This is a genomic window from Jannaschia sp. R86511 (genome assembly GCF_042466345.1).
Lineage (GTDB): Bacteria > Actinomycetota > Actinomycetes > Actinomycetales > JBBAYJ01 > Aquipuribacter.
Window position 1 is genome coordinate 3,491,525 of record NZ_JAXHCD010000001.1, and the last position, 56,702, is coordinate 3,548,226.

At 75.3% G+C, this 56,702-nt stretch carries 54 protein-coding genes (2 of these 54 running past the window's edge); 28 read left to right on the top strand and 26 right to left on the bottom strand.

What is annotated here, in order from left to right:
- Positions 1 to 1,054 carry the 5' portion of a VWA domain-containing protein gene (locus tag SJY06_RS16290; protein WP_380168581.1) on the bottom strand. The gene continues 716 nt to the left of window position 1, outside the view, so the window shows 1,054 of its 1,770 coding nt (coding positions 1-1,054); the start codon lies at positions 1,052 to 1,054; the stop codon falls past the left edge of the window.
- A 267-nt stretch (positions 1,055 to 1,321) separates the two neighbouring features.
- On the opposite strand from SJY06_RS16290, the gene SJY06_RS16295 reads away from it, so the two are divergent.
- The gene (locus SJY06_RS16295) at positions 1,322 to 2,329 is read left to right on the top strand and encodes a phytoene/squalene synthase family protein (protein WP_380168582.1); all 1,008 of its coding nucleotides are present in this window, start codon (positions 1,322 to 1,324) and stop codon (positions 2,327 to 2,329) included.
- On the opposite strand, the gene SJY06_RS16300 is transcribed toward SJY06_RS16295, so the two are convergent.
- Positions 2,298 to 2,750, bottom strand: a complete 453-nt coding sequence (locus SJY06_RS16300; RefSeq protein WP_380168583.1) for an Rv2175c family DNA-binding protein — start codon at positions 2,748 to 2,750, stop codon at positions 2,298 to 2,300. The genes SJY06_RS16295 and SJY06_RS16300 overlap by 32 nt on opposite strands.
- A 158-nt stretch (positions 2,751 to 2,908) precedes the next feature.
- Here SJY06_RS16300 and pknB point away from each other — a divergent pair, with 158 nt between their 5' ends.
- Complete coding sequence (gene pknB / locus SJY06_RS16305; protein WP_380168584.1) at positions 2,909 to 4,975, top strand: Stk1 family PASTA domain-containing Ser/Thr kinase; 2,067 nt, start codon at positions 2,909 to 2,911, stop codon at positions 4,973 to 4,975.
- Positions 4,976 to 5,014: 39 nt separating this feature from the next.
- On the opposite strand, the gene SJY06_RS16310 is transcribed toward pknB, so the two are convergent.
- The 4 genes from SJY06_RS16310 to SJY06_RS16325 form a co-directional block, all read right to left on the bottom strand.
- Positions 5,015 to 6,721, bottom strand: coding sequence for a S8 family serine peptidase (locus SJY06_RS16310; RefSeq protein ID WP_380168585.1), 1,707 nt, complete (start codon positions 6,719 to 6,721; stop codon positions 5,015 to 5,017).
- 181 nt (positions 6,722 to 6,902) lie between these two features.
- Positions 6,903 to 7,985 carry a threonine aldolase family protein gene (locus SJY06_RS16315; RefSeq protein ID WP_380168586.1) on the bottom strand — a complete coding sequence of 361 codons (1,083 nt, stop codon included), beginning with the start codon at positions 7,983 to 7,985 and terminating at the stop codon, positions 6,903 to 6,905.
- Positions 7,982 to 9,301 (bottom strand): class II 3-deoxy-7-phosphoheptulonate synthase, encoded by a 1,320-nt coding sequence (locus SJY06_RS16320; RefSeq protein WP_380168587.1) that lies wholly within the window; start codon positions 9,299 to 9,301, stop codon positions 7,982 to 7,984. The genes SJY06_RS16315 and SJY06_RS16320 overlap by 4 nt, the downstream gene beginning before the upstream one ends.
- A 31-nt stretch (positions 9,302 to 9,332) precedes the next feature.
- Positions 9,333 to 10,307, bottom strand: coding sequence for a lysophospholipid acyltransferase family protein (locus tag SJY06_RS16325; RefSeq protein WP_380168588.1), 975 nt, complete (start codon positions 10,305 to 10,307; stop codon positions 9,333 to 9,335).
- Between the two features lie 78 nt (positions 10,308 to 10,385).
- On the opposite strand from SJY06_RS16325, the gene SJY06_RS16330 reads away from it, so the two are divergent.
- Genes SJY06_RS16330 through SJY06_RS16340 form a run of 3 tightly spaced genes read left to right on the top strand, consistent with a single transcriptional unit; the run spans position 10,386 to position 13,084 of the window.
- Positions 10,386 to 11,174, top strand: a complete 789-nt coding sequence (locus SJY06_RS16330; protein WP_380168589.1) for an alpha/beta hydrolase — start codon at positions 10,386 to 10,388, stop codon at positions 11,172 to 11,174.
- A complete protein-coding gene (locus tag SJY06_RS16335) occupies positions 11,171 to 11,815 on the top strand; it encodes a hypothetical protein (RefSeq protein ID WP_380168590.1) in 645 nt (214 codons plus the stop codon). Before SJY06_RS16330 ends, SJY06_RS16335 begins: the two co-directional genes overlap by 4 nt.
- A 3-nt stretch (positions 11,816 to 11,818) precedes the next feature.
- Positions 11,819 to 13,084, top strand: coding sequence for a TIGR00300 family protein (locus tag SJY06_RS16340; protein WP_380168591.1), 1,266 nt, complete (start codon positions 11,819 to 11,821; stop codon positions 13,082 to 13,084).
- Positions 13,085 to 13,118: 34 nt separating this feature from the next.
- Here the strand turns inward: SJY06_RS16340 and SJY06_RS16345 are convergent, their stop codons facing one another.
- The 7 genes from SJY06_RS16345 to SJY06_RS16375 all read right to left on the bottom strand — a co-directional run bounded on the left by SJY06_RS16345 (position 13,119) and on the right by SJY06_RS16375 (position 17,535).
- Positions 13,119 to 13,787, bottom strand: coding sequence for a hypothetical protein (locus SJY06_RS16345; protein ID WP_380168592.1), 669 nt, complete (start codon positions 13,785 to 13,787; stop codon positions 13,119 to 13,121).
- On the bottom strand, positions 13,784 to 14,728 hold the full coding sequence (locus SJY06_RS16350) for an ROK family glucokinase (protein ID WP_380168593.1): 945 nt from the start codon (positions 14,726 to 14,728) through the stop codon (positions 13,784 to 13,786). The genes SJY06_RS16345 and SJY06_RS16350 overlap by 4 nt, the downstream gene beginning before the upstream one ends.
- Positions 14,725 to 15,273, bottom strand: a complete 549-nt coding sequence (locus SJY06_RS16355) for a hypothetical protein (RefSeq protein ID WP_380168594.1) — start codon at positions 15,271 to 15,273, stop codon at positions 14,725 to 14,727. The genes SJY06_RS16350 and SJY06_RS16355 overlap by 4 nt, the downstream gene beginning before the upstream one ends.
- 13 nt (positions 15,274 to 15,286) lie before the next feature.
- Positions 15,287 to 16,108 (bottom strand): hypothetical protein, encoded by an 822-nt coding sequence (locus SJY06_RS16360; protein WP_380168595.1) that lies wholly within the window; start codon positions 16,106 to 16,108, stop codon positions 15,287 to 15,289.
- A gap of 1 nt (position 16,109) precedes the next feature.
- Positions 16,110 to 16,556, bottom strand: a complete 447-nt coding sequence (locus SJY06_RS16365; protein ID WP_380168596.1) for an SRPBCC family protein — start codon at positions 16,554 to 16,556, stop codon at positions 16,110 to 16,112.
- Between the two features lie 86 nt (positions 16,557 to 16,642).
- Entirely contained in the window at positions 16,643 to 17,149 is a 507-nt protein-coding gene (locus tag SJY06_RS16370) for a hypothetical protein (RefSeq protein WP_380168597.1), read from the bottom strand.
- The gene (locus SJY06_RS16375) at positions 17,146 to 17,535 is read right to left on the bottom strand and encodes a hypothetical protein (protein ID WP_380168598.1); all 390 of its coding nucleotides are present in this window, start codon (positions 17,533 to 17,535) and stop codon (positions 17,146 to 17,148) included. The genes SJY06_RS16370 and SJY06_RS16375 overlap by 4 nt, the downstream gene beginning before the upstream one ends.
- Positions 17,536 to 17,617: 82 nt before the next feature.
- Here SJY06_RS16375 and SJY06_RS16380 point away from each other — a divergent pair, with 82 nt between their 5' ends.
- From SJY06_RS16380 to SJY06_RS16445, 14 genes are all read left to right on the top strand, one after another.
- The gene (locus SJY06_RS16380; RefSeq protein WP_380168599.1) at positions 17,618 to 19,408 is read left to right on the top strand and encodes an AMP-dependent synthetase/ligase; all 1,791 of its coding nucleotides are present in this window, start codon (positions 17,618 to 17,620) and stop codon (positions 19,406 to 19,408) included.
- A gap of 70 nt (positions 19,409 to 19,478) precedes the next feature.
- A complete protein-coding gene (locus tag SJY06_RS16385; protein ID WP_380168600.1) occupies positions 19,479 to 20,195 on the top strand; it encodes an ABC transporter ATP-binding protein in 717 nt (238 codons plus the stop codon).
- Positions 20,192 to 21,718, top strand: a complete 1,527-nt coding sequence (locus SJY06_RS16390) for a hypothetical protein (RefSeq protein WP_380168601.1) — start codon at positions 20,192 to 20,194, stop codon at positions 21,716 to 21,718. The genes SJY06_RS16385 and SJY06_RS16390 overlap by 4 nt, the downstream gene beginning before the upstream one ends.
- Before the next feature lie 157 nt (positions 21,719 to 21,875).
- Positions 21,876 to 22,328 carry a TadE/TadG family type IV pilus assembly protein gene (locus SJY06_RS16395; protein ID WP_380168602.1) on the top strand — a complete coding sequence of 151 codons (453 nt, stop codon included), beginning with the start codon at positions 21,876 to 21,878 and terminating at the stop codon, positions 22,326 to 22,328.
- A 59-nt stretch (positions 22,329 to 22,387) separates the two neighbouring features.
- The gene (locus tag SJY06_RS16400; RefSeq protein WP_380169723.1) at positions 22,388 to 24,016 is read left to right on the top strand and encodes a pilus assembly protein TadG-related protein; all 1,629 of its coding nucleotides are present in this window, start codon (positions 22,388 to 22,390) and stop codon (positions 24,014 to 24,016) included.
- Between the two features lie 94 nt (positions 24,017 to 24,110).
- Entirely contained in the window at positions 24,111 to 24,842 is a 732-nt protein-coding gene (cpaB, locus tag SJY06_RS16405) for a Flp pilus assembly protein CpaB (RefSeq protein WP_380168603.1), read from the top strand.
- Complete coding sequence (locus SJY06_RS16410; protein WP_380168604.1) at positions 24,839 to 26,014, top strand: CpaE family protein; 1,176 nt, start codon at positions 24,839 to 24,841, stop codon at positions 26,012 to 26,014. Before cpaB ends, SJY06_RS16410 begins: the two co-directional genes overlap by 4 nt.
- 15 nt (positions 26,015 to 26,029) lie before the next feature.
- Positions 26,030 to 27,400: a CpaF family protein gene (locus SJY06_RS16415; protein WP_380168605.1), complete on the top strand. Its 1,371-nt coding sequence runs from the start codon at positions 26,030 to 26,032 to the stop codon at positions 27,398 to 27,400.
- Positions 27,397 to 29,475 carry a type II secretion system F family protein gene (locus tag SJY06_RS16420; protein WP_380168606.1) on the top strand — a complete coding sequence of 693 codons (2,079 nt, stop codon included), beginning with the start codon at positions 27,397 to 27,399 and terminating at the stop codon, positions 29,473 to 29,475. Before SJY06_RS16415 ends, SJY06_RS16420 begins: the two co-directional genes overlap by 4 nt.
- A gap of 1 nt (position 29,476) precedes the next feature.
- Positions 29,477 to 30,415 (top strand): type II secretion system F family protein, encoded by a 939-nt coding sequence (locus tag SJY06_RS16425; RefSeq protein ID WP_380168607.1) that lies wholly within the window; start codon positions 29,477 to 29,479, stop codon positions 30,413 to 30,415.
- 54 nt (positions 30,416 to 30,469) lie between these two features.
- A complete protein-coding gene (locus SJY06_RS16430) occupies positions 30,470 to 32,044 on the top strand; it encodes a sensor histidine kinase (RefSeq protein ID WP_380168608.1) in 1,575 nt (524 codons plus the stop codon).
- Complete coding sequence (locus SJY06_RS16435) at positions 32,041 to 32,742, top strand: response regulator (protein ID WP_380168609.1); 702 nt, start codon at positions 32,041 to 32,043, stop codon at positions 32,740 to 32,742. Before SJY06_RS16430 ends, SJY06_RS16435 begins: the two co-directional genes overlap by 4 nt.
- Positions 32,743 to 32,877: 135 nt before the next feature.
- Entirely contained in the window at positions 32,878 to 33,108 is a 231-nt protein-coding gene (locus tag SJY06_RS16440; RefSeq protein ID WP_380168610.1) for a Flp family type IVb pilin, read from the top strand.
- A gap of 69 nt (positions 33,109 to 33,177) precedes the next feature.
- Entirely contained in the window at positions 33,178 to 34,461 is a 1,284-nt protein-coding gene (locus SJY06_RS16445; protein ID WP_380168611.1) for a glycosyltransferase 87 family protein, read from the top strand.
- Here the strand turns inward: SJY06_RS16445 and SJY06_RS16450 are convergent.
- From SJY06_RS16450 to SJY06_RS16460, 3 genes are all read right to left on the bottom strand, one after another.
- Positions 34,413 to 35,564, bottom strand: coding sequence for a glycosyltransferase family 4 protein (locus SJY06_RS16450; RefSeq protein WP_380168612.1), 1,152 nt, complete (start codon positions 35,562 to 35,564; stop codon positions 34,413 to 34,415). The two genes, SJY06_RS16445 and SJY06_RS16450, sit on opposite strands and share 49 nt — an antisense overlap.
- Positions 35,561 to 37,087 (bottom strand): hypothetical protein, encoded by a 1,527-nt coding sequence (locus tag SJY06_RS16455; protein WP_380168613.1) that lies wholly within the window; start codon positions 37,085 to 37,087, stop codon positions 35,561 to 35,563. Before SJY06_RS16455 ends, SJY06_RS16450 begins: the two co-directional genes overlap by 4 nt.
- A 100-nt stretch (positions 37,088 to 37,187) precedes the next feature.
- Positions 37,188 to 37,409, bottom strand: a complete 222-nt coding sequence (locus SJY06_RS16460) for a hypothetical protein (protein WP_380168614.1) — start codon at positions 37,407 to 37,409, stop codon at positions 37,188 to 37,190.
- A gap of 98 nt (positions 37,410 to 37,507) precedes the next feature.
- Here SJY06_RS16460 and SJY06_RS16465 point away from each other — a divergent pair, with 98 nt between their 5' ends.
- Positions 37,508 to 39,289 carry a DEDD exonuclease domain-containing protein gene (locus SJY06_RS16465; RefSeq protein WP_380168615.1) on the top strand — a complete coding sequence of 594 codons (1,782 nt, stop codon included), beginning with the start codon at positions 37,508 to 37,510 and terminating at the stop codon, positions 39,287 to 39,289.
- A 33-nt stretch (positions 39,290 to 39,322) separates the two neighbouring features.
- Here SJY06_RS16465 and trpD read toward each other — a convergent pair whose 3' ends face one another.
- Together trpD and SJY06_RS16475 are read right to left on the bottom strand one after the other, a co-directional pair.
- Positions 39,323 to 40,372 (bottom strand): anthranilate phosphoribosyltransferase, encoded by a 1,050-nt coding sequence (trpD, locus tag SJY06_RS16470; RefSeq protein ID WP_380168616.1) that lies wholly within the window; start codon positions 40,370 to 40,372, stop codon positions 39,323 to 39,325.
- Positions 40,373 to 40,401: 29 nt separating this feature from the next.
- On the bottom strand, positions 40,402 to 40,875 hold the full coding sequence (locus SJY06_RS16475; protein ID WP_380168617.1) for a hypothetical protein: 474 nt from the start codon (positions 40,873 to 40,875) through the stop codon (positions 40,402 to 40,404).
- Positions 40,876 to 40,983: 108 nt separating this feature from the next.
- Here SJY06_RS16475 and SJY06_RS16480 point away from each other — a divergent pair, with 108 nt between their 5' ends.
- The 6 genes from SJY06_RS16480 (at position 40,984) to SJY06_RS16505 (ending at position 47,268) form a co-directional block, all read left to right on the top strand.
- Positions 40,984 to 41,616 (top strand): heme-copper oxidase subunit III, encoded by a 633-nt coding sequence (locus tag SJY06_RS16480; protein ID WP_380168618.1) that lies wholly within the window; start codon positions 40,984 to 40,986, stop codon positions 41,614 to 41,616.
- A gap of 25 nt (positions 41,617 to 41,641) precedes the next feature.
- Positions 41,642 to 42,439: a c-type cytochrome gene (locus tag SJY06_RS16485; RefSeq protein WP_380168619.1), complete on the top strand. Its 798-nt coding sequence runs from the start codon at positions 41,642 to 41,644 to the stop codon at positions 42,437 to 42,439.
- Complete coding sequence (locus tag SJY06_RS16490) at positions 42,436 to 43,554, top strand: Rieske 2Fe-2S domain-containing protein (protein WP_380168620.1); 1,119 nt, start codon at positions 42,436 to 42,438, stop codon at positions 43,552 to 43,554. Before SJY06_RS16485 ends, SJY06_RS16490 begins: the two co-directional genes overlap by 4 nt.
- Complete coding sequence (locus tag SJY06_RS16495; RefSeq protein WP_380168621.1) at positions 43,554 to 45,263, top strand: cytochrome bc complex cytochrome b subunit; 1,710 nt, start codon at positions 43,554 to 43,556, stop codon at positions 45,261 to 45,263. Before SJY06_RS16490 ends, SJY06_RS16495 begins: the two co-directional genes overlap by 1 nt.
- Before the next feature lie 167 nt (positions 45,264 to 45,430).
- Positions 45,431 to 46,066 carry a GNAT family N-acetyltransferase gene (locus SJY06_RS16500; protein ID WP_380168622.1) on the top strand — a complete coding sequence of 212 codons (636 nt, stop codon included), beginning with the start codon at positions 45,431 to 45,433 and terminating at the stop codon, positions 46,064 to 46,066.
- Entirely contained in the window at positions 46,063 to 47,268 is a 1,206-nt protein-coding gene (locus tag SJY06_RS16505) for a heparan-alpha-glucosaminide N-acetyltransferase domain-containing protein (RefSeq protein WP_380168623.1), read from the top strand. Before SJY06_RS16500 ends, SJY06_RS16505 begins: the two co-directional genes overlap by 4 nt.
- Positions 47,269 to 47,333: 65 nt before the next feature.
- Here the strand turns inward: SJY06_RS16505 and SJY06_RS16510 are convergent, their stop codons facing one another.
- From SJY06_RS16510 to SJY06_RS16535, 6 genes are all read right to left on the bottom strand, one after another.
- A complete protein-coding gene (locus SJY06_RS16510) occupies positions 47,334 to 47,786 on the bottom strand; it encodes a hypothetical protein (protein WP_380168624.1) in 453 nt (150 codons plus the stop codon).
- Between the two features lie 22 nt (positions 47,787 to 47,808).
- The gene (gene dapB / locus SJY06_RS16515; protein WP_380168625.1) at positions 47,809 to 48,555 is read right to left on the bottom strand and encodes a 4-hydroxy-tetrahydrodipicolinate reductase; all 747 of its coding nucleotides are present in this window, start codon (positions 48,553 to 48,555) and stop codon (positions 47,809 to 47,811) included.
- Entirely contained in the window at positions 48,552 to 49,913 is a 1,362-nt protein-coding gene (locus SJY06_RS16520; RefSeq protein ID WP_380168626.1) for a M16 family metallopeptidase, read from the bottom strand. Before SJY06_RS16520 ends, dapB begins: the two co-directional genes overlap by 4 nt.
- On the bottom strand, positions 49,913 to 52,153 hold the full coding sequence (locus tag SJY06_RS16525) for a polyribonucleotide nucleotidyltransferase (RefSeq protein ID WP_380168627.1): 2,241 nt from the start codon (positions 52,151 to 52,153) through the stop codon (positions 49,913 to 49,915). Before SJY06_RS16525 ends, SJY06_RS16520 begins: the two co-directional genes overlap by 1 nt.
- Before the next feature lie 239 nt (positions 52,154 to 52,392).
- Positions 52,393 to 52,662, bottom strand: a complete 270-nt coding sequence (rpsO, locus tag SJY06_RS16530) for a 30S ribosomal protein S15 (protein ID WP_380168628.1) — start codon at positions 52,660 to 52,662, stop codon at positions 52,393 to 52,395.
- A 120-nt stretch (positions 52,663 to 52,782) separates the two neighbouring features.
- The gene (locus SJY06_RS16535; RefSeq protein WP_380168629.1) at positions 52,783 to 53,766 is read right to left on the bottom strand and encodes a bifunctional riboflavin kinase/FAD synthetase; all 984 of its coding nucleotides are present in this window, start codon (positions 53,764 to 53,766) and stop codon (positions 52,783 to 52,785) included.
- Between the two features lie 42 nt (positions 53,767 to 53,808).
- Between SJY06_RS16535 and SJY06_RS16540 the strand changes: the two genes are divergently transcribed.
- Positions 53,809 to 54,237, top strand: coding sequence for an SRPBCC family protein (locus SJY06_RS16540; RefSeq protein ID WP_380168630.1), 429 nt, complete (start codon positions 53,809 to 53,811; stop codon positions 54,235 to 54,237).
- A 68-nt stretch (positions 54,238 to 54,305) separates the two neighbouring features.
- Here SJY06_RS16540 and SJY06_RS16545 read toward each other — a convergent pair whose 3' ends face one another.
- Positions 54,306 to 54,875 (bottom strand): CGNR zinc finger domain-containing protein, encoded by a 570-nt coding sequence (locus SJY06_RS16545; protein ID WP_380168631.1) that lies wholly within the window; start codon positions 54,873 to 54,875, stop codon positions 54,306 to 54,308.
- Between the two features lie 75 nt (positions 54,876 to 54,950).
- Between SJY06_RS16545 and SJY06_RS16550 the strand changes: the two genes are divergently transcribed.
- Positions 54,951 to 55,985, top strand: coding sequence for a DMT family transporter (locus tag SJY06_RS16550; RefSeq protein ID WP_380168632.1), 1,035 nt, complete (start codon positions 54,951 to 54,953; stop codon positions 55,983 to 55,985).
- A gap of 24 nt (positions 55,986 to 56,009) precedes the next feature.
- Here SJY06_RS16550 and SJY06_RS16555 read toward each other — a convergent pair whose 3' ends face one another.
- Positions 56,010 to 56,702: the end of an AMP-binding protein gene (locus SJY06_RS16555; protein ID WP_380168633.1), read on the bottom strand. It continues 1,221 nt past the right edge of the window; 693 of the gene's 1,914 nt are visible here — the last part of the coding sequence; its start codon lies beyond the right edge, outside the window; it ends in the stop codon at positions 56,010 to 56,012.

Here is a 56,702-nt window from a genome sequence, read left to right on the forward strand (position 1 = left end):
GCGGCAGGCTGGGCTCGACCAGCCGGGCGACCCCCGGCAGCGGCTCCAGCCCGGGTCCCCGCAGGCCGGCCTCCACGGCCATGGCCCGTCCCGTCCCCGACGTCAGCGCGGCGAGGACCAGCTCGACGGCGGCCGCGTCGTCCTCGTCCCGCTCCCCGACCGGCGGCACGGCCAGGACCGGGTAGTCCAGCACCGGGGTCCCGCCCGCCGGGGCCACCGCGGCCAGCGGCGAACGCTGCGCCCCGTCGGTCCGACGCAGCACGTCCTGCTCGGAGGTGACGACCAGCGGGGCGGCGGCGCCGTCGCTGGCGGCCTGCACCAGCCCCTCCGACGGGGTCAGGCTGCCCGCCCGCTGCCTGGCCAGGGCCGTGCGGACCGTCAGCAGGGACGCGTCGTCGCCCGCGGCCTCCTGCGCGGCGCCGATGGCCATCAACGCCCCGGCGCTGCCGGCGAGGTCCGGCACGGCCAGCGCCCGATCGGTGCCGCCGAGCACCTCTGTCCAGGTCGGGGCGGTCTCGCGCCAGCCGAGGGCGGACACGACCTCGTCGCTCGTGGCGATCACGACGGGGGTGGTCCCCAGGCTGCCGCGCGACTCCACGGCGACCCCGGCCAGCTCGGCCCGGTGCGCCCACACGGTGGAGTCGGGCAGCCACACGTCGGGGCGCCGCTCCCCGTCGCGACCGGCGGCCAGGCCCGCCAGGGCCTGCGCCGGGGCCAGCTCGACGACCCGGGGCCGCGCGCACAGCCCGTCGTCGGTGGGGCCGAGCGGGGCGGCGTCCAGCACGGCCGTGGCCGCGGACAGCTCGCTGCCGACCACCAGGCTCACCTCGACCACGCGGTCGCAGTCCGCGGCCGACCCCACGCCCGCCACCGGCAGCGCCTCGACGGCCTCGCGGCCGGGCAGGCCGACCCCGGCCAGGACGACACCGGTCACCGTGGCCAGCACCACCACGGCCAGGGCCGCCGGCACCACGAGCCGGGTGCGGATCCGGGGAGCCTGGCGGGTGCGTTGACCACGAGGCCGCGCCTCGCCCACGTCCGAGTGACGACCCACCCTTGCCAACCCCCTGAGCCGCCGACCGCACTGTCCGCCTGGACACTAGTGACGGATCACCGGCGAAGTCACTAGTCCGAGCGAACATTCGACGCACCGTCCCTGGGCGGTCACACCGGGTCGCGTCACGGGGCCCCGGGACCCGCACGACCGGGCTCGGGAGGCCGACCGCGGGGCCGTCGGCGGGCCCGCGACCACGAGCCCGCGGGCGGGGCCGGCGGCGGGGCCCGTTCGCCGCGGCCCCGGCCGCTGGGGCAGGATCGCCGCGTGAGCACCAAGGACCTCGACGCCGCCGGCATCACCGACCCCGCCCTGCGCGTGGCCTACGAGAGGTGCCGCGAGCTGCACTCGGGGCACGGCAAGACCTACTACCTGGCCACCCTGCTGCTGCCCCGGGCCAAGCGGCCCCACGTGTGGGCGCTCTACGGCTTCGCCCGCTACGCCGACGAGTTCGTGGACTCCCTCGTGGACCCGGACCCGCTGGCCCTGGTGCGCTGGGGGGACGAGTTCCTCGACCGGCTGGAGCCCGACCCGACGCGACCGGCGGGGGTCGACCCGCGCACCGACGCCGTCGGGGCGGCCATGGAGCACACCATGCGCCGGTGGGGCATCCCCCGCGCCCACGTGGAGGCGTTCCTGGAGTCCATGCGGATGGACATCACCGAGACCGGGTACCCGACCTACGCCGACCTCGAGCGGTACATGTACGGCTCCGCGGCGGTGATCGGGCTGCAGATGCTGCCGGTCCTGGAGCCCACGACCCCCGAGGCGGCGCCACGGGCCCGGGCGCTGGGCGAGGCGTTCCAGATGTCCAACTTCATCCGGGACGTGGGCGAGGACCTGAAGCGGGGCCGGGTGTACCTGCCGCAGGAGGACATGGCCCTGTTCGGGGTCAGCACCGCGGACCTCGCCGCGGGCCAGGTCACCCTGCCGGTCCGGCGCCTGCTGCAGTTCGAGATCGAGCGCACGCGGGCGCTGTACGCCTACGCCGAACCGGGCATCGACATGCTGGACCCGACCTCACGCGACTGCATGCGCACCGCGTTCGAGCTGTACGGCGGGATCCTGGGCGCCGTCGAGCGGGCCGACTACCAGGTGCTGACGCAGCGGGTGTCGGTGTCGATGCCCCGTCGGCTGTCGGTGGCCGGGCCCGGCCTGGTCCGGGCGTTCCGGGCGCGCTCCCGCGCCGGCCGGTCCCAGGACGCGACCGAGGCCCCTGCCGCGGTCGAAGCCACGGACGAGGTCAGAACCCCAGGGCCTGGGCGCGGCGCCTGATCTCGGTCTTGCGACCGGCGAGCAGGGTGTCGATCGGGCGCCCCTCGCGCAGGGTCTCGTCCGGGGTCCACAGCCACCGGATCGCCTCCGCCGTGCTGTAGCGGGCGTCGGCCAACAAGGTCAGGGTGCCCTTGAGGTCGTGCAGCGGGGCCGCGGGGGCCCCCTCGGCGCCGGGCACCACGAACAGGGCCGGCACCTTGAGCACGCCGCCGACCCGGACGGCCGCGAGCTCGCCGTCGCCGATCAGCCGCCGCACCTTCATGATGTCGGTGCCCAGGCGGTCGGCGACGTCCGGCACGGTGAGCCAGTCGCCGACCAGGGACTCGAGCTCGGCCAGCCCGGCGGCGTCCAGCGTCTCCTCCGGGACGGGACGCAGGCCGGGGGCGGGGACATGGGGACGTCGGTCACGGGAGCGGGCCACCGCGGCAGGGTGCCACGACCGGGCCCGGCACGTGTAGCCGAGCCGGCCGGGACGGTCCCGGTCGGCGGGCGCCGGCGGCGACCGGGACCGGTCGCAGCGACCGTCCGGACCGCCGCGCCTCCCCGGGGGACCCGCCCCGTGCTCCCTACACTCGGCAGGTGGACCCCTCCGCCCGCGACCCCCTGGTGGGCCGGCTGCTGGCGCAGCGCTACCGGGTGCTGGGCCGCATCGCCCGGGGCGGGATGGCCACGGTGTACCGGGCCGAGGACGTCCGGCTGGGCCGGGAGATCGCCCTCAAGGTGATGCACCCGCACCTGGCCGAGTCGGCGGACTTCGTCGACCGCTTCCACGACGAGGCGCGGGCGTCCGCGTCGCTGTCGCACCGGCACGTCGTCGCGGTCCACGACCAGGGCGAGGACGGCGAGGTGGTCTGGCTGGCCATGGAGCTGCTGCCCGGCCGCACCCTGCGCGACGTGCTGCGCGAGCAGGGCGCGTTCACCCCCGCCGAGGCGTTCGAGGTGATGGAGGCCCTGCTGCTGGCCCTGGCGGAGGCCCACGCCACGGGACTGGTGCACCGGGACGTCAAGCCGGAGAACGTGCTGCTCGCGCGCGACGGCACCTGGAAGGTCAACGACTTCGGCCTGGCCCGGGCGGCCGCGTCGTCCCGCACGGCCACCGGGTCGCTGCTGGGCACCCCGGAGTACATCGCCCCCGAGACCGCGCAGACCGGGCAGGTCGACGCCCGGGTCGACCTGTACTCCGCGGGCGTCGTGCTGTTCGAGCTGCTCACCGGGCGGCAGCCCCACACCGGCGACGTGCCGTTCCAGGTGGTCTGGGCCCACGTGACGACCGACGTGCCGCCGCCGTCGCGCTGGGCGCCCGGCCTGCCCCCGGCGGTCGACGAGCTGGTGGCCGACGCCTGCGCCCGCGACCCCGAGGCCCGCGTCAGGACGGCCACGACGATGCTGGCCGACATGCGGCAGGTCTGGTCCGCCCTGCCTCCCGACGTCCTGGACCGACGACCCGCGAGCGCACGCGACCGCGCCGGGTCGCGCCCGCCGGGTGACGGTCCGGACGGCGCCACCGCCGTCATCGCGCGCTCGTCCTCGCCGGCCACCGCGACCCTGACCCGCCCGGGCGCGGACCGCGCCACGGGCCCGGTCCACCACGGCGGCCACCACGGCGCACCCGACGACCACGCGCCCGACGACTACGCACCCGACGACTACGCACCCGACGACACGTCAGGCGCCCCCTGGGACCGGTACCCGCCCGACGGGTACGGCCCGGACGGTCACGGGCCGCCGGGCGGGACCTCGCCCACCGCCGTGCTCCGGCGGCCCCGCCGGCGTCCCGGTCTGGCCGGTCTGCTGCTGGTGCTGCTGCTGGCGAGCCTGGGTGCGGGCGCGGCCCTCTGGTACCACGAGGTGGGTGCCGGGGCGCTGCGCGACGTGCCCGACGTCACCGGGCTGACGAGCGAGGCGGCCGAGCGGCAGCTGCAGGCGGCCGGGCTGGGGTCGACCACCACCACCCGGTTCGACGAGCAGGTGCCCGCCGGCACCGTGGTCGCCAGCCGCCCCCCGGGCACCCAGCAGGTGCACAAGAACGGCACGGTGACCCTGGTCGTGTCCGCGGGACCCGAGCTGTTCGGCGTCCCCGACCTGCGTGAGCTGTCCCTGCCTGAGGCCCGGGAGCGGCTGGCCGAGGCCGGGCTGTCCGCCGGTGCCGTGGACGAGGCCTGGTCCGCGGCGGTCGACGAGGGTCTGGTCCTGGCCAGCGACCCGGCCGCGGGCACCGACCTGCGGTCCGGCACCGAGGTGGCGCTCACCGTCAGCCGCGGGCCGGAGCCGGTGGCGGTGCCCGACGTCACGGGTGGCGGCGTCGAGGACGCCCGGGCGGCGCTGGAGGACGTCGGGCTGCGGCTCGGCGAGTCCACCGAGGCCTTCGCCGACTCCCCCGCCGGCACGGTCGTCGACCAGGACCCCGCCGACGACCGGGTCCTGCCCGGTGAGGCCGTGGACGTCGTGGTGTCGCTCGGTCCCGAGCCGGTGACGGTGCCCGACGTCTTCGAGCGCCCCTACGACGACGCGGTCGCCGAGCTGGAGGGCCTGGGCCTGGTGGTCGAGCGACGAGGGTCCGGGATCTTCGACCGCGTCGTCAGCCAGGACCCGGCGGCGGGGACCGAGCTGGCGCCCGGCTCCACCGTCACGGTCACGACCTTCTGAGCCCCGACCTCCTGAGCCCACGACCTCCGGAGCCGACGGCTACCGCCTGACGGTCCAGGCCGTGGAGTACGCCTCGGTGGTGGTGGCGGTGGCCACGACCTTGACCCGGTACTGGTTGGTGGGCCGGGTCATGGTGTGGCTCAGCCGGAACCCCGTCGTGGCGGTGGTGCGGGCGACCTCGCTGTAGGAGGACCCGTTCCAGCGCTGCAGCACCACGGTCTTGGCCAGGTACGGGGTGGCGTTGCCGCGGACGGTGAAGGTGCTGCCGCTGCGGGCCGTGCTGAGGCTGCTCAGGGTGGCCTTGACGACCAGCGTCCGTGAGCCGGAGACCTGCTGGTTCGTCGCGACCCGGTAGGAACCGGGCCGGACGGCGGTCAGGACCACGGGCACGGAGCCCGACGTCGTCGTCACGGTCGCCCGCGCGCGGGTGGTCCAGGTGGACCCGGTCCGCTGCTGCAGGCTGACCACGGTGCCGGTGGCCGGGCGCCGGCCGCCGGTCCAGGACACGGAGAACGTGGCTGTGCCGGTCGGGGCCACCGCCGCCGTCGGCCCCGACAGGGCCATCGGGCCCAGCTGCGGCTCACCGGCGTCGAAGGCGGCCCGCGGGTCCACGACGCCGTAGCCGAACACCTGGTCGCGACCGGCCGGGCCGATGTCCCGGGCCGTGGCGTTCAGCCGGCTCGCCACCTGCCAGTCCTTCAGCGCGGGCTCCTTGGCCCGGACCAGCGCGGCGACGGCCGACACGTACGGGGCGGCCATCGACGTCCCGTCGTAGGCCACGTACCCGCCGCGTCGCTCGAGCGACACGATGTCCACCCCCGGGGCGGCGAGGTCGACGTAGCTGCCGCGGTTGGCGAACGGGGCCCAGCGCAGCCGGGAGTCGACCGCGGTCACGCCGATGACGCCGGGCAGGGCCGCGGGGTAGGTGACGGGGTTGCCGTACTCGTACTCGTTGCCGACCGAGGCCACGACCACGACGTCCTGGTCCAGGGCGTAGGCGACCGCTGCGGCCGTCGCGGAGTCGGGGTAGTCCCCGCCCAGCGACAGGTTGATGACGTCGGCACCCTGGTCGGCGGCCCAGATGATCCCTGCCGCGGTGTCGGAGGCGTAGCCCCAGCCGTCGGCGTCGAGCACCCGCACCGGCAGCACCTGGGCACCCCGGGCCATGCCGGCCGTCCCGACCCCGTTGTCGACCACGGCCGCGACGATGCCGGCCACGTGGGTGCCGTGGCCGTTGGGGTCGCTGCCGCCGTCGTAGCGGGGATCCACGAGGTCCAGACCGGGCAGCACCACCCCGGCGAGGTCCGGGTGGGTGCGCTGCACGCCGCTGTCGATGACGGCGACGACCTGCCCGGTGGCGTCCCGGCGGGCCCAGGTCGCCTCGGCGCGCAGGGTGTCCAGCGCCCACTGCTGATCCCGCAGCGGGTCCCCGGCGGCCCGGACCCGGCGGTCCACGTCGGCGGCGACCACGTCGGGCTCGCTCCGCAGGTCCTCGGCCAGGTCCTCGGCCTGCTCGACGGTGTCCACGGCGACGGTGCGCACGGCCAGACCGTCGCCGTCCTCCTCGACGACCACGACGCTCGGCTCCGCCTCGGCCGCGGGACCGGCAGCGACGTCGGCCGTGGCCGCGGCAGGCAGGGTGACCGCCGGGACCCCCAGCAGGAGCACCGTGGTCAGGCCGGCCGCGAGACCGCGTGACAGGGCGGGTCGGGGCGTGCCGGGGCGTCGCTGCGGAGCAGTTGTCATGAGGACCTCGGGTTGACGTGGAGGGGCTGCCCCGCGGGACGGGGGCAACGGTCGACCACGGGGAGGCCCACGGTGCGCGACTGCGGACAACCTACGACCCGGGACGCGGCTGACGCCGGGAATCGGGGACATCCCGCCCCGGACGGGTCAACCCTCGGGCCCGCGCGCGGCCCGCCGCCCCTCAGCCGGCCAGGACCTCGCCCAGCACCGTGCCGGCGACGTCGACGTCGGTGTCGTCGACGTCCAGGTGGGTCACGGCCCGGACCATGTGCGGGCCGAGCGCCGAGACCCGGACGCCCCGCTCCGCCGCCGCCGCCGCGACCTCGGTCCCGGAACGGGTCCCGGTGCGCAGCACGACGATGTTGGTCGGGACCGCCCCGGGGTCGACGCTGCCCGGCGCGGCGGCCGCGCAGGCCTGCGCCAGCCGACGGGCGCGGGCGTGGTCCTCGGCCAGCCGGTCGACGTGGTTCTCCAGCGCGTGCAGGCCGGCCGCGGCCAGCACCCCGGCCTGGCGCATGCCGCCGCCGTAGCGCTTGCGCAGCACCCGGGCCTGCGCGACGCGCTCCGCCGAGGCGACGAGGACCGACCCGACCGGCGCGCCCAGCCCCTTGGACAGGCAGACCGAGACCGTGTCGAACAGGCGCCCGTAGACGTCCAGCGGCACGCCCGTGGCGACGTGCGCGTTCCACAGCCGGGCCCCGTCCAGGTGCAGGGCCACCCCGGCCTGCTCGGTGCCCGAACGCAGCGCCTGCAGCTGGTCGAGGGGCTGGACCGTGCCACCCCCGAAGTTGTGGGTGTTCTCCACCGCGACGGCCGCCGTCGAGACCAGGTAGGGCCCGGCGTCGGGCACCATCAGGGCCAGCGGGACCCGCGCGTCCAGCACCCGGGCCGGGTTGCTGCCGTCGACCAGGCCGTCCGACCAGGTCCTCGACGTGATCCCGCCGAGCGCCCCGTGCCCGCCCAGCTCGGCGCGCAGCACGTGGCTGGTCACGTCGGCCAGCAGCTCCCGGCCCGGCTCGACGAGCAGCCGGACCCCGACCATGTTGGCCATCGAGCCGGACGGGAAGAAGAGCCCCGCCTCGTGGCCCAGCAGGTCCGCGACCCGCTCCTCCAGCGCGTTCAGCGTCGGGTCCTCGCCGTACACGTCGTCGCCGACGGGCGCACCCGCCATCGCCTCGCGCATGGCCGGCGTCGGGGCCGTGAGCGTGTCCGAGCGCAGGTCGACGACCCGTGCACCGCGGGCCGGGGTGGGGCCGGCGCTCACCTCTGCCCGAGCATCTCGGCGACGAGGAAGGCCATCTCCAGCGACTGCTGGTGGTTCAGCCGCGGATCGCAGACCGACTCGTACCGGGTGGCCAGCGCCGCGTCGGAGATCTCGTCCGAGCCGCCCATGCACTCGGTGACGTCGTCACCGGTCAGCTCGACGTGCAGGCCGCCCGGGACGGTGCCGAGCGCACGGTGCACCTCGAAGAAGCCGCGGACCTCGTCGATGACGTCGTCGAAGCGCCGGGTCTTGTAGCCGCTGGCGGAGGAGAACGTGTTGCCGTGCATGGGGTCGGTGATCCACAGCGGCTGGGCGCCGGAGCCCGCCACCTTCTCGACCACGGCCGGCAGCACGTCGCGGATCTTCCCGGCCCCCATCCGGGTGATGAACGTCAGCCGTCCCGGCGTGCGGTCGGGGTCCAGCTTGTCGATCAGGGCCAGCGCGTCGTCCGGCGTGGTCGTGGGGCCGAGCTTGACGCCGATCGGGTTCTGCACGCGGGCGGCCAGGTCGATGTGGGCGCCGTCCAGGGAGCGGGTGCGCTCCCCCACCCAGACGAAGTGCGCCGAGGTCGCGTACGGCTTGCCGGTCCGCGAGTCGATCCGGGTCAGGGCCCGCTCGTAGTCCAGCAGCAGCGCCTCGTGGCTGGCGAAGAACTCCACCCCGCGCAGCGCCTCGAAGTCGGCCCCGCACGCGGCCATGAACCGCATCGCCTTGTCGATCTCCTTGGCGACCGCGTCGTAGCGGGCGTGGGCGGGGTTGGCCGTGAAGCCCCGGTTCCACTCGTGGACCTGCCGCAGGTCGGCGAAGCCACCGGTGGTGAAGGCCCGGATCAGGTTCAGCGTCGAGGCGGCCGTGTGGTACGCCCGGACCAGCCGCTGCGGGTCGTGCGCGCGGGCGGCCGCGGTGAACTCGTAGGCGTTGACGGCGTCGCCGCGGTACGCGGGCAGGGTGACGCCCTCGCGGGTCTCGTCGTCGTTGCTGCGCGGCTTGGCGAACTGCCCCGCCATGCGCCCCATCTTGACCACGGGCAGGCCGCCGCCGTACATGAGCACGACGGCCATCTGCAGGATGGTCTTGACGCGGCGGCGGATGGCGTCGGCGTTGGCGTCGGCGAAGGTCTCCGCGCAGTCACCGCCCTGCAGCAGGAACGACTCGCCCCGGGCCGCGGAGGCCAGCCGGTCGCGCAGGTTGTCGCACTCGCCGGCGAAGACCAGGGGCGGATAGGTCCGCAGCTCCGCCGTCGCAGCGGACAGGGCGTCGGTGTCGGACCAGCCCGGCTGCTGGGCAGCCGGGAGGTCGGGCCAGGCGAGACTCACGGTCCCAGCCTAGGACCGCGCGGACCGACGCTCAGCCGCGGTCCGACTGCTGGTCCGGCCGCTGGTCGGACTTCTGGTCCGGTTGCTGGTCGGACTGCTGGTGCGGCTCCTGGTCCGACTGCTGGTCGGCCGTCGCGCCGGCGGCCTGCTGGTCCGCGGGCTCTTCGGTCGGCTCGTCCGCCTGCCCCTCGGCCCGGGCCGAGGTGTAGTCGCCGGGCGACAGGTCGTCGCCGAACAGCCGCTCCGACAGCCGGGAGGTGTCCCGGCCCGTGATGCGCTCGACCGTGCCGAGGACGTCACCGACCACGCGGGCCCGCTTCTCGGCCGCCAGCCGCTCCTTGGCCGCTGCGGCGTACTCGTCGACGTACTCCTGGCCGGACAGCCGCATCAGCTCGTACATGATCTCGTCGGTCACCGAGCGCAGCACGTGGCGGTCGTCGGCCATGCCGTCGTAGCGCGAGAAGTCCATGGGGCGGCCGATGACGATGCCGACCCGGTGGATGCTCGGCAGCTTGCGCCCGATGGGCTGGACCTTGTCGGTGCCGATCATGGCGACGGGGATCACGGGCACCCGGCTCTCCAGGGCCATCTTGGCCACGCCCACCTTGCCCCGGTACAGCCGCGCGTCCGGCGAGCGGGTGCCCTCGGGGTAGATGCCGAGCAGGTCGCCCCGGCGCAGCACCCGCAACCCGGAGCGGAGCGCGGCCTCGCCGGCCTTGCCGCCGCTGCGGTCCACCGGCAGCTGGCCGACGCCCTTGAAGAACAGGGCCTTGGCCCGGCCCTTGACCCCGGTCCCGGTGAAGTACTCCACCTTGGCCAGGAACGTGAGCCGCCGCTTGAGCATGAGCGGCAGGAAGATCGAGTCGGAGAACGACAGGTGGTTGGAGGCCAGGATCGCGCCACCGGTGGTGGGCACGTGCTCCGCCCCGCGCACCCACGGCCGGAAGAGCGACCGCAGCACCGGGCCGAGGATGGTCTTGACGACCCAGTAGAACCACACCGTCACCCGCGCGATGCTGTCACAGTCCACCCCGGTTGGCTCACGTCATGGTGATCAGGGCCTCCGACGTGCGACCATCGCCGTGTGCCGATCCTCCCGGGAGCAGAGTCGTTCCAGGCCGACGGCGGTGATGTCGCGGTGCTGCTGGTGCACGGCTTCACCGGCTCCCCCCAGGCCCTGCGCGACTGGGGCGAGCACCACGCCGCCGCGGGCCTGACGGTCCGCCTGCCGCGGCTGCCCGGCCACGGCACGACCTGGCAGGAGCTCAACCGCACCCGCTGGCCCGACTGGTACGCCTGCGTGGAGCGCGAGCTGCTGCTGCTGGCCGCCGACCACACGGTGGTCGTCGCCGGGCTGTCGATGGGTGGCGCCCTGGCCCTGCGGCTGGCCCAGGAGCACCCGGACCTGGTGGCCGGGCTGGTGCTGGTCAACCCCGCGGTGCTCAGCGAGGACCGTCGCCTGGCGGCGCTGCCGGTGCTGCGTCACCTGGTGCCGTCCTTCCCCGCCATCGGCAACGACATCCGCAAGCAGGGCCCCACCGAGCTGGCCTACGACCGGACCCCGCTGCACGCCGCGTGGACGACCACCCGGCTGCTGGACCTGGTCCGGGGCGAGCTCGCCCGGGTCCACGCCCCGCTCCTGGTGCTGCACAGCCCGCAGGACCACGTCGTGCCGCCGTCCTCCACCGCGGCCGTCCTGGCCGGGGTGTCCTCGCTCGACGTGCGCGACGTCGTGCTGGCCGACAGCTACCACGTGGCCACGCTCGACCACGACGCCCCGGCGATCTTCGAGGAGTCGCTGGCCTTCGTCCGCCGGGTGACCGGCGAGCGCACCGCCCCCGCGGGGGCCGCGGACGGACGGGCCGGCTCGTGAGCGGCCCGGAGGACCGTCGCGGCACCGACGGCGGCGAGCACCCGCTGGACGTCGACGCCCGGTTCGCGGACATCATCGCCCACTTCCACGACGACGAGCCCAGCCGCCCGCGGGTGGTGGACGGCTACGACGACGGCCCGGGGTCGCAGGACCCGGCCGGACCCACCGACGCCCCGGACGCGAACCCGACCCCCGACGGGGGCGAGGGCGCCGGGTCGACCGGCACGGCCGCCACGGGTGCGACCGACCCGACCCGCACGGCGGCACCGGGGGGTCCAGGTCCCGACGTCGCCTCGTCGCCGGACCCCGAGGCCGACCTGGCCGCCCTGCGCCGCGAGTACGAGGCCCGCGTCGCGGCCGAGGTCGACCGGGCCGTGGACGGCGCCGACGGTGGGCACTTCGTCCCCGACGAGCCCCCGCCCCTGCCCCGCCCCGACCTGCCGGGCCGGATCGCGTGGGCCGCGGTGCTCGTCGGGCCCGTGCTGCTGCTGCTGTGCGCGATGCTCTGGCGCACGGCGCAGGCCCCGTCGTGGCTGCTCGGCGCCATCGTCACCGCCGTCGTGGCCGGCTTCGGCTACCTGGTCTGGCGACTGCCCAGGTCAGGTGATCGCGACGACCGGGGTGACGGTGCCATTGTGTGACGCGTGACCCCGCCCTCCCCCTCCAGCACCGGTCCGCGTGAGCTCGTCGAGCTGACCGGGCACGTCCTCGACTCCGGTCTGTTCACCCTCGTCCTGGACGACGTACGCGCCCTCGGCGGCGACTACGAGGTCGTCCGCTTCGACGTGGGCAAGGACAAGGACGACACCAGCACCGTCCGCCTGGCCGTCACGGCGCCGGACGCGCGCACCCTGGACTCCGTCGTCATGCGGCTGCACACCCACGGCGCGAACCTCGTCGAGGTGGAGCCGGCCCGGCTGACGGTGGTCGAGCGCGACGGCGTCTTCCCGGTCGACTTCTACGCCACCACCAACCTGCCCACCCACGTCCGGGTCGGCGAGGCCTGGTACCCCGTGGAGAACCCGGAGATGGACTGCGGCATCGTCGTGGTGCGCGACCCCCGCGACGGTCAGGTCACGTCGGTGCGGACGGTCCCGGTCAGCGACGTGGTGGCCGGGACGCAGGTGGTGTGCGGCGCCGTCGGCGTCCGCGTCACCCTGCCCCCGACGCGCGGGGACGACGGCGGCTTCACGTTCATGCAGTCGGAGGTGTCGAGCGAGAAGCCGCAGGCCCTGGTGGTGCAGCAGATCGCCGACCAGATGCGCGAGGTCAGGGCCGCGGGCGGCCGGGTGCTGTGGGTGCTGGGACCGGCGGTGGTGCACACGGGGGCCGCCCCGGCCATGGCCGCGCTGGTCCGCGACGGCTGGGTGGACGTCATGTTCGGCGGCAACGCCATCGCCACCCACGACGTCGAGCAGTCGATGTACGGCACGTCGCTGGGGGTCGACCTGTCGGCAGGTCGTGGCGTGGAGCACGGGCACGAGCACCACCTGCGGGCCATCAACGCCGTCCGCGCCGCGGGGTCGCTGGCGGCGGCCGTCGAGCAGGGCGTCGTGCGCAGCGGGATCATGCACGCGCTGGTGAGCCAGGGCAAGCAGTTCGTCCTGGTCGGCTCGGTCCGCGACGACGGCCCGCTGCCCGACGTGCACACCGACGTGCTGCAGGGTCAGCGGGCCATGCGGGCGGCCCTCACCGACGTCGGCTTCTGCATCGTGGTCGCGACCATGCTGCACGGCGTCGCCACCGGCAACGTGCTGCCCGGGCACATCCCGCTGGTCTGCGTGGACATCAACCCGGCCACCGTCACCAAGCTGTCCGACCGCGGTTCGGCCCAGGCGCGCGGGGTCGTCACCGACGTCGGCCTGTTCTGCGCGGCCCTGGCCCGCGAGCTCACCGGCGCCGAGGCCTGACCGGCCCGTTCAGTTCACGTCAGGTCAGGTCAGGTCAGGTCAGGTCGACCTCGACCAGGGTCGGCCGCGCCGGCAGCACGCGGGACAGCAGCTGGGGCCGTCGCCCCGGCTCGCCCGGCAGCTCCAGGCCGCGGGCGGCCACGTCGGCCCCCAGCAGGCCCAGCGGCCGGCGCCTCGGCTCGGCCGCCGGGCTGGTGGGGCCCGCCCCGGGGGTGAGGTCGGCCAGGTGCCGGGCCAGGGTGTCGCCCGCCGCCGTCCCCGGCAGCGGGCCGGCCACGAGCGTCGGGACGCCGTCGGCGGGACCGACGAGCGACAGCAGGTGCGCGGCCAGGGCCGCCTGGTCGGCGTCGTCCCCGCGGGCGTCCACCGTGGCCACCCGGAACCGCTGACCCCCGGTGAGCCGGCCCGCGAGCAGGGCGATCCCGCCGCCCGCGCCCCGGAACACCGTGGTCGTGGTCGGCTCGACGCGCAGCGTGGTGAGCACCGCCGCGCCCCCGGCCGCCCGGCCGCCCGCCCCCACCAGCAGCCCGACGTCGGAGCCCAGCGCGCCCAGCCGGTGGCTGCTGGCGGGGTGCGTCGGCACCCGGTGCAGCAGCACGACGTCGGCGGCGACCTCGCGCAGCAGCCGGACGAGGCCGCCCCGGCTGCCGCGGAAGCGGTCGGCGTCGGCGGCCAGGACGCGCAGGGTGGCCACGTCGCTCACTCGGCCAGCGCCAGGTCGGCGGCACCGACGAGACCGGCGTCGTTGCCGAGCTCGGCCAGCACGATCGACGCGGCCGGTCGGAAGCCGCGTCCGGTCAGCTCGTGCTCGTAGGACTCGCGGGCCGGAGCGACCAGCAGGTCCCCGGCGTCCGACACCCCTCCGCCGACGACGACGACGCCCGGGTCCAGCAGCGCCACGAACGTGGCCACGGCGATGCCGAGCTGGCGACCGAGGTCGGCCAGCAGCTCCACCGCGGTCGGGTCGCCGTCCCGGGCGGCGGCGGTCACCAGCGGCCCGGTGATGCGCTTGACCTTGCCGTCGGCCCGCTCGAGCATGCCGCCGGCCAGCGGGGACCCGGACTCCGCCAGCTCACGCGCCTCGCGGGTCAGGGCCGTGCCGGAGACGTACTGCTCCCAGCAGCCCCGGTTGCCGCAGCCGCACCGGTGCCCGTCGGGCACCGCCCGGGCGTGGCCGAACTCCGCGGCCACGCCGTGGGCGCCGCGCACCAGCCGGCGGTTGATGACCAGGCCACCGCCCAGGCCGGTGCCGACGGTCAGCATCAGCATGTCGTCGAAGTCGCGTCCGGCCCCGAACTGGAACTCGCCCCAGGCCGCGGCGTTGGCGTCGTTCTCGATGACCACGGGCAGGTCGACGTGCTCCTCGACCTGCGCCTTGAGCGGGTTGTCCCGCCAGGCGAGGTTGGGCGCGAACATCACGGTGGAGCGGGCCGCGTCGATGTAGCCCGCGGCCGCCACGCCCACGCCGCTGACGTCGTGGCCCGCGCGCAGCTCGGCGATGCCGTCGGCGACGGCGCCGACGATCTCGTCCGGCCGCGACGGCTGCGTCTCGCGACGGGTCCGGGCGACGACCTCGCCGGCGGGGGTGACGACCCCCAGCGCGATCTTGGTGCCACCGATGTCGACGCCGATCGTCGCGGTCATGCCTGCTCCTCGTCGTGCTGCTCGGGGTGCTGCTCGGGGTGGGGGGTCTGCCGGGGGGTGCGCCCGTCGGGACCGTCCGGCCGGTCGGTAGGGCCCACCACGGGGATTCTGGTGCGTACGGGGCCGGGCGCGGGCCGCGGGTCCGCGAGCCGGGCGTCCCCGGGTCCGGGCGGCGGCCCCGTGTCCGCGACCCCGCGGTCCGCCGAGGCCGTCCCGGGCGGGGAGGAAGCCTCCGGGGACGAGGCCTCCGGGGCGGCGTCGCCGGGTGTCGGGCCCGGGGCCCCGCCACCCGGGGCGAGAGCCGCCAGCAGCTCGCGCCCGGCGGACACGACGTGCCCCACGGCCTGCTGCAGGTGCTCGGCCGTGGCCGGGTCCAGCCGTCCGGCGGACTCGCTGAGCCGGCACACCGGGCAGCCCGGGCACTCGGCCGCGTCCCCGCCGCCGAGGGCGTGCCAGCCGTCGCGCAGCGAGTCCAGCACGCCACCCGGACCCGGCCGGCGACCTCCCGGGGCGGCGTCGTCGGGCCCGGGGTCCGACGCCGTCACGGCCTGCCGCCCGTCATCGCCACGCCTGCGGGTCCGGTTCGAAGACGACCTCGAGCTGCCGCGGTCCGTGGTCGACCACGGCGGCCCCGCGCACGTGGCAGCGGCGCAGCGCGGCGGGCAGCCGGAAGGTCCGGCGGCTCCCGCCCGTCACGACGACGAGCCGGTCCTCCTCCTGGTGCAGCTCGGGCTCGGCCCCGGCCGGCAGCTCGAGCCACCAGACCAGCCGGCCGTCCCCGGTCCGCACGCCCTGCGTCGGCTCGGCCGGCCCGCCGAGCGCGTCGAGGGTGGGCAGGCCCAGGCCGGCCGCACCGGCGCAGCCGTGCGCGCCGTGCCGCGCACGCGTCCCCCACGTGCCGACCGACCCGGCCAGGTCGGCGAGCGCGGCGAACCCCGGTCGCAGCTGGACCCAGGCCGCCACCTGCGCGGCCGCCACCCGGTCGTCGCCGACGGCACCCGCCGTGGCGTCCAGGCGCGCGTCCAGGACCCGCAGCACCACGCCGGGCGCCTCGAGCAGCGCCACGGCCGCCCCGGACCCGACCGGGACGACGACCGCGTCCCACCGGCCGGCGTCGACCTCCTCGGCCGCACGCGCCCAGGTCGTCACCGCGTCCGCCAGCGGCACGGGGCAGCCGGCCAGCAGGGCCTCGCGGCTGATGCCGACGACGTCGGCGACCCGCCACGCCCAGCCGCCGGCGTCCGGGGTCCCGTCCTCGCGCAGCGGCGAGCCTCCGGTGGCGGGCCGCACCCGGACCGCCTTGCCGCCGGCCCGCTCCACCGCCACCGCCGCGGCCCCCGCGGGGCAGCAGCCGGGCTCCAGCAGGACCGCCGTGGCCACCTCAGCCCTCGACGCGCTTCTTGAGGTCCTTCAGCGCGGCGTCCGTGATGACCTTCTCGGCCTTGCGGCGCAGCAGGCCGGGCATGCTGATGGCCACGTCCACCTCGAGCCGGTAGGTCACCCGGGTGCCGTCGCCCTGCCCGACGAGCTCGTAGCTGCCGTCCATCAGCGACGTCACCCGCCCCGGCTCCACCAGCGACCAGGACATGGTGCCGGTGCCCGCGGTCGTCACGGCCCACTCGTAGCCCACGAGCAGGGTGTCGCGCACGGGGCCGCTGCTCATCGTCAGCCGCGCCTGCAGCGGGCGCCCGTCGGCGTCGGTCTCCAGCACCTCGACCTCGGTGATGCCACCGGCCCACTCCGGGTAGGCCTCGAGGTCCGTCACGACGGCCAGCACCTCGGCAGGCGGTGCCTCGACGGTCGTGGACGACTCGGTGCGCTGGGCCACGTCGGCTCCTGTGCTCGCGGGTGCCCCGGCACCCCCGGGGATGTGGGTGCCAGCAACCTACCGCCGCGACGGGTCCGCCGCGTCCCTCAGAGCAGCAGGCCCACCAGCGTCAGAAGGCCCACCCCGACGGCGACGAGGACGACGGCCGCACCGACCGCGAGCAGGGTGCGCACGCCCCTGCTGGTGCCGGACAGCGGCCCCGACGACAGCGGGCGCTCGGCCGCGGTCGTGGCGGCCAGCTCGGCCAGCATGGCCTCCGCGGCCCCGGGGGGCAGCGGGCCGGGTCCGGAGACCCCCGCGGGCAGCCCCGGGAGCGCCCCCGCCGGCTCGCCCGGCGCGTCGGACGGCCCAGCCGGCCCGTCCGGCCCGGGTCGCGCGTCGGATCGCGCGTCGGGCCCGACGTCGGACCCGGCGACAGGTCCTCCGTCGGACCCAGCGGCGGGTCCCGCGTGGGGCCCCGCGTCAGGTCCCGCGTCGCCACGCGCGTCCAGCCGGGCGTGGCAGAGGGTGCACCACTCCTGGCCGGGCGCGACCCTCGCCCGGCAGGACGGGCACTGCCCCGGTGCCGTCGCGGTCCCCGGGTGCTCGCTCATCCCGGCCACTCCCCCTCCATCAGGTCCTTGCTCCGGTTGAGGCCTCGCTTCCAGCCGACCCGCAGCCTGTCGGGCAGACGACGCTCGCGCCAACCCGGCCGGGCCGCACCGGACCGGGCCGGGTCGAGCCGCACGTACAGGTGGACCACGGTGCCACCGGGTACCGCCTCCAGCCACACCTCGGCCGTCCCGGCCAGGTCGGCGCTCGACCCTCGCGCCGTCGCGCGGGAGACGGCGGACCAGCGCACGCCGGCCTCGGCCCGGTCCTCGGCGACCCGCAGCCGCAGACCCGGCAACCAGGAGCCCCACAGCGACCCCGTCTCGTGCCGGACGGCGGCCCGCCCGGCCCGCACGAAGGTGTCGTCCAGCACGTCGACGAGGGGCACACCCCCAGGATGCCTCCCCCGGCAGGGCCCCCTCCACTACCCTGGGCCGCCAGACGCCCAGCAGTCTCGACGAGGAGCAACCGTGCGCGAGTTCACCGTCCCAGCCGCCGTGGAGCCGTACCCGGGCTCGATGGCCGACGTCGTGGTCGACCGGGCGCGGACGACGCCCGACGCGGCCATGTTCTCCCGCCGGGACGGTGAGACCTGGACCGACGTGTCCGCCGCGCAGTTCCTGGCCGAGTGCACGGCGCTGGCCAAGGGCCTCATCGCCTCGGGGATCGGACCCGGCGACCGGGTCGGGCTCATGTCACGGACCCGCTACGAGTGGACGCTGGCCGACCACGCCATCTGGTTCGCCGGCGCCGTGACGGTGCCGATCTACGAGACCAGCTCGGCCGAGCAGGTCGCCTGGATCATGTCCGACTCCGGCGCCAAGGCCGTCTTCGTCGAGGCCGAGCACCACGCCGCCACGGTCGCCTCCGTCGCCGACCGCACGCCCACCTGCACCGCGACCTGGACCTTCGACGTCGGTGGCCTGGACACCCTCGTGGACTCCGGGGCCGACGTGGCCGACGACGCGGTGGACGCCGCCCACGGCGGCCGCACCGCGGCGGACCTGGCGACCATCATCTACACCTCGGGCACGACCGGCCGCCCCAAGGGCTGCGAGCTGACCCACGGGAACTTCATCGACCTGTGCCGCAACGCGGAGGCGAGCCTGTGGGAGGTGCTGCACATGGAGGGCGCCTCCACGCTGCTGTTCCTGCCGCTGGCCCACATCTTCGCCCGGTTCATCCAGGCGCTGTGCGTGACGACCGGGGTCCGGATGGGCCACCAGCCCGACCCCAAGGACCTGCTGCCCGCGCTCGGGTCGTTCCAGCCGACGTTCATCCTGTCGGTCCCCCGCGTGTTCGAGAAGGTCTACAACTCCGCGGAGCAGAAGGCGACGGCGGAGGGCAAGGGCAAGATCTTCGCGGCCGCGGCCCAGACGGCCATCGACTGGTCCCGGGCCCAGGACACCGGTGGTCCCGGGCTGCTGCTCAAGGCCAAGCACGCCCTGTTCGACAAGCTGGTCTACGTCAAGCTCCGCGACCGGCTCGGCGGCCGGGTCAAGTACGCCGTGTCCGGCGGGGCCCCGCTGGGCGAGCGGCTGGGCCACTTCTTCCGCGGCATCGGGCTCATCGTGCTGGAGGGCTACGGCCTCACCGAGACCACGGCACCGGCCACGGTGAACGTGCCCGAGCGGGTCAAGATCGGCACCGTGGGCAAGGCTATCCCGGGCTGCGGGGTGCGGATCGAGGACGACGGCGAGGTGTCGCTGACCGGTGTCAACGTGCTCCGCGGGTACTTCAACAACCCGGCGGCCACGGCCGAGTCCATCGTCGACGGCTGGTTCCACACCGGGGACATCGGCGAGCTGGACGACGAGGGCTACCTGCGGATCACCGGTCGCAAGAAGGAGATCATCGTGACCGCGGGCGGCAAGAACGTCGCCCCGGCCCAGCTGGAGGACCGGATCCGCGCCCACCCGATCGTGGGCCAGTGCATGGTCGTGGGCGACCAGCGGGCGTTCGTGGCGGCCCTGGTCACCCTGGACCCGGAGATGCTGCCGATCTGGCTGGAGAACCAGGGCAAGCCGGCGGACCTGACCTCGGCGCAGGCCGCCGAGGACCCGGACGTGCTGGCCGCCATCCAGTCCGCCGTCGACGACGCCAACACCCTGGTGTCCAAGGCCGAGTCCATCCGCAAGTTCAGCGTCCTGCCCGTCGACTTCACCGAGGAGACCGGTCACCTGACCCCCTCGATGAAGCTCAAGCGCAACGTCGTGCTCAAGGACTACGAGGCGCAGGTGGAGAAGCTCTACGGCAGCTGAGCGGCACGCCCGGGACACCACCCCGGTCCGGGACGGGTCCGACCGGCCCCGGCTGGCGCACACTGGAGGCATGACGGGACCGGAGCCCCTCGTCGACGTGGTCGACCTGCAGGTGCGCTTCGGCGCGGTGCGGGCGGTCGACGGGGTCGGCCTGGGGGTCGCCGCGGGGCAGGTCCTGGCCCTGGTGGGCGGCAACGGCGCCGGCAAGTCCACGACCATGCGGGTGCTGGCCGGGGTGGTGCCCGCCACCTCCGGGCGCGTCACGGTGGCCGGCGTCGACGTCACGGCCGACCCGCTGTCGGCCAAGCACCGCACCGGCTACTGCCCCGACGTGGGCGGCCTGCTGCCGCGGGCCACCCCGTGGGAGCACCTGCAGCTGTCCGCCGGGCTGCGGGGCCTGCAGGGCTGGGAGCCGCGGGCGGAGCAGCTGCTCAAGCGCTTCGAGCTGGCCGACGTCGCCGACCGGGTCACGGCCGGGTTCTCGCACGGCATGGGCCGGCGGCTGTCGGTGGTGCTGGCCGGGCTGCACCGACCGCCTGTGCTGCTGCTCGACGAGCCGTTCGACGGGGTCGACCCGCTCGGCGTGGAGGCGACGTTCGAGCTCGTCGACGACCTGAGCGCCTCGGGCAGCGCCGTCCTGGTGTCCACCCACCAGCTGGACCTGGCCACCCAGGTGGCCCGGGACGCCGTCGTCCTGCGCGGCGGTGCCGTGGTCGGGCGCTGCCCCACGTCGGACCTGGTGGGCCGGGACGGCGTCCGCCGCTACCGCGAGCTGCTGGGCACGTGAGCGGTCGCGTCGCCGTCCGGCCCGGCGTCGGGCTCGTCCTGCACGAGCTGCGCGTCCTGGTCCGGTTCCGGCTGCGGACCGGGGGCCACGACCCGCGGCAGGCGGTCCTGGTCGCCCTGGCCGTGTTCGTCCTGCTCGGGGTCGTCGGGCCGCTCGTGGTCGCGGCCCTGGCACCGCGGTCCTCCACCGCCCCCCTGGTCACCCTGTCGCCCAGCCTGTGGTTCGCGTTCCTGCTGCTGGCCGTCGGCACGTCGCTGGCCAGCGGCGGGGGGCGCGAGCTGATGCCGCGCGGCGCCGGGGCCGTGTTCCCCGTGAGCGCGGCCACGGACCAGGCCGGGGCGTTGCTGCTGACCCCGCTGAACCTGGCGTGGTCGGTGCAGGCCACGCTGGTCGTCACCGTCACCGCCTACACCGCGGGCACCGGCGCCCGGGCGGTGGCGGCGCTGCTCGCGGCCTGGGTCTGGGTGGCCTGCGCCACCACGCTGGCCCAGCTCGTCGGCTGGTCCGCCGAGCTGGTCAGGACCTTCCGCCACGGCACGGCCGCGCTGCTCGGGCTGCTGGTGCTCGTGGTCGTGGCGCTGGCGCTGCTGGTCGAGGCCCTGGACCTGGGGACCCTGCTCGCCGCCCTGCCGACCCTCCCGCTGTACGTGGCGGCGGTGGCCGGGCCACCGGTGACCTTCGTGGCGGTCCAGGCCGGGTTGCTCGGCGTCACCGCGCTGGCGCTGGCGCTGACGGTCCCCGTCGTGGAACGGTTGCAGCGACGACCCGCCGGCCGGCAGGCCCGGGCGGAGACACGCTCGCTCACCCGGCCCAGGATGCCCGCGGGCCCGCTGGCCGCAGCCGTGGCGACGGACGTCCGCTCGGTGCTCCGGTCCAGCCCGTTGCGTCGCAGCCTGCTGCTGGTGCTCCTCGTGCCGCTGGTTCTGGCCCTGCTGCTGCCGCTGCCCTGGACCGCCGTCGTGGTCCTGCCCGCGCTGGTGGCCTCCGGCACGGCGCTGCTGCACGGCGTCAACGTCGTCGCCCTCGACGGCGCGGGGGCCGTGTGGCGGGAGTCCCTGCCCCACGACCCCGACACCACGCTCGTCGGCCGCCTGCTGGCGCTGGCCACCCTGTGCGGGGCGGCCGCCACGGTCCTGGTGCTGCTGGCCGCGGTGCGGGCCGGCACCCCCACCCCGTCCGAGGCGGTGGCCGCGGTGGCCGCGGTGCTCGTCGCCACGACGCAGGTCGTGTCCCGCTGCGCCCGCTGGTCGGTCCGGCACCCCTACCCGGCCGAGCTGCGGCACGGGCGCGACGCCCCCGCCCCGCCCGTCGCGATGGCCGGTTACGCGGTCCGGCTCACCGCGGCCACGACGCTGGCGGCGCTGCTGCTGACCGCGGCGGCCTCGACCGGTGGGGTGCTGCTGGTGCTGGCGGTGGCCAGCGCCCTGGTCTCACCCGGACTGCTCCGGCTCCGACGCGCCTTCCGGGAGCACTCGGACCACCGCACCCGGGCCCGCGTGGTGGCGGCGGTGACCGGCGGCTGACCCCCCGGGACGCCGGCCCAGGTCACGGCACGGTCACGACCCGGTCACGGCCCGAGCGGTCCCCCGAGGGGATGCTGACGACGCGGGGGCGGTGCGACAAGATGGGGCGATCCGGGACGCCTCGACGTCGTGCCCGGGGCAGCAGACGAGGACCCAGATGCGACGACGGGCAGCGAGGCCGGACTCCGGCGCGGCCGCCGTGGAGTTCGCCCTGGTGTCCGTCGTGCTGTTCACCCTGCTGTTCGGCATCGTCCAGTACGGCTTCTACTTCTTCCAGGCGACCTCGGTGGCGTCCCTGACCGGCCAGGTCGGCCGTGCCGCCGCCGTCCGCGTCGACTGCGACGACTGGCGGCAGCAGGTCTCGCTGCAGGTCTCTGGGACCCGGACCGGGGCCGCCGTGGTGTCGGCGTCCGTGGGGCCGACCGACGACGACCGCGTCGACGGGCCACGGCGAGGTGACACCGAGACCGTGTCGGTCACCTGGGAGCCCACCGAGGTCGGCGTGGTGGCGTTCCCGGCGATGGACTTCGAGGAGCGCCTGGTCGTGCGCCACGAGCGCCTGGGCCAGCGGCCCGAGGCGTCCTGCGCGTGGACCCGGCCCGCGACGTGAGCGGCCGGTCGCCGGCGGACCGCCCACGACGCGGTCCGGGCCCCGGCGTCCCGGCCCCGGTGCGGGCGCGGCCGCGCGGGGACACGGGCGCGACGGCGATCGTCTTCACGGTGGTCGTCCTGGTCCTGCTGGCCGTGGCGGCCCTCGCGGTCGACCTGACCAACCTGTACGCCCAGCGTGCCGTGGCCCAGGCCCGCGCGGACACCGCTGCGTTCGCCGCGGCCCAGGCGCTGCCGGACGCCTGCGCCGACGCCGACGGGCTGCGGGCGGTCGACCGCGCCGCCCGGGACGCGCTGCGGGCGCGGGACGGTGGGGACACCGGCGAGCCCGAGGTCGTGGTCCTCGCCGCCGTGGTCGACCCCGACGTCCCGCTGCGCGTGGTCGGTCCCGCCGACGCCGACTGCCGGACCGCCGGGGCCTCGGTCGAGGTGAGGACCCCGTCCCGCGAGGTGCCTTTCGTGTTCGCCGGGGTGTTCGGGGTCTTCGACGACCGCTCCGGGCGCAGCAGCGCGACGGTCGCCGCCGTGGCCCGCGTCGAGCTGGCCGCCCCCGACCTGCTGCCGCTGGTGCTGCCCGCCGGCTGCGTGGACCGGGGCGAGGACGAGGTGTACCTGCTCACCTCCACCCCCGAGCCCAGCACCCCCGAGCCCAGCGGCACCGCCACCGCCGACCCGAGCGAGCCGGAGCCCAGCGAACCCGAGCCGAGCGAACCCGAGCCCAGCGAACCCGAGCCCAGCGGGACCGCGACGGCCGAGCCGAGCGACCCGACCACGTCGGCCCCGCCCACCGCCGGCTCGCCGCCACCGACCAGCCCCGCACCGACCGACCCGCCCTCCTCCGGCGACCCGACCGCGACGCCGGCCCCGCCGGGGACGCCCGAGCCCGTCGCGCCGCGCGCGACCGACGCGGTGCCCGCGACCCCCACCGGTGCCCTCGGGGTGCTGCTGCGGCCCGTGCCGCGGGTGGTCACCGTCCCGGACGACGGCTGCGCCGCCACGAACCCGGAGGCGGGGCTCGGGGTGCTGGACTCGCCGCTGGGCAGCGGCGAGACCGGCCCGGAGGCGCTGGCCCGCAACCTGCGGGTCGGGCTGGACCACCTGGTGCAGGCGCGACCGGGCGCGACCCCCGCACCCACCCTGACCACGCAGGTCTGCGAGGACGACGGCCGGCCCGCGGGGGCCGTGCTGGACCGCCCGGGTGCGGTCGGCACGCCCACCTGCGTCCGGGTGAGCACCGACGTCGACCCGGCCGCGGTCGCGGCCGCGCTGCAGGCGCGCCGTGACGACGCCGGCGTGCCGCCCTGCCGGGCCGTGCTGCCCGGTGCCTCGCCCCGGGACGTGGTGCAGGCCTGCTACCTGCGCGAGGGCCGGGGCCTCGACGACGTCCGCGACGCCGCGCTCTCGCCCGGCCCGCCCAGCCTGGACGAGGCGGTCCTCGCCGACCCCCGCTTCGTCGTGGTCCCGGAGGTGGCGCTGACGGGCCCGGTCGGCGGCGAGTTCGTCTCCGTGACCGGCCTGCGGGGGGCGTTCCTGCCCGACGACTGGACCGATCCCGAGGACGGGCTGCTCGCCTACGTGTTCCCGCTGCAGGCCCTGCCCCCGGACGTCTTCGAGGTCGGGGCCGGGCCGCCGCGCACGTTCGTCCTGACCCGGCCGCGGCCCGCGCCCACCCCGGGCGGCGGCCCGTGAGCAGCCCCGCGCCGCACGGTCGGCCGGTCGGAGCAATAGGGTGCACACGCAGCGTCATCATCGAGGTACCGCAGGACAGGGAGGTGGGGGCCGGATGGTCGGTCGTGTGATCGTGCTCGTCACCGCCGTGCTCGTGGCGGTGGCCGGTGTGGCGCTGGTGGTGGTCTACTCCCAGCGCACGGTCGAGGCGGCCGAGGCCAGGCTCGAGCCAGTGCCCGTCCTGGTCGTGCAGCAGCAGGTGACCCCCGGCACGACGGTCCGCGCCGCGCTCGCCGCGGGCGCCCTGAGGCTGGCCGACCGACCGCGGGGCACCCTGCCCGCCGGGTACCTGCAGGACGCGGACGACGTCCTGGACCAGGAGGTGAACGCCACCCTGCTGCCCAACGAGGTGCTGGTCGGGTCACGGCTGCGCGAGCCCGGCACGAGCGACGGCCTGGCCATCGAGCCGGACGAGCTGGCCGTCACCCTGCCGTTCGGCGACCCCAACCGGGTGGCGAGGTTCGTGGAGCCGGGCGACCTGGTCGCGGTGTTCCTCACGCAGCAGGCGGGCGGCGAGGACGGCACGGCCAACACCCAGCTGCTGCTGCCGGGCGTCCGCGTCATCGGCGTCGGCTCGCAGACCGCGCCCGGTCAGGCCGCCGCCGCGCAGGAGGCCGACCAGTCGCTGGTCACCGTGTCGGTGCTGCAGGACGACGCCCAGCGGCTCATCCTGGCCCAGTCCCTCGGCGAGCTGTACCTGGCCCTGCTCACCGAGGGCGAGGGTCAGTCGCTCGTCGAGACCGGCCGCGGCGTCAGCGCCGAGAACCTGTTCCGGACCGACTCATGACCCTGGCCGTCGACCCGTCGCCCGCCGCCGAGGCGTTGCGGCCCGACCTGACCGTGCTGACCTCGGTACCGGACCTGACCAGCGCCCTGCTGTCCCGGCCCGGACCGCGCACCGTGGTGCTGGGCCCCACCGTGGCGCTGACCGACGCCGTGGCCCTGGCCGCGCAGCTGCGGGTGACCCGGCCGGAGGTGGGCGTGGTGCTGCAGCGCGGTTCCGTCGACACCGCCGTGCTGGCGGAGGCGCTGCGGGCCGGGGTCCGCGAGGTGGTGCCGGCCGAGGACGCCGGCGCGCTGGTCGAGGCGGTGCGGCGCAGCGACGACGTGGGGGCCGCCCTGGCCCGGCGTCCGGACGCCCCCGGCCACGGCGGCGGGCCGGGGCGGGTCGTCACGGTCTTCTCCGCCAAGGGCGGTTGCGGCAAGACGACCATCTCGACCAACCTCGGGGCGGCCCTGGCCGACGGCGGGCGCCGGCGCGTGGTCGTGGTGGACCTCGACCTGGCCTTCGGCGACGTCGCCATCGCCCTGCAGCTGTTCCCGGTCCGCACCATCGCCGACGCCATGCCCATGGGTGCCGAGGACCTCGACCTGGCCGCGCTGAGCACTCTGCTCACGCCGCACTCCCCCGGGCTGACGACGCTGGTGGCGCCCGTGGAGCCGGGAGCGGCCGACGGCATCCCCGCGTCGCTGGTGACCCGGATCCTCGAGCTGCTGCGCGAGAGCTTCGACTTCGTCATCGTCGACACCCCGCCCGCCTTCGACGACCAGGTGCTGGCCGCGTTCGACCTGTCGGACTCGATCGTCCTGCTGGCCACCCTGGACATCCCGGCGCTGAAGAACCTCAAGCTGACCCTGGAGACGCTCGAGCTGCTCAGCTACCCGCGCGAGCGCTGGCGGATCGTGCTCAACCGCTCCGACTCCAAGGTCGGGCTGTCGATCAGCGAGGTCGAGAAGACGCTGCGCACGGCCATCACCGCTCAGGTGCCCAGCAGCCGCGACGTGCCGGCGTCGGTCAACCGCGGCGTGCCCATCGTGCTGGACGACCCCAAGCACCCCGTCAGCCTGGCCATCAAGCAGTTCGCCGAGAACGACCTCGCCGCCGGCACCCCGTCGGCGCCGGCCGAGCCGGTCCGGGGCGACCGTCGCGGCTTCCTGCGCCGGCGGCACCGGGCCTAGGGAGGGGAGAGCGCCATGAGCCTCGCCGACCGGTTGGCGGCCGCCCGGGCCGGCCAGCAGGGCGACCGCGACACCCGTACGGTCGACCCGGGCAACCGGATGCGCCGCAGCGAGCGGCTCGACCCGTTCGCCGACCTCAAGCGCGAGGTCCACCGGGCCCTGCTGGCCACGCTGGGCCCGCAGCTGTACGACGCCACGCTCAGCGCGGCCGAGCTCGAGCAGCGGGTCCGGCGCACGCTCGTCGACGTGCTGGCGGGCGGCGAGACGCCGCTCACCGCCGCCGACCGGACCCGGCTCAGCCAGGAGATCGCCGACGACATCCTGGGCTACGGCCCGATCGAGCCGCTGCTGCGTGACCCGGACGTCACGGAGATCATGGTCAACGGTCCCGACCTGGTCTTCGTCGAGCGGTCGGGCCGGCTGCACGAGGTGGACGTCCGCTTCGCCGACGAGGGGCACCTGCGTCGCACCATCGACAAGATCGTGGGCCGGGTCGGTCGGCGGGTGGACGAGTCGACCCCGATGGTCGACGCGCGCCTGCCCGACGGCAGCCGGGTCAACGCCATCATCCCGCCGCTCGCGGTGGACGGGTCCCTGCTCACCGTCCGCAAGTTCGCCACCGAGCCGCTGACGGTGGACGACCTGGTGCGCTTCGGCAGCGTCCCCGCCGAGGTGGCCGGGTTCCTGCGCGACTGCGTGGCGGCGCGGCTGAACATCATCGTCTCCGGCGGCACGGGCGCCGGGAAGACCACGACCCTCAACGTGCTGAGCGCCTTCATCCCCGGCGACGAGCGCATCATCACCGTCGAGGACGCCGCCGAGCTCCAGCTGCACCAGCAGCACGTGCTGCGCCTGGAGTCGCGCCCGCCCAACATCGAGGGCCGCGGCGAGGTGACCATCCGGGACCTGGTGCGCAACGCGCTGCGGATGCGCCCCGACCGCATAGTCGTCGGCGAGGTCCGCGACGCCGCGGCGCTGGACATGCTGCAGGCCATGAACACCGGCCACGACGGCTCGATCTCCACCGTGCACGCCAACAGCCCGCGGGACTCGCTCGCCCGGCTGGAGACCATGGTGCTGCTGGCCGGCATCGACCTGCCGGTCCGGGCGATCCGCGAGCAGGTGTCCAGCGCCGTCGACCTGATCGTGCACCAGGCCCGGTTCCGGGACGGCGGCCGGCGGATCACCCACGTGACCGAGGTGGCCGGCATGGCCGGCGACGACGTCGTGCTGCACGACCTGTTCGTCCTGGACCGCACCGCCGGCACCGACGTCGACGGGCACCCGCTCGGCCGGCTGTCGCCCACCGGGTGGCGGCCCTCGTTCGAGGCCCTGCTGGCCGCCGCCCGCGCCGAGGCCGACGGCAGCGCCGGTCCCCCGCCGTGACCGCGACCCGGTCGGCCGCGGTCGGCCCCGGCTCCTGGACGGTGCGGCTGGTGCTCGCGCTGCTGGTCCTCGTCGTCCCCGCCGTCGCGGCCGGCGGTCGGGCCCCGGCCGGTGCGGCCACGGTGGAGCCGTCGTCCGGCGAGACGATCGTCCGCATCGCCGACATCCGTTCCGCCGACGGGGCGCTGCAGTTCGTCGTCACCACCTCGGGCCTGCCGCCGGAGACCGACCTCGGCGCCGCAGACGTCTCGGTCGCCTTCCGGCCCGACACGGGCGACGCCGTCCCGCTGCGGACCACCGAGGAGGCCGTGCCCGAGCAGGTGCGCCGGCAGACCGCGGTGCTCGCGGTCGACGCCTCCGGCTCGTTGGGTGACGAGGGCCTGGACGACGTCCGAGACGCCGTCGACGTGTTCCTCGACACCGTCCCCGACGAGGTCGAGGTCGGCCTGGTGACGTTCGAGGCGCCGCCCGTCGTGCGCGTCCGGCCGACCACCGACCGTGACGCGGTGCGCGACGAGCTGGCCGGGCTGGAGGCGGAGGGCGCGACGGGGCTCTACGACGCCGTGGTCGCGGCCACCGGGCTGCTGCCCGGGGAGGGCTCCGAGCGCGTGGTCGTGCTGAGCGACGGCCGCGACGAGGGCCTGGAGGGCGGCACCCCCGGCAGCGTCGTCGATCTGCAGACCGCCGTCGCCGCCGTGCAGGCCTCGGGCGCCGAGCTGACCGCCATCGGCTTCCGCGACGGGGCGCCGCGGGAGGCGCTGCAGGCCCTGGCCGACGCCGGCCAGGGCCAGCTGGTCGACGCCGCCCAGGGCGACGACCTGGACGACGCCTTCGACGTGGCCGCCACCAACTTCACCACGGAGCTGGACGTGACCGCGCAGGTGCCGCCCGAGCTCGCCGGCAGCCGGGGCAACATCGAGCTGACCCTGGGCCTCGACCCGCCGATCAGCACCCGGGCCTACTACACCCTGCCCGGTGTCGGCGGCGGGGCCTCCGCCCCGCCGTCGCCCGAGCCGAGCGAGGCGGTCGCGTCGCCGCTGCGGTCGGTCCCCGGGGTGAGCGTCCGGTGGGGCGGCCCGGTGGTCTGGGCCGGGCTGGCCGGCTTCTTCCTGGCGGTGGGCACGGTCGTCGTGCTGCTGCTGACGCTCGGCGCCCGGCGGGAGCGACCCGAGGACCAGCGACGCCGCCAGCTGTCGCTGTACACCCTCGGCGGGCCGCGCCGCGGCGCCGCCGAGCCCGCGTCGGGCCCCCGCACCACCCGCCTGGGCGACAACGCCGTCGCCCGTTCCGCGGTCCAGCTGGCCGACCGGGTGGTGGACCGCGGCGGCGGCCTGACCACGCTCAGCCGACGGCTGGAGGTGGCCGACATCCCGCTGCGCCCGGCGGAGTGGGTGGTGCTCCAGGTGTCCGCCGCGGTCGCGGTCGGGCTGCTGCTGCTGCTCGTCGGCGGGGGCAACCCGCTCCTGGGTCTGGTCGGTCTCGTGCTGGGGGCCGTGGCCCTGCCGGTCTACCTGTCCGTGCGCGAGACCCGCCGCCGCCGCGAGTTCCTGCGCCTGCTGCCGGAGACGCTCGGCCTGGTGGCCTCCGGACTGCGGGCCGGCTACTCGGTCCCGCAGTCGCTGGAGGCCGTGGTCCAGGAGGGGCAGGAGCCGATGCGCGCCGAGTTCAACCGCGCCCTGGTCGAGGTCCGTCTGGGCGTGGCGATCGACGACGCGCTCGAGGGGGTCGCCGCGCGGATGCGCAGCCAGGACTTCCGCTGGGTCGTGATGGCGATGCGGATCCACCGCGAGGTCGGCGGCAACCTGTCGGAGATCCTCGACACGGTGGGGGCGACGCTGCGCGAACGGTCCCGGCTGCGCCGTCAGGTGGACGTGCTGTCCGCCGAGGGCCGGCTGTCGGCGTGGATCATCGGGCTGCTGCCCGTCGTCTTCTCGTTCTACCTGCTGCTCACGCGACCGGAGTACCTGCGCCCGCTGTACACGGAACCGCTCGGCGTCCTGCTGCTGGTCGTCGGGGTCGTGCTGTTCGTCGTGGGTGTGCTCGGGCTGCGCTGGGCCGTCAAGGTGGAGGTCTGAGATGGACCCCCTGCTGCTGGCCGGGTCGGCGATGGTCGGGCTCGGCGTGCTCGCCGCCGCGGTCGCGGTGGCCGGCCTGCTGGTGCGCCGGCGCAGCGGGGTGCCCCGGTCGCTCGCGGCCCTGGGCAACCTGCGGGCGACCCCGCGGTCGGTCCGCGAGCGCGAGCTGCAGCAGCCGCTCGCGGAGCGCGTGCTCGACCCGCTCATGCACACCGTCAACCGGATCGGGCGCCGGCTGACACCGCGGGAGCAGCTGGCCCGGGTGCAGCGGCGCCTCGACCTGGCCGGCAACCCGCCCGCCTGGGACCTGGACCGGGTGCTGTCGCTGCGGGTGCTGATGGCGTTCGTGCTGGGCAGCGTGGCCCTGCTGGTCTGCGCGATCGCGGACGTGCGGCTCCTGCAGGCCACGGGCATCATCGTCGTGGCGGTGGGCCTGGGCTGGGTGGTGCCGTCGCTGATCATCTACCAGCTGGCCTACGACCGTTCCGAGGCCGTGCTGCGCGAGCTGCCCGACGCCCTGGACCTGCTGACGATCTCGGTGGAGTCGGGGCTGGGCTTCGACGCCGCCCTGGCCCAGGTGTCGCGGAACTCCTCCGGCCCGCTGGGGCAGGAGCTGTCGCGGGTGCTGCAGGAGATGCAGATCGGCACCGGCCGGCCGGACGCCCTGCGCGCCCTGGGCGAGCGGACCGACGTCGACGACCTGCGCTCGTTCGTCTCCGCCATGGTCCAGGCGGACTCCTACGGCGTCCCGGTGGCCGGGGTGCTCCGGGTCCAGGCGCGCGAGATGCGCACCCGGCGCAGCCAGCGCGCCGAGGAGGCGGCCCAGCGCGTCCCGGTCAAGATCCTCTTCCCGCTGATCTTCGGTGTGCTGCCGGCGTTGTTCGTGGTCGTCATCGGCCCCGGCTTCGTCCAGGCCTTCGACGTGTTCCGTGGCCTCTGACCCGGGCGGCCGTGCCTGCCCCGGGGGGCCTGACCGTTGTGCCACGGTGTCACCGTGAGAGGTCAGAGGCTGGTCGAGGGGCCCGTGCTGCCGCTGCTGGTCCGAGCCGTGCTGCTGCTCGCGGGGGTGCTCGTCGCCACCGTCGCGCTCATCGCCGACGACGTCGACCCCACCCTGCTCCTCGGCCCCGGCCTGGCCCTGCTGGTCGTGATCGCGCTCGGTGCGCTGCCGCTGCCCGGGCACACCTCGAAGGTGCTGCAGTCCTTCGCGGAGGTCAGCGCCCTGGGCCTGGTCATCGGCAGCATCGGCTACCTGGGCCCGACCTTCGTCCCCCTGATGCTGCTGCCGGCCCTGGCGGCCGGCCAGCGGGGCGGTCTGGCCCTGGGCGCGGGGGCCGGGGCCACAGGTGGTCTGGCCTGGGTGCTGGCGATCCTGAGCACCACGGCCCCGTCCGCCCTGCCGTCCGAGATCGGCAACCCGGCTCTGTGGACCACGATCCTCGTCGCCACGGGGCTGATCGGCGGCTGGATCCGACGGCTCACCCTGCAGACCCGAGACGAGGGCGGCAACGGCTACGAGGACGCGTTCCGGCTGCTCAGCGAGCTGCAGGAGGTCGCCCGCAACCTGAGCCTGGGGCTGGACCCGGTGACGCTGGGCAGCGCGCTGCTGGAGGAGACGGCCCGGGTGCACCCGCAGGGCCGACGCTCCATCGCCGTGAGCTCGGCCGAGGGCCGGCTCACCCCGCTGGTCGCCTCCGGGGCCCTGGCCGACGACGACACCGACGTCGACGAGACGTCGCTGCGGGCCTGGGGCTCGGGACGCCGCGAGTCCGACCACGAGGACGGCCTGGCCCGCGAGGCCTTCCCGGTGCGGATGGGCGACCGGGTCGTCGCGGTCCTGACGGTCCGCTCCGGTCGGCTCGAGCGCAGCGAGGTGGAGGACCTGGAGCGGGTGGTCGCCGACGCCGGGCCCAGGCTGGCGGCCGCCCTGACCTTCGACGAGGTGCGCCGGCTGGCCACGGTCGACGAGCGGCTGCGGCTGGCCCGTGAGATCCACGACGGGATCGCCCAGGAGCTGGCCAGCGTCGGCTACCTGCTGGACGACCTGGCCGAGCGCGTGCCGACCGAGGCCGTGGCCGAGGTGACCGCGGTCCGGGACCACGTCCGCCGCGTGACCGGTGAGCTGCGGCTGAGCATCTTCGACCTGCGCTCGGGCGTGGACGACGAGATCAGCCTGGGTACCGCCCTGGGTGAGCACGCCCAGCGCGTGGGCCAGCAGAGCGACCTCGTGGTGCACACCGTGCTGGACGAGCACGGCCCCCGGCTGCCGGTGTCGGTCGAGGTCGAGCTGCTGCGGATCGCGCAGGAGGCCGTGACCAACGTGCGCAAGCACGCCGAGGCCAACAACCTGTGGGTGGAGTGCACGGTCGACGCGCCGCGCGCCTGGCTGCGCATCGCCGACGACGGCGTCGGCCTGCAGCCCGCCGGACCGCAGTCGATGGGGCTGCGCGGCATGCGGGAGCGGTCGAGGCGGATCGGCGGGGACCTGCACGTGCTGGCTCGTCCCGGTGGCGGCACCGTGGTAGAGATCAGCATCGGCGACTGGGACGAGGAGACGGGCAGAGCATGACTGGGGACGCAGCCGCCGCACCGCGGCGACGGGCCGACGACGACGCCTCGGCGCCGGGGCGCACCGTGGTGCTGGTCGACGACCACGAGCTGATCCGGCAGGGCCTGCGCCGGGCGTTCGAGCGCGCGGGCGACTTCGTGGTCGCGGGCGAGGCGGGCTCGGTGGCCGAGGGACGGGCCCTGGTCGAGGAGACCGCACCGGACGTCCTCGTGACCGACGTGCGGCTGCCGGACGGCAGCGGCATCGACCTGGCCGCGGACGTGCGGCGCAACCGGCCGCAGCTGGGGATCGTGGTGCTGACCATGTACTCCGGCGACGAGCACCTGCTCGGCGCCCTCGAGGCCGGGGCCAGCGCGTTCGTGAACAAGGACGCCCCCAGCGACGACGTGGTCGCGGCCGCCCGCCACGCCGTGGCCGCCCCGGGCTCGTTCTCCGCCGCCGACCTGGCCGGCGCCATGCAGCGGCGGCTGTCGACCCCGGCCGGGCCGGCGCTGTCCCCGCGCGAGACCGAGGTGCTGGTGCTGCTGGCCGACGGGCTCTCGGCCGGCCAGATCGGGCGGCGGCTGTTCATCAGCGAGTCGACGATCAAGACCCACATCGGCAAGATCTACGACAAGCTCGGGGCCGCGAACCGCGCCCAGGCGGTCATGACCGCCGTCCGGCTGGGCCTGCTCACTCCCGGGGACGACAAGCCGTGACAGCGGCATCCTCCGAACGGAGGATGCCGGGTAGGTCCGGTCCACCGATACCGAACGGCCTAGCGCCGGGCCATGCTCGGTACCTGTACAACTACCGGGAGTCGTCATCCCCGACCCCTTCGAAAGGACCCGCTGATGCCCGCACGTCTGCGCCGCGTGATCTCCTCCGGCGACTCGGGGGCCTCCGCCGTCGAGTACGGCCTGCTGGTGGCGGGTATCGCCGCCCTGATCGTGGGCATCGTCTTCGCCTTCGGCGGGTTCATCAGCGGCATCTTCAACGACACCTGCGACCAGATCGTCGACCAGTCCGAGGGGACGGTCGGCCCGGACTGCACCGGCGGCACGGGCACCCCCACGACGTCTTGACGCGCGGGATCCACCTGGGTTCGCACCTCGCGGTCCTCACCAGGCGGCCGCAACGGCCATGATCTGCGGATGACCTCGTCACCGGACACCCCGGCTGCGCGAGCGGGCGAGGCGTCGGCGCGCGTCGACGTGTCCGCCCGCCCCCTGCTGCTGGTGCTCGCCTGGCTGACGGCCCGGGCGACGATGGCCCTGGTCTACGCGAGCAACGACTTCGCCGGCCGGTCGCTGGCCTGGGGCGACCTGGCCCTCTACGAGTTCTGGGCCGACCAGATCCGTTCCAGCGGGGCCATGCCCGACGGCGTCACCTGGATGTACCCCCCGCTCACGGCGCTGGTGCTGCTGCTGGTCGGGGTGCTGCCCGGCCCGTTCGGCGGCGGGTTCGTGCTCGTGGTGCTGGCGGTGGACCTCGCGGTCCTGCTCCTGCTGCTGCGTGCCTGCCGCCACGAGGGCGGTCATCCCGCGGGGGCCTGGGCGTGGGTGGTGCTGGTGCCGCTGCTGGGTCTGATCAGCTGGGCACGCCTGGACCTGCTGCCGGTCGGGGCGGCGGCCGCCGCGCTGCTGCTGGCTGCGCGGCAGCCGGTGCTGGCCGGGGCGCTGGCCGCGCTGGGGACCTCGGTCAAGGGCTGGCCCGTGGTGCTGGGCCTGCTGTTCCTCGACCGGCCGCGCTGGGTGGTGAGCGCCGTGGTCACCGGTTCGCTGGTGGCCGCCTCCACCACCCTGCTGCTGTCGGGCACGTGGGACTTCCTGGCCAACCTGTCCGGGCGCGGCATCCAGGTGGAGTCCGTCATGGCGCTGCCCTGGACCGTGCAGCAGGCGCTGGGCAGCCCCGTGACCGGCGACTTCGTCAACGGGACCTACGAGGTGCTCGAACCCGGGGCGGCCGGGCTGGCGCGGGTGTCGACCGGGCTGATGGTGGTGCTGGTCGGGACCGCCCTGTGGCTGTCACGCCACCGGGCCCCGGCGCTGCGCTGGTACGCGGCCGTGACGGCGCTGCTGGCCACCAGCCCGCTGCTGTCCACCCAGTTCGTGCTCTGGCTGATCGGCGGTGCCGTCGTGGCGGCCGCGCTGCCCGGGGCCGACGGCGCGGTGGCCCGGCGCACGCTGCCCCTGGTCGCCGTCGTCGTGCTCCTCACCCACCTGACCTTCCCGCTGCAGTGGGGCGGCCTGGTGGGCGACGGCCGGCTGGCCGCCACCACGCTGCTCGCCCGGAACCTGCTCCTGCTCGGTCTCGCGGGGTGGCTGCTGCTGGCCGTCCGGGGCCGCGGCGCGGAGGCGTCGTCGCCGGACGGCGACGCCGACGGGGCTCACCAGCGCGGCACGGGCTCCCCCGCCAGCAGCGACCTCAACCGCTGAGCCGTCCGGTCCCAGGTCCACGCCCGCCGCACCCAGTCCCGGCCCGCAGCGCCCCAGGCCGCAGCCGTGCCCGGGTCCGACAGCACGCGGTCCACGGCAGCGAGCAGGGCCGCGGGGTCGGTGGCGTCCAGCAGCAGCCCGGTGCGCTCGTGCAGCAAGGCCTCGGCCGTGCCGCCGGCCCGACCGGACACCACCGGCAGGCCGGCGGCCGCGGCCTCGAGCAGGACGATGCCCAGCGACTCCGTCACCAGCCCGCCCAACCGGTCGGCCACCGGCAGCACGAACACGTCCGCCTCGGCGTACAGCCCGGCAAGCCGCTCGTGCGGGACCCGGCCCAGGACCTCGACCCCGGGCACCGACCGGGCGCGCCGCCGCAGCCGCTCCAGCTCGGGACCACCGCCGGCCAGCACCAGGCGGGCCCCCGGGTGGCGGCGGCGCAGCTCCGGCCAGACGTCCAGCAACCGCCCGTGGCCCTTGCGGGGCACGGCGCGCGAGACGCACAGCACCACAGGGCCTCCCGGTCGACCGCCGTCGTCGACCGCGGCCACGCCGGCGAACCGGTCGGCGTCCACGGCGGGCGAGAGCAGCACCGTGCGGGCGGCGGCCCCCGGGCTCAACGCCGAGGCGATGGGACGGCGCACCACGGCCGAGTCGACCGTGAGCACGTCGACGACGTCACCGATCCGGCGCAGCACGGCCCGGCTGCCCGGCAGCCGGGCCCACCAGACCTCGTGGCCGTGGGCGCTGGCCACGACGGTCCTGACGCCCTCGCGCCGCAGCGCGGGCGCCAGCAGGGCCAGCGGGGCCGCCGACGGGAACCAGACGGTGTCCGCACCGTGCCGACGGGCGGTCTGCCGCACGCGCCGCGCCAGCCCCGGCCCCGGCAGCAGCAGCCCGTCGGGGTCGCGCACGACCGGGTAGGGCAGCCTGCGGTCCCAGTCCTCGGCCGCGTCCTGCGCGCACGCGTGCACGACCACCCGGGCCGGGTCGAGCCGGCCCACCAGCTCCTCGACGTAGGTCTCGATGCCGCCGGCGCGCGGCGGGAAGTCGTTGGTGACGACCAGGACCCGGGGCTCGGCGGTGGGCGGCGACGCCGGGATCACCGAGGCTCCGCGGCCAGGCCGCGCAGGTACTCGGCCCACCGGGCCCGGAATGCCTCCCGGCCCTCGCCCGTCGCCTCGAGCAGCGCGGCGTCGGTGCGCTCCCGGGTGCTGCCCTCTCCGGTGGAGGCCGCCGCGTAGGCGTCGAGCAGGGCGTCGGTGCCGACCTCGTCCTGAAGCAGCAGCGCCGCCAGCCACGACCCCTCGTAGGCGTCGCCGACCACGTCGGAGTCGTCGGAGCCGAAGTCGTCCAGGTCGGGCAGGTCGGCCAGGTCGGCCGAGCCGTCGGCCACCCGCTCCAGCAGGCGGGCCGCCACCACGTCCCGGTCCACCCGCCCCGGCACGACGCTCGACCAGCCCACCAGGTCCGCGAGCCCCTCGGCCAGCCAGATCTCCTGCTCGTCGCCGTGGATCGCGCCCGAGGCCACGTGGACCAGCTCGTGGGTGACGGTGACCTGCCAGGTCTCGTCGGCCAGCTGGTCGCGCACCGAGGGGTTGAGCACCACCACGTCCCCACCCCCGTCGGGGGTCTCGACGTCCGCGGTCACGGCGGCGAACACGTCGTCGGACTCCGGGGCGGGCCCCGGGACGAGCGCGTCGTACTGCTCAGGGGTGGCCGGGACGAGCACCAGCGACAGCCGGGGCCAGCCGTTGCCGAGGTAGGAGTCGACGGCCACGGCGCCGGTGTCGGCCCACGACAGCACCTGGGGACCCCAGCCCGCGTCCCGGTCGGTCGACGGGGCGCCCGACGGGTCGAGCGCCGCCTCGTCGTGCCAGCTGAGCACGACCGCCCGCTCCCCGACGACGGCCCGCACCGGGCCCAGGTCCCACGGCGCCGCCGTGCCGATCTCGCCCTGCTGCGGGAACGGGGCCCAGGACACCAGCTCCCAGTCCGCCTCACCGGGGCCGGGCGGGTCGAGGCGGACGGTGTCGGTGCGGACCACGGCCGGGCCACCGGCCAGCTCGTAGGACGTCTCGACCCGGGCCTGCCACTCCCCCTCGGCCGCGTCGACCCCGTCGGCCCTGGCCCCGTCGGCCCCGTCCCGGTCCGCCCCGGTCCGCCCGGTCGCTCCCCCCGGCTCGTCACCGTCGAGGGCGACCACGCTGTCCGGCACGACGGAGGACGCGAACCCGGTCACCGGCAGCGCCGTCACCACCTCGAAGGAGTCCTCGGCGCCCAGGCTCCAACCCTCCGCCCGTCCGGACCTCACGGCCTCGTCACGTCGCTGGAGCAGGTCGGCGAGGGCCGCCGCGGCCAGCGCCCCGCTGTCGGGCTCGCGCAGGGCGGGTTCGCCCGAGGGCGTCACCACCCGTCCCGGTGGCACCGCGGGCGCAGTGGTGGCCCGACCCGTGACCGCCGGGTCGACCGGTGACCCCGCGGACACCCGCACCAGCAAGGAGGAAGGGGAGAGGATGAGGGCCACGAGCAGCAGCAGCGCGACCAGACCTGCCGCGGGGCCGATCACCGATGCCGGTGTCGGAGTCACCCCGGGGACGTCGAGCGCCCGGTGACGCTGCGCTGCCACCGACCCACGGTATCCGCCCGCCCGGTCGTGCGACGGTGCACCGGGCCGGTCACCGCGATCCGGGTCGGGCAGGTCGGACGCCGCGGCCCGGGTCGGCGGGTCAGGCCGGGCGCGCGTCGGTCACCAGCCGCAGCGGGGGCACCAGGCCGCCCGCCGCCAGCACCCCGACCGCGGCGATCTCCGAGGCCGTCAGGTCGGCCGGGGCCCGGTACGCGGGCGGGGGGACGGGGACGGCGGCGGGCGCCGAGGACAGCAGGTGGGTGACGATGCAGTCGCCGCAGGCGCGGGGACGTGCCGTGCACGAGTCGCAGTCGATGAGCATGGTCGGGACGCTAGGGACGGGCCCGGACACAACCCGCACGCCGCGCTCCCGGCCCCGCCTCTGCGGATGTGTCCGGCCCCCGTCCTAGCGTCGCGCCCATGAGCACGCACCCCCTCCTGGACCCGGCGGACCACCCGGTCGCACCGCTGGGGTCCGGGGTGCCCATGCAGGTCCAGGGCAGCTTCGACGACCTCGGCCGCCCGCTGCACGAGACCACGTTCTGCGTCGTCGACCTGGAGACCACCGGGGGCAGCCCGACGGCCGACGCCATCACCGAGATCGGCGCCGTCAAGGTCCGCGGCGGCGAGGTGGTGGGCGAGCTGCAGTCCTTCGTCGACCCGGGCCGGCCCGTCCCGCCGCAGATCGCCCTGCTCACCGGCATCACCGACCGCATGCTGGTGGGTGCGCCGTCGGTGGGGGCCGCGCTGTCGGCGTTCCTCGACTTCGCCGAGGGCACCGTGCTGGTCGCCCACAACGCCACCTTCGACATCTCGTTCCTGCGGGCGGCCTGCCGGTCCAGGCAACGCCCGTGGCCCCGGTTCGAGGTCGTCGACACCGTGCTGCTCGCCCGTCGGCTCGTCACCTCCGACGAGGTGCCCAACCGCAAGCTGGCCACGCTGGCCCGGTACTTCCGCGCCGGGACCACGCCGGAGCACCGGGCGCTGGCCGACGCGCGGGCCACGGTGGACGTGCTGCACGCCCTGCTCGGCCGGGCCCGCGGCGTGGGCACCGTGGAGGACCTGCTGGAGTTCTGCCGCACCGACGACGGCCGCCGGTCCCGACGGCACCTGGCCGACGGCCTGCCGAGCAGCCCGGGGGTCTACCGCTTCGTGGACGGCGGCGGGCGCGTGCTGTACGTCGGCTCCTCGCTGGACGTGCGGACCCGGGTGCGCAGCTACTTCACCGCCGCCGAGAAGCGCCGCCGGATGACCGAGATGGTGCGCATCGCGCAGCGCGTCGAGACCGTGGCCTGCGCCACCGCGCTGGAGGCCCAGGTCCGTGAGGTGCGGCTGATCGCCGAGCACCGGCCGCCCTACAACCGCCGCTCCACCCGGCCCGACCGGGCGGCCTGGGTCAAGCTGACCGACGAGCCCGCCCCGCGGCTGTCCGTGGTCGGCCGCCCCGGCCCCGACCACCCGCGCGCGGCCTACGTGGGCCTGTTCAGCTCCCGCTCTCACGCGCGGGAGGCCGTCGAGGCCGTCCACACCGCGTTCGACCTGCGCCGCTGCACACCCCGGCTGGCCCGCCGGGGCGGCGGGACGGCGTGCGCCCTGGCCGGGATGGGGCGCTGCGCGGCCCCGTGCGTCCAGGGCCCGGACGACGCCTACGCCGCGGTCGTCCAGGCCGTCCGCGACGCCCTCACCGGCGACCTGTCACCGCTGGTGGACACCGTCATGCACCGGGTGCGCCTGCTCGCCCAGCAGCAGCGCTACGAGGAGGCCGCGGTCGAACGGGACCGGCTGGCGGCCCTGGTCCGGGGCGTGGACCGGGCCCAGCAGCTCGCCGCGCTGACCCGGACGGGCCGGCTGGTGGCCGCGCGGGCGCGTCCGGTGGGCGGCTGGGAGCTGGTGTGCGTCCGGCACGGCCGGCTGGCGGGGTCGGCCGTCAGCCGGCGCGGCGAGCCCGTGATGCCGACCGTCGAGGCGCTGCAGGCCACCGCGGAGGAGGTGAGCGCCCCCGACGGTCCGGCGTCCGCCGCGCTGCCGGAGGAGTCGGCCCTGGTGCTGCGCTGGCTCGAGGCCCCGGGCACCCGGTTGGTCAGCAGCGACGCCGGCTGGGCCCTGCCCCGCGGGGCGGCCTCCCGCTGGGCGCAGCTGCACCTGCTCGACCGAGGCCGCAGCGGCGCGTCGGTGTGGCGGGTCCCCGGGGACCACGGCTGACGGGACGGAGCGACGCCGATCGATCCGGAGGGCTCAGCCCAGCCAGTCGCCGAGCACCGTGGCGGCGGCACCGTCCTGCAGCGCGGCCCGGGCGCGCTCCAGCCCGGGGGCCAGGGCCCGCGGCAGGTCTGCCGCGACGTCGGCCGCGCTGCGGCCGTCCTGGGTGAGCTCCAGGGCCAGCAGCCCCGCGGCCGCGTTGAGGACGACCACGTCCGTGACGGGCCCCGTGGCCCCGGCCACGACGTCCCGGACCACACGCGCGTTCACCCCGCGGTCACCGCCGCGCAGGTCGGCCACGGTCGCGCGCGCCATGCCGACGTCCTCGGCCTCCAGGACGGTCTCAACCACCTCGCCACGCACCACGACGCGGACGCTGCTGGGCGCCGTCGTCGTCAGCTCGTCCAGCCCGTCCTGGCCGCGCACCACCAGGGCCGTGGTGCCGCGGGAGGCCAGCACGCCGGCGATGATCCCGGCGTGACGGACGTCGGCGACCCCCAGGCACATGGCGCCGGGGCGGGCCGGGTTGGTGAGCGGACCCAGGGAGTTGAACACCGTCCGGATGCCCAGCGAGCGACGGACCGGGCCCACGTGGCGCATGGCCGGGTGGAACCGCGGCGCGAAGGCGAACGTGATCCCGTGCGCGCGGGCCGCCGCGGCGACGTCGGCGGGGTCGAGCTCCAGGTCCAGGCCCAGCTCCTCCAGCACGTCCGCCGTGCCGCAGCTGGACGAGGCCGCGCGGTTGCCGTGCTTGACCACGGTCGCCCCGGCCGCCGCGGCCACCAGCGCCGCCATGGTCGACACGTTGACGGTCCGCGCCCCGTCACCACCGGTACCGACGATGTCCAGCGCGGGGCCGGGCACGTCCAGCGGCACCGAGTGGGCCAGCATGGCCTCGGCCAGGCCGCCGACCTCCTCGACGGTCTCGCCCTTGGCCCGCAGGCCGACCATGAGACCGGCGAGCCGGGCGTCGTCGGCGTCCCCCCGCATCACCTCGTCCAGCGCCCAGCGGGTCTGCTCCCGGTCCAGGTCGCGACCGCTCGCCAGCGCCTCCAGCACGCCGGACCACGTGGGCGGCGCGCTCACCGGGGACGTCCGGACCTCGGCGGCGGCGCTCACGCCGGCGGCGCGGCGAGGCGGCGCCGGGCCAGCGAGGCCACCGCGTCGGCGACCGCGCGGGGGTCGAGCGGGTGCGGCACGGCCGCCTCGGCCCGCGACCAGGCCGCGAGCCAGGCGTCCTGGGGGCGGCCGGTGAGCACCAGCACGGGCGGGCAGTCGAAGATCTCGTCCTTGAGCTGCCGGCAGACGCCCAGCCCGCCCGCGGGCGCCGCCTCGCCGTCCAGCACGATGACGTCGAACCCACCGGCGTCGACCGCGTGCAGCAGGGCCGGCAGCGTCGCGTAGTCCTCGACCGCGACCAGGGGCAGGTCGGCCGCCGGGCGGCGGCCCACGGCACGCCGGACCTTGTCGCGCGTCGTCGACTTGTCGCTGTACAGCGCGATCCGTAGCCGGGGCCCACCGGCGGCGGGGGCCGGGGCGGTGCCGCCGTGGGCGGCTGCGGGCTCGACGGGTGCGGAGGCTGCGCTCATGCGGGGGAATCTACCGGGCGGCCCGCTCGTTGCCCGAACGGATCGCGCCCCGACGACCGGCCGGGGGGTGGTCTCTCGTTCTGCGCGCCTTCCAGTTAACCTGACGTCGTGGCAGCAGCAACGGCAGTCGGCACCGGCGCCCCCGCAGTGGTGAACCGTCCCAACCTCACGTCCGTCGGGACGATCGTCTGGCTCGCCAGCGAGCTGATGTTCTTCGCGGCGCTCTTCGCGATGTTCTTCACGCTCGGGTCGATCAGGCCCGACGAGTACGCGGCCGGGCAGGAGATGCTCAACATCCCGTTCGCGGCGGTGAACTGCATCATCCTCGTCTCGAGCTCGGTCACCTGCCAGTTCGGGGTGTTCGCCGCCGAGCGGCTGCAGGCCGCCCGCACCGGCCGCTGGTACCAGCTGTCCCAGTGGGGCATGCGCGAGTGGTACGTCCTCACGTTCCTGCTGGGCGCGGTGTTCGTCTCCGGCCAGGTCTTCGAGTACGCCGAGCTCGTCCACGAGGGCCTGACCATCAGCTCCTCGCCGTTCGGCTCCACCTTCTACCTGACGACCGGCTTCCACGGCCTGCACGTGACGGGCGGCCTGCTGGCCTTCCTGATCGTCATCGGCCGCACCTTCGCCGCCAAGCGCTTCGGCCACGCCGAGGAGACCGCTGCGGTGGTGACGTCCTACTACTGGCACTTCGTGGACGTCGTCTGGATCGCACTCTTCATCTCCGTCTACTTCAGCTGAGGGGCCTTACGCCGTGAACGCCGTCATGAGGCACCGCCGCCACCCGCTGGCGCTCGTCGTCCTGCTGCTGGGGGCCCTGCTCGTCGCCGGCATGGCCTACGCCGCCGTCGCCCCGACCGGGGCCCAGGCCAGCGAGGCCGACGGCGTGGACGAGATCGCCTACGGCGAGGAGCTCTTCCTCGCCAACTGCTCCACCTGCCACGGCACCGACGGTGCCGGCGGCTACGAGACGGCCGACGGCCGGGTCGCGGGACCGTCGCTCATCGGCGTCGGCGCGGCCAGCGTCGACTTCCAGGTCGGCACCGGGCGCATGCCCGCCCAGGCCTCGGGCCCCCAGGTGGCCGCCCGGGAGCCGCAGTTCTCGCCCGAGCAGACCGCCGCGCTGGCCGCCTACGTGGCCTCGGCGTTCGGTCCGGGTCCGGGCATCCCCGACGGGGAGTTCCTCGACCCGGCCAACGGCGACGTCGCCGAGGGCGCGGAGCTGTTCCGCGTCAACTGCGCCATGTGCCACAACTTCGCCGGCTCCGGCGGCGCGCTGACCCGGGGCAAGTACGCCCCCAACCTGCGCGGCGTCGAGCCCGTCCACATCTACGAGGCCATGGTCACCGGCCCGCAGTCGATGCCGGTGTTCAGCGACGACACCCTCACGCCGCAGCAGAAGAACGACATCATCACGTACCTCGACTACGTCGAGACCACCCCGTCGGCCGGCGGCCTGTCGCTGGGCTCGCTCGGCCCGGTCGGCGACGGCCTGTTCGTCTGGGTCGTCGGTATCACTGGACTCATCGCCTGCGCGGTGTGGTTGGGAGCCAAGTCTTCATGAGCGACGCACACGGCAACGACGGCACCACGGCGCGCCAGGTGAGCACCGTCCGGCAGGACACCCCCGCGACCGGCAGCAACGCCCCGGGCACCGACCTGCAGCCCCGCGGCACCGCTGTCCCCGAGCGCTTCGAGAACCCGGGGCTGCCGCCCCACCGGCCCCGCATGGCCGACACCGACGTCGCCGCGGCCAAGCGGGCCGAGCGGCAGGTCGCGTTCCTCTTCTTCCTGTCCATCGTCGGCACGGTCCTGACCATCGTCGGCTACTTCGCGGTGCCGCTGCGGGACGTGCCCGCCTCCGACCCCGCGACGGGCCTGTCCAACGCCCTGCTGGGCACCGGCATCTTCCTCACCCTGTTCGGCATCGGCACCGGTGCGGTGCACTGGGCCAAGACCCTGATGCCCGACCACGAGGAGATCGACGAGCGGCACCGGATCGAGGGCTCCCCCGAGGAGCAGGCCGAGGCCGTCAAGATCATCACCGACGGCGTCGACGACTCCGGCATCGGCCGTCGGCCCCTGATCCGCAACACGCTGGTGGGCGCCCTGGCCCTGGCCCCGCTGCCCGCCGTGGTGCTGCTCAAGGACACCGGGCCCAACCCGGAGGGCGCGCTGGCCGAGACCATCTGGGCGGCCGACACGTACCTGGTCACCGACCCCACGGGCAACCGGGTCCGCGCGGCCGACATGAGCGTGGGCGAGGTCGTCCACGTGCAGCCCGAGGGCATCGAGGAGTCCAGCCACTTCCTCGACGAGAAGGCCAAGGCGGCCGTGCTGCTCATCCGCCTCGAGCCGGAGGAGCTCGCGGAGGAGTCCCGGGCCGGTGCCTACGCCGGGATCGTGGCCTACTCCAAGATCTGCACCCACATGGGCTGCCCGGTGGCCCTGTACGAGCAGCAGACCCACCACCTGCTCTGCCCGTGCCACCAGACCACGTTCGACGTGACGCAGAACGCGGCCGTCATCTTCGGGCCCGGCAAGCGGCCCCTACCCCAGCTGCCCATCGACGTGGACGGTGACGGATACTTGCTGGCGACAGCTGGTTTCGCAGAGCCGGTCGGTCCCAGCTACTGGGAGCGAGAGCAGGACCTGCGCCGGATGACTGAGGAGTCCTGATGAGCGCGACGACAGCACCAGCACCGCGTTCGGCGGCCCCGACCACCGCGGCCAAGCTCGGCGGGTTCGCCGACTCCCGCCTCGGCCTGACCGGCGCCATCCGGGCCAACGCCCGCAAGATCTTCCCCGACCACTGGTCGTTCATGCTCGGCGAGATCACGCTCTACAGCTTCGTGATCTGCCTGATCACCGGCGTGTTCCTCACGTTCTTCTACGTGCCCAGCGTGGCCCTGATCGAGTACGAGGGCGCCTACGAGCCGCTGCGGGGCAAGCTGGTCTCCGAGGCCCTGGCCTCGACGATCAACATGTCCTTCGAGGTGCGCGGCGGGCTGCTCATGCGGCAGATCCACCACTGGGCCGCCCTGGTCTTCGTCGCGGCCACGATCGTGCACATGGCCCGGGTGTTCTTCACCGGCGCGTTCCGCCGCCCCCGTGAGCTCAACTGGGTGATCGGCGCCATCCTCGCCCTGCTGGCCATCTTCGAGGGCTTCGCCGGCTACTCGCTGCCGGACGACCTGCTGTCGGGCACCGGGCTGCGCATCGCGGCCGCCATCATCCTGGCCATCCCGCTGATCGGCACCTACGTGCACTTCTTCGCCTTCGGCGGGGAGTTCCCCGGCGAGGCGTTCATCCCGCGGCTGTACACGATCCACGTGCTGCTGCTGCCGGCGATCTTCCTGGCCCTGATCGCGGCGCACCTGTTCCTGGTCGTGCTGCACAAGCACACCCAGTACCCCGGCCCCGGCCGCACCAACGACAACGTCGTGGGCTACCCGCTGCTGCCGGTGTACATCGCCAAGGCCGGTGGCTTCTTCTTCATCGTGTTCGGCGTCATCGCGCTGATCGCGGCGTTCGTGCAGATCAACCCGGTCTGGGCCTACGGACCCTACGACCCGTCACCGGTCACGGCCGGGTCCCAGCCCGACTGGTACATGGGCTGGCTCGACGGTGCGGTCCGGGTGATGCCGGGCTGGCTCGAGGTCAACGTGTTCGGCTACGTGCTGTCGGGCAACATCCTGATCCCGGCCGTCGTGCTGCCCGGTCTGCTGACGACGTTGCTCGTGGCCTACCCGTGGATCGAACGGCTGGCCACCGGCGACGCCCGTGAGCACCACCTGCTGGACCGTCCCCGCAACGCCCCCACCCGCACCGGCATCGGCGTCATGGCGCTGACCTTCTACTGCCTGATGTGGGCCAACGGCGGCAACGACATCATCGCCACGCACCTGAACCTGGCCATCAACGACATCACCCGCTTCATCGGCGTGGCGATGTTCGTGGCCCCCCCGCTGGCGTTCCTCATCACCAAGCGCATCTGCCTCGGGCTGCAGCGTCGTGACCGTGAGCGCGTGCTCCACGGCGTGGAGACCGGCCAGGTCTACCGCCTGGACAACGGCGAGGTGCTGGAGCGGCACGCGCCGATGTCGGAGTACGACCGCTGGACCTTGGTGCAGCACGACAACTACGTGCCGCTGACGCCGGGTCCCGCCACCGACGCCAACGGCGTCAAGCGCAAGGGCGCCCTGCTGGCCCAGGCGCAGCGGCGGCTGTCGCGGTTCTACTTCGAGGACCGCGTCGAGCCGGTGACCCCGGCCGACCTGGCCGCGGCGCACAGCCACGGCGAGCACGACGCCATCGGCGGCGCCCACGACGAGCGCCCCGCCGTCGAGGGCACGTCCGGTCGCGAGGTCGGTTCCGGCCAGGCCTGACCCCGCCCCGTCCGAGGGCCCCGACCGTCCGCGGTCGGGGCCCTCGGTCGTCCGGGCCCCGGGCCCGACGGCCCGGTGAGGGCTCGTGCCGTCCGCGGACCGGGCGCCGGGACGCCGGGCGGCGGGTGACGCTCCCGTCCCGGCCCTCCGGATGAGAGCATCAGCCCATGTCGAGCCCCCCGCTCGGTGCCGTCGGCGCCGACAACTCCGTCCGGCCGGCGCGCGAGCCCGACCTCGACGCCATCGCTGCCGTCCACGCCGCCTCCTGGACCGGTCCCTACGCCCCGGTCCTGCCGCCCCCGCTGGTGGCCGCGCTCACGCCGGCCGTGCTGGGCGAGGCCTGGCGCGCCGCGGTGACCGGTCCCCCCTCCCCCCGGCACCGGGTGCACGTGGCTGTCGGGGACGGCATCGTCGCCGGTTTCGTGGCCAGCGCCCCGGTGGCGGTCGGCGTCGGGCCGGCCGCGGCGGACCCCGGCCAGGACGAGCCCGCCTCACGGGCGGTCGAGGTCGTGGCCCTGGAGGTGCACCCGCTGCACCAGCGCCGCGGTCACGGCTCCCGGTTGCTGGCCGCCGTCGTCGACACCTGCCGCGCCGACGGTGCCGACGAGGTGCACGTCTGGGTGCACGTCGACGACGCCGCGCGGGCGGACTTCTTCCGGGGCGCGGGCTTCGACTCCGACGGCGCCCGCCGACGTCGCGCGGTCGAGGGCGGCGACCCGCACGACTCGCGCTCCGTGTGGCCCGAGCTGCGGCTCGTGGCCTCGCTGCTCGACCCCGCCGACGCCGAAGGGTCTCGCCCGTGACGACCCGGACCACCACCGCGCCACGCCTGCCCGCCCTGCCGAGGTCGCGTCGCCTCGTCGGGGTCGACGCCGCCCGGGGCCTGGCCCTCATCGGGATGATGGCCGCGCACCTGCTCGAGCGCTACGACTTCGACGGCAACCCCTCCCTGGTCTACCCCCTGGCCGACGGCCGGCCGTCGGCGCTGTTCGCGGTGCTGGCCGGGGTCGGGCTCGCCCTGGTCGACGGCGGCCACGAGGGCCCCCGCATCGGGTACGGGCGGATGGTGGGCCGGACGGCCGTACGGGCCGCCGTCATCCTCGTGATCGGGCTGCTGCTGGCCTCGCTGGAGCTGCTGCCCGTGGCGGTCATCCTCCAGTACTACGCCCTGGCCTTCCTGCTGCTGGCGCCCCTGCTGCGCCTGCCCACCGCCGTCCTGGCCGGGGGCGGGCTGCTGTGGATGGTCACCGTGCCGTTCCTGAGCCACGCCGTCCGGGCCGGCGCGGACCTGCTGGGCCCCGGCCCGCAGGTCGGCTTCGCCCGGCTGGTGAGCGACCCGGGCGGCTCGCTGACCGACCTGTTCCTCACCGGCTACTACCCGGTGCTCAGCTGGTTCGGCTACCTGCTGGTCGGGGCGGCCGTGGGTCGACTGGCCCTGACCCGCGCGCCGGTCGTCCTCGCCCTGACCGGGGTGGGGCTGCTGCTGACCGTCGGGGCGTGGCTGACCTCGCGCGTGCTGCTGGGCACCGCCGCCGCGCAGGCCGCGCTGGCCGAGCCCGACCCGCTGACCGGACGGGGACCCGACGGGCCGTGGTTCGGCACCACGCCGACTTCGTCGTGGTGGTGGCTGGCGGTCGACACCCCGCACACCGCGACCCCGCCGGACCTGCTCGGGACCACGGGCTCGGCGCTGCTGGTGATCGGTGCGTGCCTGCTGCTGGCCCGCACCGTGGCCGGCTGGGCCCTGCTGCCGCTCGCGGCGGCGGGTTCCATGACCCTCACGCTCTACACGGTCCACGTGCTGGCCGCGACCTACTACTGGCCGGGCATCAGCCCCGTGACCGACTGGACGGTCCACACGGTCGTCGCGCTGGTCTTCGCGTCGGTGTGGGTGCTGCGGTTCCGACGCGGCCCGCTGGAGGCCGCCACGGCGGCCCTGGTGGACATGGCCGCCGGGCCGTCCCGCGACGCCGAGCCCACCCCGAGGGCGACCGCGGCCCGCTGACCCCCGGGCCCCGGCAGCAGGGGCCGTCGCCGCCCGGGGTGCGCCGCACGGCCCGCCCCGGGCGCTCAGCGGCGGCGCTGCTCCTCGCGGTGCAGCCGCACGGCGTGGCGGGCGGCGCCGCGGGCGCGGCGGCGGTCCCCCGCGCCGTCGTAGGCCAGCGCCAGCCGGAACCAGGCCCGCCACGAGGCCGGCTCGGCCTCCACCTCGCCCCGGTGGTGCGCGAAGACCTCGTCCGCCGCGGCCCGGTCCACCCCGCCGGCCGCGGTACGGGGCACCGGCCCCGGCAGGGCCTCCTCGGCGGCCAGGACCCGGCCCATCCGCTGGGTGGCCAGGCCGAACCGCAGCTCGGCGGCCACCGCGAGCACGCCGACGACCACGATGACCACGATCGCGGCGGCGAGCAGCCAGCCGAGCGGGCCGCCGTCCTGCACGACGGCGGCCGAGCGGGCGAGCAGCCCCGCCAGGTAGAAGGCCAGCACCGCGAGCAGGACCGCGATGACGACCTTGGTCCCCCTCACCGTCCGGGACCCCGCCGTCCGCTCACAGGTCGAGCCAGTGCTCCAGGCCCACGGTCAGCCCGGGGTGGGAGCCGACCTCGCGCACGGCCAGCAGCACCCCCGGCATGAACGAGGACCGGTCCAGGCTGTCGTGGCGGAGCGTGACGTGCTCCCCCGGCCCGCCGAGCAGCACCTCCTGGTGCGCCACCAGGCCCCGCAGCCGCACGGCGTGCACCGGGACGCCGTCCACGTCCGCCCCCCGGGCCCCGGGCAGCGAGGACGTGGTGGCGTCGGGCGCCGGGTGGACCCCGGCGGCCCGGCGGGCCTCGGCGATCCGGCGCGCGGTCCGCACCGCCGTGCCGGACGGCGCGTCGACCTTGTCCGGGTGGTGCAGCTCGACCACCTCGACCGACTCGAAGAACCGCGCCGCGCGCACCGCGAAGTCGGCGACGAGCAACGCCCCCACCGAGAAGTTCGGGGCCACCAGGACGCCGACCTGCGGGTGGCGGTCCAGCTGCTCCCGCAGCGCCGTCAGCCGGGCCTCGTCCCAGCCCGTGGTGCCGACGACCGCGTGGACCCCGGCGTCGACCGCCGCAGCCACGTTGCCCGGCGAGGCGTCGGGCACGGACAGGTCGACCAGCACGTCGGCGCCGACCAGGGCCGCGGCCAGGTCGTCGCCGCGGCCCACCCGGGCGTGCAGGACGAGGTCCTGCGCACCCGCCACCGCCGCGCACGTCTGCTGCCCCATCCGCCCGCCGGCGCCCGCGACGACGACCCGTGCGCCGCTCACGAGCCGGTGGTGCCGAACGTGCGGTCGGCGTCGAACGGGCCGACCACCGCGAGGGTGCGGGGCCGACCGGCCAGCTCGGCCGCCAGCTGCTGGACCTGCTCGCCGGTCACGGCGTTCAGCCGGGCCAGCGTCTCGTCCAGGTCCGTGTAGGCACGGTGCACCAGCTCGGCCTTGCCCAGGCGCGACATGCGGGAGCCGGAGTCCTCCAGCCCGAGCGTCATGCCGCCCGACAGCTGGCCCACGGCCCGCTGCAGCTCCCCCGGCGCGAGCCCGTCGGCGGCCAGGCGCTCCCACTCGGCCGCCAGCAGGTCCACCACGGTGTCCACCTTGGCCGGGTTGCAGCCGGCGTACAGGCCGACGTACCCGCCGTCGGCGTAGGACGCGCTGAAGGAGTACACGCTGTAGGCCAGGCCGCGCTTCTCGCGCACCTCCTGGAACAACCGGCTGCTCATGCCCCCGCCGAGGGCGGTGTTGAGCACGCTGAGCACGTACCGGCGCTCGTCGGTGGCCGACAGCGCCGTGGTGCCGAGCACGACCTGCGCCTGCTCGATGTCGCGGCGCACCACCACGTCGCGCCCGGTGGGCGTGGCGTCGCGGGCGCTGTCGGCGCCCCGCAGGTGCTTCGGCGTACCGGGAGTCCCGGCCCAGCCGGCGGTCGTCAGCTCGGCCTCGACCGCGGCCACGACCTCGTCGTGCTCCAGGCCGCCCGCCGCCGTCACGACCAGGGTCGGGCCCTCGTAGTGGCGGCGGTAGTGGTCCACGACGTCGTCGCGGCCCACGCCCTTGATGGTCTCGGGCGTGCCGCCGATGGGCCGCCCCAGGGGGTGCTCGCCGAGGACGGCCTCGGCGAAGCGCTCGTGCACGACGTCGGACGGGTCGTCCTCGGCCATCGCGAGCTCCTCGAGGATGACCTCGCGCTCGGACTCGAAGTCGTCGGCCCCGATCGTGGAGCTGGTCACCATGTCCGTGATGACGTCGATGGCCATCGGGGCGTCGCCGGCCATCACCCGGGCGTAGTAGCAGGTGTGCTCCTTGCCCGTGGCGGCGTTGGCCTCGCCACCGACGGCGTCGAAGGCCTCCGCGATCTCCAGCGGGCTGCGCCGCGAGGTGCCCTTGAACAGCAGGTGCTCGAGGAAGTGGGTGCTGCCGTGGTGGCCGTCGGCCTCGTCGCGCGAGCCGACACCGACCCACATCCCGACGGTGGCCGAGCGCAGCCCGGGCATGGACTCGGTGAGCACCCGGACGCCGGAGGGCAGGACGGTGCGGGCGACGACGGAACCGCCGTCGGAGGCGACCAGCACAGGCTGGCCGCTCCCGACGGCGGTCGCGTCGTCGATCGTCAGATCGACAGGGGTCATCAGGACTCGAGAGCCCCAGCCGACTGCAGGGCGTCGTCGACGTCGGCCGCGCCGGCGTCGGTGGCGTCGGTGCTGACGACCGACAGCGACAGCTTGCCGCGCTGGTCGATCTCGGAGATCTCGACCTGGACCTTCTGGCCCACGCTGACCACGTCGTCGACGTTGTCCACCCGCTTGCCGCCGACCAGGTCGCGCATCTTCGAGATGTGCAGCAGGCCGTCCTTGCCGGGCATCAGGGCGATGAACGCACCGAAGGTGGTCGTCTTGACGACCGTGCCCAGGTAGCGCTCGCCGACCTCCGGCATGGTCGGGTTGGCGATCTGGTTGATCGCCGTGCGGGCGGCCTCGGCCGAGGGGCCGTCGACGGCGCCGATGTACACGGTGCCGTCGTCCTCGATCGAGATGTCCGCGCCGGTGTCGTCCTGGATCTGGTTGATGATCTTGCCCTTGGGCCCGATCACCTCGCCGATCTTGTCGACCGGGACCTTGACGGTGATGATCCGCGGGGCGAAGGGGCTCATCTCGTCGGGCCGGTCGATGGCCTCGGCCATGACCTCGAGGATGTGCAGCCGGGCCTGCTTGGCCTGGGTGAGCGCCGAGGCCAGCACCGAGGCGGGGATGCCGTCGAGCTTGGTGTCCAGCTGGATCGCCGTGACGAACTCCTTGGTGCCGGCGACCTTGAAGTCCATGTCGCCGAAGGCGTCCTCGGCCCCGAGGATGTCGGTCAGCGCGGCGTAGGTGGTCTCGCCGTCGACCGTGTCCGAGATCAGGCCCATGGCGATGCCGGCCACCGGGGCGCGCAGCGGCACACCGGCGTTCAGCAGCGACATCGTCGAGGCGCAGACGGAGCCCATCGAGGTCGAGCCGTTGGACCCGAGGGCCTCGGAGACCTGACGGATCGCGTAGGGGAACTCCTCGCGGCTGGGCAGCACGGGGGTCAGGGCGCGCTCGGCGAGCATGCCGTGGCCGATCTCGCGGCGCTTGGGGCTGCCGACGCGACCGGTCTCGCCCGTGCTGAAGGGCGGGAAGTTGTAGTGGTGCATGTAGCGCTTGGTCTTGACCGGCCCGAGCGAGTCGATCTTCTGCTCCAGCTTGAGCATGTTGAGGGTGGTGACGCCCATGATCTGGGTGTCGCCGCGCTCGAACAGCGCCGAGCCGTGCACGCGGGGCAGGACCTCGACCTCGGCGCCGAGCTGGCGGATGTCCGCCAGGCCGCGGCCGTCGATGCGGACCTTGTCCGTGAGGACGCGCTGCCGGATCAGCTTCTTGGTGATGGAGCGGACGGCGGCGGACAGCTCGCCCTCCCGGCCCTCGAAGCCCTCGGCGAGGGAGTCCAGCGTGCGGGCCTTGATCTCGTCGAGACGGGCCTCGCGCTCGAGCTTGTCGCCGATCTGCAGCGCGGCGGCCAGGTCGGACTCGGCGGCACCGGACACCGCGGCGAGCGCGTCGTCGGCGTAGGCCGGGAACAGCGGGTAGTCGCGGGTCGGCTTGGCCGCCTTGTCCGCGACCTTCTGCTGGGCCTCGATGAGGACCTTGAGGAACGGCTTCGCGGCCTCGAGGCCCTCGGCGACGACCTCCTCGGTGGGGGCCTGGGCGCCCATCGAGATCTTCTCCCAGGCGCTGTCGGTGGCCTCGGCCTCGACCATCATGATGGCGACGTCGCCGGTGTCGGTGACCCGACCGGCCACGACCATGCTGAACACGGCCTGCTCGATCTGGTCGTGGGTCGGGAAGGCGACCCACTGGCCCTCGACCAGGGCAATGCGCACGCCGGCGACGGGGCCGGAGAACGGCAGGCCGGCGAGCTGGGTGGACAGCGACGCGGCGTTGATCGCGACGACGTCGTAGGAGTCCTGCGGGTTGAGGGACAGCACGCTGACCACGACCTGGATCTCGTTGCGCAGGCCGTCGACGAACGACGGGCGCAGCGGACGGTCGATCAGGCGGCAGGTGAGGATGGCCTCGGTGCCGGGGCGGCCCTCGCGGCGGAAGAACGAGCCCGGGATCTGGCCCGCGGCGTACATGCGCTCCTCGACGTCCACCGTCAGGGGGAAGAAGTCGAAGTGGCTCTTGGGGTTCTTGCTCGCCGTCGTCGCGCTGAGCAGCATGGTCTCGTCGTCGAGGTAGGCGACGGCGGAGCCGGCGGCCAGCTTGGCCAGGCGGCCGGTCTCGAAGCGGATGGTGCGGGTGCCGAAGCGGCCGTTGTCGATGACGGCCTCGGCGCTGTGGATGTCTACCACTGTGATGTTCTCCGTTCTGCCCCCGTCGGGGGCACTCCCCGTTCCTCGGGGCTCTCGCCGGCGAGAGGGCGGCGCGGGCGGCACCGGCGGTGCCTCCCGCTGCGTGCGCGCGCTCTCAGGTGGTGCTCGTTCGTCGTGCTCGTTCGTGGTGTCGTTCGTGTCGTGCTGGTCGTGCCGTGCTCGTGCAGGTGGTGCTCATGCACGAAGGGCGGCCCCCGTCGGGGGCCGCCCTGTGCGTGTCAGCGACGCAGACCGAGACGCTCGATCAGCGAGCGGTAGCGCGAGATGTCGGTGCGCTGCAGGTACTGCAGCATCCGGCGGCGCTTGCCGACCAGGAGCAGCAGCCCCCGGCGGGTGTGGTGGTCGTGGTCGTGCGTCTTGAGGTGAGCGGTGAGGTCGACGATCCGCTTGGTGAGCATCGCGACCTGGACCTCCGGCGAACCGGTGTCGGTCTCGCTCTCGCCGTACTCGGCGATGATCTGCTTCTTGGTGGCAGAGTCGAGGGGCATTCGGTCTCCTTGAGGTCGTTGCGCGGCGCGCCGGGGGCTGTTCCACCCGGGCATGCTGATCCGCGGCCGGTTCACGGCACCGGCCACAGTAGCAACCGGCCTCACCGCTGCCCTAATCGGTCACGGGCCCTCTCGGCCGGGGCCCGTCACGCCCAGGACGGCTCGGGTCCGGTCGACGTCGTCGGCCATCTGGTCGAGCAGCCCGTCGACCCCGTCGAAGCGCAGCGTGTCCCGCAAGCGCTGCACCAGCTCCACCCGCACCCGGCGGCCGTACAGGTCCAGGTCGTCCCGGTCGAGGACGTAGGCCTCCACCCGGCGCTCCGTGCCGTCGAACTGCGGGTTGGTGCCGATGGACACCGCGGCCGGCATCGGCTCCGCCGGTCGACCGCCGGGGCCGGCGCCGTCCAGCGGCCGCAGCCAGCCGGCGTAGACGCCGTCGGCGGGCACCAGGCCCTGCAGGTCGGGGCCCAGGTTGGCCGTCGGGTAGCCGAGCTCGCGGCCCCGGTGGTCGCCGTGGACCACGGTGGCGTCGAGCCGGTGCGCCCGCCCCAGGACGTGCGCCGCACCGGCCACGTCGCCGGCCAGCAGGCAGGCCCGCACCCAGCTGGAGGACCAGCGGCGGCCCTCGGGCGCCTCGACGTCGTCCAGCGCGACGACGTCGAAGCCGTGCTGCTCCCCCAGCTCCCGCAAGGTGGTGAGGTCGCCGGCGTTCTTGTGCCCGAACCGGACGTCGCTGCCGATGACGACCGTGGTGCACCCCAGCGCGCCGACCACGGTCCCGGCGACCCACTCCGCGGGGCTCTGCCCGGCCAGGGCCAGGTCGAAGCGCTGCACCAGCAGCCCGTCGAGCCCGGTGCCGGCCAGCAGCTCGACCCGCTGGTCGGGGCCGGTGACCAGCGGCGGGGCCACGTCCGGACGCAGCACGTGCAGCGGGTGCGGCTCGAAGGTGATCGCGAGCGCCCGCGCCCCGCGCTCCTGCGCCACCCGGCGGACCTGGCCCAGGACGGCCGCGTGCCCCCGGTGGACGCCGTCGAAGTTGCCGACGGTGACGACGGTGGGGCCGCCGTCGCGGGGCACCTCGTCCAGGGATCTCCACACGTGCACGCCGACAGGGTGCCAGGTGGTGGGGGTCCGTACCGTCACCAGGTGACCATCTCCAGCGCCCGCACCGTCGCCGCCCCCGCCGCCCGTCTCCACGACCTGCTCACCGACGTCGACGCGTGGCGGCTGTGGAGCCCGCACGTGGTGTCGGTGGACCCACCGGGAGGTCGTGTCGTGCCCGGCTGGACCGGACGGGTCCGGCCGTTCTTCGGCCCGGCGACCACCATGCGCGTCAGCCACGTCGACCCCGACGGCGGCTACCGCTGGTCCACCACGGCGCTCGGCCACCGGCTGGACTACGCGCACGAGGTCCGCCCCCTGGGCGCGGAGCGCTGCGTCGTGCGGTTCAGGGCCGACGTCCACGGGCCGGCCGCTGCGCTCGTCGAGCGGCTCGTGGGCTGGTTGTCCGCGTTCGGCCAGCGGCGCCGGCTGGAGCGGCTCGCGCTGCTCGCGGAGGGCTGGCGGCGGGTCTGAGCCGACGCCTCCGGGCTCGACGCAGCCGGCCGAGGAGGAGGCGCGGAGCCGGTTCCCGACCGGGTGACCTACTCCCCCGCCGCCTTGCGCGCCCGGTAGGCGGCCGCGTCGGCCCGGTTGCCGCAGCGGGTGCCGCAGTAGCGCCGGGACCGGTTGCGCGACAGGTCGAGGTGGGCGTCGGCGCAGTCGTCGGCCTCGCAGGTCTTGAGCCGGTCGAGCTCACCGGCGCGGACCACGTCGAGCAGGGCCATCGCCGCCTCCACCGCCATGCGGGTGCCGAGCGGGGCCTCGGGGGTGGTGGCGTGCAGGTGCCAGTCCCAGCCGTCGTGGCGCACCAGCTGCGGCAGGGCGCCGCCGTCGGCGAGCAACCGGTTGACGCCCTCCGCCACCACGGCCACGTCGTCGGCCCCCCACAGCCGCCCGAGCTCCTCGCGCAGGGCCCGGCTGTCCGCCAGCTCGACGGCGCGCCCGGCCGCGTCGGCGGCCCGGCTGCCGGTGTAGGACCACTCGGTGACGAAGGCGTCGAGCTGCTCGATGCCGACCAGCGTGTCGTCGGGGTGGCCGGGCCGCCCGCCGGCGGTGTTGATCAGAGCCGCGGCCGTCGCGAGAGCGACCTCGGTGTCATGACTGAAAACCATCTCGCTCCTGACGCTCGGATCCGCTACCGTCAGTACCGAAGCACACTTTACTCCTGACGCAAGTGAGGTCCTGCCGTGAGCACCACCCCGTCAACCACCGTGGCCACCCACCGGACGAGCTTCGTCTCGGGTCTGTGGCTCGCCCTGGCCTCCGCGGCGGCCTTCGGCAGCTCGGGCCCGTTCGCCAAGTCCCTGCTCGAGGCCGGCTGGAGCCCCGCGGCCGCCGTGACCGCCCGGATCGTCGTCGCCGCGCTGGTGCTGGCCGGACCGGCGGCGTTCATGCTGCGTGGGCGCTGGCACCTGCTGCGCCGCAACGCCGTCCTGCTGCTGACCTACGGCGTGGTCGCGGTGGCCGCGGTGCAGCTGGCGTTCTTCAACGCCGTCTCGACGCTGTCGGTCGGGGTCGCGCTGCTGCTGGAGTACCTGGGGGTCGTGCTGGTCGTGCTGTGGCTGTGGCTGCGCCACGGCCAGCGCCCGCGCCGCTGGACGGTGGTGGGGATCGTGCTGGCCGTGCTCGGTCTCGTGCTGGTCCTGGACGTGCTCGGCGGGATGCGGGTCGACGCCGTGGGCGTGCTGTGGGCGCTCGGGGCCGCGTTCGGGCTGGCCGCGTTCTTCGTGCTCTCGGCGCGGGCGGACACGGGGCTGCCGCCCCTGGTCATGGCGGCGGCGGGCCTGCTGGTCGGCGGGGTGTCGCTGGTGCTGGCCGGGCTGGTCGGCCTGGTGCCCGTGCGGGTCAGCTCCGCCGACGTCGACCTGGGCGGCGTGCAGCTGCCGTGGTGGGTGCCCGTGGCCGGGCTCAGCCTCGTCGCCGCCGCGTTCGCGTACGCCTCGGGCGTCGCGGCGACCCGGCGGCTCGGCTCCAAGGTCGCCGGTTTCGTCGGGCTGACCGAGGTGCTGTTCAGCCTGCTGTTCGCCTGGCTGCTGCTGGGCGAGCTGCCGCTGCCGGTGCAGCTGCTGGGCGGGGCGTTCGTCGTGGGCGGCGTGGTCGCGGTCCGCTACGACGAGCTGACCCGGCCCGAGCCGGCCGCCACCCACGACCCGACCGGGACGGCACCCGCGGACGGGCACGACGAGCCCCGCACCCCGACCCCCTCCCCCGTGGAGCCCTGAGGCCACCGGCGCCTCGGCGGGGCATCAGCTGCGCAGCAGCGCCTCCACCCCCTCGAGCACGGTGACGTCCTCGATGGTCGACGGGACCACCGGGTGCCTGCCGTCGGCCATCTCGCGCATGGTGCGCCGGAGGATCTTGCCGGAGCGGGTCTTGGGCAGGGCCGCGACGACGTCGACGCGCTGCAGGGAGGCGATCGGGCCGACCTCGTCACGGACCCGCTGCTTGAGCTGGCGGGCCAGCTCGGCCGGGTCCATGTCCTCCGAGCCGCCCTTGAGCACGACCAGCGCCCTCGGCACCTGGCCCTTGAGGTCGTCGGCGACCCCGAGCACGGCGCACTCGGCCACCGCCGGGTGCCCGGCGAGCGCGGCCTCGATCCCGCCGGTGGACAGCCGGTGCCCCGCGACGTTGATGACGTCGTCGGTCCGCCCCATGACGAACAGGTAGCCGTCCTCGTCGAGGAAGCCGCCGTCCCCGGTCAGGTAGTAGCCGGGGAAGGTCGACAGGTAGCCGTCGACGTAGCGCTGGTCGTCACCCCACAGCGTGGGCAGCGTGCCCGGCGGCATGGGCAGCCGCAGGCAGATGGCGCCCTCCGTGCCGGCCGGCACCTCCTGCCCCGAGCCGTCGAGCACCCGCACGTCGTAGCCGGGCACCGGCACGGACGGGGAGCCCGCCTTGAGCGGCAGCTCCTCCAGCCCGCGCGGGCTGGCGGCGATGGG

Excerpts from the sequence above, each read along its gene's own strand:
- SJY06_RS16310 (WP_380168585.1), bottom strand. The coding sequence starts at position 6,721 with ATGACAACTGCTCCGCAGCGACGCCCCGGCACGCCCCGACCCGCCCTG.
- SJY06_RS16350 (WP_380168593.1), bottom strand. The coding sequence starts at position 14,728 with ATGACCGCGACGATCGGCGTCGACATCGGTGGCACCAAGATCGCGCTG.
- SJY06_RS16370 (WP_380168597.1), bottom strand. The coding sequence starts at position 17,149 with ATGAGCGAGCACCCGGGGACCGCGACGGCACCGGGGCAGTGCCCGTCC.
- SJY06_RS16385 (WP_380168600.1), top strand. The coding sequence starts at position 19,479 with ATGACGGGACCGGAGCCCCTCGTCGACGTGGTCGACCTGCAGGTGCGC.
- SJY06_RS16395 (WP_380168602.1), top strand. The coding sequence starts at position 21,876 with ATGCGACGACGGGCAGCGAGGCCGGACTCCGGCGCGGCCGCCGTGGAG.
- cpaB (WP_380168603.1), top strand. The coding sequence starts at position 24,111 with ATGGTCGGTCGTGTGATCGTGCTCGTCACCGCCGTGCTCGTGGCGGTG.
- SJY06_RS16410 (WP_380168604.1), top strand. The coding sequence starts at position 24,839 with ATGACCCTGGCCGTCGACCCGTCGCCCGCCGCCGAGGCGTTGCGGCCC.
- SJY06_RS16415 (WP_380168605.1), top strand. The coding sequence starts at position 26,030 with ATGAGCCTCGCCGACCGGTTGGCGGCCGCCCGGGCCGGCCAGCAGGGC.
- SJY06_RS16425 (WP_380168607.1), top strand. The coding sequence starts at position 29,477 with ATGGACCCCCTGCTGCTGGCCGGGTCGGCGATGGTCGGGCTCGGCGTG.
- SJY06_RS16435 (WP_380168609.1), top strand. The coding sequence starts at position 32,041 with ATGACTGGGGACGCAGCCGCCGCACCGCGGCGACGGGCCGACGACGAC.
- SJY06_RS16440 (WP_380168610.1), top strand. The coding sequence starts at position 32,878 with ATGCCCGCACGTCTGCGCCGCGTGATCTCCTCCGGCGACTCGGGGGCC.
- SJY06_RS16445 (WP_380168611.1), top strand. The coding sequence starts at position 33,178 with ATGACCTCGTCACCGGACACCCCGGCTGCGCGAGCGGGCGAGGCGTCG.
- SJY06_RS16460 (WP_380168614.1), bottom strand. The coding sequence starts at position 37,409 with ATGCTCATCGACTGCGACTCGTGCACGGCACGTCCCCGCGCCTGCGGC.
- SJY06_RS16465 (WP_380168615.1), top strand. The coding sequence starts at position 37,508 with ATGAGCACGCACCCCCTCCTGGACCCGGCGGACCACCCGGTCGCACCG.
- SJY06_RS16475 (WP_380168617.1), bottom strand. The coding sequence starts at position 40,875 with ATGAGCGCAGCCTCCGCACCCGTCGAGCCCGCAGCCGCCCACGGCGGC.
- SJY06_RS16485 (WP_380168619.1), top strand. The coding sequence starts at position 41,642 with ATGAGGCACCGCCGCCACCCGCTGGCGCTCGTCGTCCTGCTGCTGGGG.
- SJY06_RS16490 (WP_380168620.1), top strand. The coding sequence starts at position 42,436 with ATGAGCGACGCACACGGCAACGACGGCACCACGGCGCGCCAGGTGAGC.
- SJY06_RS16495 (WP_380168621.1), top strand. The coding sequence starts at position 43,554 with ATGAGCGCGACGACAGCACCAGCACCGCGTTCGGCGGCCCCGACCACC.
- SJY06_RS16500 (WP_380168622.1), top strand. The coding sequence starts at position 45,431 with ATGTCGAGCCCCCCGCTCGGTGCCGTCGGCGCCGACAACTCCGTCCGG.
- SJY06_RS16520 (WP_380168626.1), bottom strand. The coding sequence starts at position 49,913 with ATGACCCCTGTCGATCTGACGATCGACGACGCGACCGCCGTCGGGAGC.
- rpsO (WP_380168628.1), bottom strand. The coding sequence starts at position 52,662 with ATGCCCCTCGACTCTGCCACCAAGAAGCAGATCATCGCCGAGTACGGC.
- SJY06_RS16545 (WP_380168631.1), bottom strand. The coding sequence starts at position 54,875 with ATGGTTTTCAGTCATGACACCGAGGTCGCTCTCGCGACGGCCGCGGCT.